At 71.4% G+C, this 57,228-nt stretch carries 50 protein-coding genes and 2 pseudogenes (1 of these 52 only partly in view); 23 read left to right on the top strand and 29 right to left on the bottom strand.

The features are described 5' to 3' along the window. The 3 genes in view from ACFWVE_RS17155 to ACFWVE_RS17145 are tightly spaced (each overlapping or abutting the next) and all read right to left on the bottom strand, a layout consistent with a single transcriptional unit that may run on beyond the window. A protein-coding gene (locus ACFWVE_RS17155) for an ABC transporter permease (RefSeq protein ID WP_384014377.1) crosses the window boundary here: on the bottom strand, positions 1-816 show its 5' portion. 216 nt of this gene lie to the left of the window's left edge; the window shows 816 of its 1,032 coding nt (coding positions 1-816); it begins with the start codon at positions 814-816; its stop codon lies beyond the left edge, outside the window. Then, positions 809-1,849, bottom strand: coding sequence for an ABC transporter permease (locus ACFWVE_RS17150; RefSeq protein ID WP_384014375.1), 1,041 nt, complete (start codon positions 1,847-1,849; stop codon positions 809-811). Before ACFWVE_RS17150 ends, ACFWVE_RS17155 begins: the two co-directional genes overlap by 8 nt. Further along, positions 1,846-3,360, bottom strand: a complete 1,515-nt coding sequence (locus ACFWVE_RS17145; protein WP_384014372.1) for a sugar ABC transporter ATP-binding protein — start codon at positions 3,358-3,360, stop codon at positions 1,846-1,848. Before ACFWVE_RS17145 ends, ACFWVE_RS17150 begins: the two co-directional genes overlap by 4 nt. Before the next feature lie 300 nt (positions 3,361-3,660). On the opposite strand from ACFWVE_RS17145, the gene rhaI reads away from it, so the two are divergent. The 6 genes from rhaI to ACFWVE_RS17115 all read left to right on the top strand — a co-directional run bounded on the left by rhaI (position 3,661) and on the right by ACFWVE_RS17115 (position 11,467). Then, positions 3,661-4,821, top strand: a complete 1,161-nt coding sequence (rhaI, locus tag ACFWVE_RS17140) for an L-rhamnose isomerase (RefSeq protein ID WP_384014369.1) — start codon at positions 3,661-3,663, stop codon at positions 4,819-4,821. 124 nt (positions 4,822-4,945) lie between these two features. After that, positions 4,946-6,985: a bifunctional aldolase/short-chain dehydrogenase gene (locus tag ACFWVE_RS17135; RefSeq protein ID WP_384014366.1), complete on the top strand. Its 2,040-nt coding sequence runs from the start codon at positions 4,946-4,948 to the stop codon at positions 6,983-6,985. Continuing rightward, positions 6,982-8,436 carry a rhamnulokinase family protein gene (locus ACFWVE_RS17130; RefSeq protein WP_384014363.1) on the top strand — a complete coding sequence of 485 codons (1,455 nt, stop codon included), beginning with the start codon at positions 6,982-6,984 and terminating at the stop codon, positions 8,434-8,436. The genes ACFWVE_RS17135 and ACFWVE_RS17130 overlap by 4 nt, the downstream gene beginning before the upstream one ends. A 72-nt stretch (positions 8,437-8,508) precedes the next feature. Beyond that, positions 8,509-9,282 (top strand): (Fe-S)-binding protein, encoded by a 774-nt coding sequence (locus ACFWVE_RS17125; RefSeq protein WP_384014360.1) that lies wholly within the window; start codon positions 8,509-8,511, stop codon positions 9,280-9,282. Then, positions 9,279-10,829 carry a LutB/LldF family L-lactate oxidation iron-sulfur protein gene (locus tag ACFWVE_RS17120; RefSeq protein WP_384014357.1) on the top strand — a complete coding sequence of 517 codons (1,551 nt, stop codon included), beginning with the start codon at positions 9,279-9,281 and terminating at the stop codon, positions 10,827-10,829. Before ACFWVE_RS17125 ends, ACFWVE_RS17120 begins: the two co-directional genes overlap by 4 nt. Continuing rightward, entirely contained in the window at positions 10,826-11,467 is a 642-nt protein-coding gene (locus ACFWVE_RS17115; RefSeq protein ID WP_384014354.1) for a lactate utilization protein C, read from the top strand. The genes ACFWVE_RS17120 and ACFWVE_RS17115 overlap by 4 nt, the downstream gene beginning before the upstream one ends. Positions 11,468-11,685: 218 nt before the next feature. Here the strand turns inward: ACFWVE_RS17115 and ACFWVE_RS17110 are convergent, their stop codons facing one another. Next, entirely contained in the window at positions 11,686-12,048 is a 363-nt protein-coding gene (locus tag ACFWVE_RS17110; protein WP_384014351.1) for a cupin domain-containing protein, read from the bottom strand. Between the two features lie 224 nt (positions 12,049-12,272). Here ACFWVE_RS17110 and ACFWVE_RS17105 point away from each other — a divergent pair, with 224 nt between their 5' ends. Next, the gene (locus ACFWVE_RS17105; RefSeq protein WP_384014349.1) at positions 12,273-12,683 is read left to right on the top strand and encodes an SRPBCC family protein; all 411 of its coding nucleotides are present in this window, start codon (positions 12,273-12,275) and stop codon (positions 12,681-12,683) included. On the opposite strand, the gene ACFWVE_RS17100 is transcribed toward ACFWVE_RS17105, so the two are convergent. The 3 genes from ACFWVE_RS17100 to ACFWVE_RS17090 all read right to left on the bottom strand — a co-directional run bounded on the left by ACFWVE_RS17100 (position 12,680) and on the right by ACFWVE_RS17090 (position 15,401). Next, positions 12,680-13,657: a threonine/serine dehydratase gene (locus ACFWVE_RS17100; RefSeq protein WP_384014346.1), complete on the bottom strand. Its 978-nt coding sequence runs from the start codon at positions 13,655-13,657 to the stop codon at positions 12,680-12,682. The two genes, ACFWVE_RS17105 and ACFWVE_RS17100, sit on opposite strands and share 4 nt — an antisense overlap. A 104-nt stretch (positions 13,658-13,761) precedes the next feature. After that, positions 13,762-14,346 (bottom strand): sigma-70 family RNA polymerase sigma factor, encoded by a 585-nt coding sequence (locus ACFWVE_RS17095; RefSeq protein WP_384014343.1) that lies wholly within the window; start codon positions 14,344-14,346, stop codon positions 13,762-13,764. A 326-nt stretch (positions 14,347-14,672) separates the two neighbouring features. Beyond that, complete coding sequence (locus tag ACFWVE_RS17090; protein ID WP_384014340.1) at positions 14,673-15,401, bottom strand: hypothetical protein; 729 nt, start codon at positions 15,399-15,401, stop codon at positions 14,673-14,675. Between the two features lie 122 nt (positions 15,402-15,523). Here ACFWVE_RS17090 and ACFWVE_RS17085 point away from each other — a divergent pair. From ACFWVE_RS17085 to ACFWVE_RS17055, 7 genes and pseudogenes are all read left to right on the top strand, one after another. Further along, positions 15,524-15,943: pseudogene (locus ACFWVE_RS17085) on the top strand (respiratory nitrate reductase subunit gamma); the annotation flags it as partial. Then, complete coding sequence (gene ppk2, locus ACFWVE_RS17080; protein WP_384014337.1) at positions 15,925-16,749, top strand: polyphosphate kinase 2; 825 nt, start codon at positions 15,925-15,927, stop codon at positions 16,747-16,749. The pseudogene ACFWVE_RS17085 and the gene ppk2, both read left to right, overlap by 19 nt. A gap of 111 nt (positions 16,750-16,860) precedes the next feature. Then, positions 16,861-17,628, top strand: coding sequence for a sulfite exporter TauE/SafE family protein (locus ACFWVE_RS17075; protein ID WP_384014334.1), 768 nt, complete (start codon positions 16,861-16,863; stop codon positions 17,626-17,628). A 217-nt stretch (positions 17,629-17,845) separates the two neighbouring features. After that, positions 17,846-18,364, top strand: a complete 519-nt coding sequence (locus ACFWVE_RS17070) for a toxin-antitoxin system HicB family antitoxin (RefSeq protein ID WP_384014331.1) — start codon at positions 17,846-17,848, stop codon at positions 18,362-18,364. A gap of 95 nt (positions 18,365-18,459) precedes the next feature. After that, entirely contained in the window at positions 18,460-19,302 is an 843-nt protein-coding gene (locus tag ACFWVE_RS17065; RefSeq protein WP_384014328.1) for a DUF4097 domain-containing protein, read from the top strand. A gap of 60 nt (positions 19,303-19,362) precedes the next feature. Then, positions 19,363-20,364 carry an ATP-binding cassette domain-containing protein gene (locus tag ACFWVE_RS17060; protein WP_384014325.1) on the top strand — a complete coding sequence of 334 codons (1,002 nt, stop codon included), beginning with the start codon at positions 19,363-19,365 and terminating at the stop codon, positions 20,362-20,364. Beyond that, positions 20,361-21,152, top strand: a complete 792-nt coding sequence (locus tag ACFWVE_RS17055; protein WP_384014322.1) for an ABC transporter permease — start codon at positions 20,361-20,363, stop codon at positions 21,150-21,152. Before ACFWVE_RS17060 ends, ACFWVE_RS17055 begins: the two co-directional genes overlap by 4 nt. Here ACFWVE_RS17055 and ACFWVE_RS17050 read toward each other — a convergent pair. The 7 genes from ACFWVE_RS17050 to ACFWVE_RS17020 all read right to left on the bottom strand — a co-directional run bounded on the left by ACFWVE_RS17050 (position 21,133) and on the right by ACFWVE_RS17020 (position 30,760). Continuing rightward, positions 21,133-21,297: a hypothetical protein gene (locus ACFWVE_RS17050; protein ID WP_384014319.1), complete on the bottom strand. Its 165-nt coding sequence runs from the start codon at positions 21,295-21,297 to the stop codon at positions 21,133-21,135. The two genes, ACFWVE_RS17055 and ACFWVE_RS17050, sit on opposite strands and share 20 nt — an antisense overlap. Before the next feature lie 36 nt (positions 21,298-21,333). Further along, complete coding sequence (locus ACFWVE_RS17045; protein WP_384014317.1) at positions 21,334-21,576, bottom strand: DUF6411 family protein; 243 nt, start codon at positions 21,574-21,576, stop codon at positions 21,334-21,336. Between the two features lie 321 nt (positions 21,577-21,897). Next, positions 21,898-24,375 (bottom strand): glycoside hydrolase family 3 protein, encoded by a 2,478-nt coding sequence (locus ACFWVE_RS17040; RefSeq protein ID WP_384014314.1) that lies wholly within the window; start codon positions 24,373-24,375, stop codon positions 21,898-21,900. A 518-nt stretch (positions 24,376-24,893) separates the two neighbouring features. Next, a complete protein-coding gene (locus ACFWVE_RS17035; RefSeq protein ID WP_384014311.1) occupies positions 24,894-27,464 on the bottom strand; it encodes a family 78 glycoside hydrolase catalytic domain in 2,571 nt (856 codons plus the stop codon). 81 nt (positions 27,465-27,545) lie between these two features. Beyond that, positions 27,546-28,349 (bottom strand): carbohydrate ABC transporter permease, encoded by an 804-nt coding sequence (locus ACFWVE_RS17030; protein ID WP_384014308.1) that lies wholly within the window; start codon positions 28,347-28,349, stop codon positions 27,546-27,548. A 110-nt stretch (positions 28,350-28,459) separates the two neighbouring features. After that, on the bottom strand, positions 28,460-29,344 hold the full coding sequence (locus ACFWVE_RS17025) for a carbohydrate ABC transporter permease (protein WP_384014305.1): 885 nt from the start codon (positions 29,342-29,344) through the stop codon (positions 28,460-28,462). A gap of 99 nt (positions 29,345-29,443) precedes the next feature. Beyond that, positions 29,444-30,760, bottom strand: a complete 1,317-nt coding sequence (locus ACFWVE_RS17020; protein WP_384014302.1) for an ABC transporter substrate-binding protein — start codon at positions 30,758-30,760, stop codon at positions 29,444-29,446. 301 nt (positions 30,761-31,061) lie between these two features. Here ACFWVE_RS17020 and ACFWVE_RS17015 point away from each other — a divergent pair, with 301 nt between their 5' ends. Next, positions 31,062-32,075: a LacI family DNA-binding transcriptional regulator gene (locus tag ACFWVE_RS17015; RefSeq protein ID WP_384014299.1), complete on the top strand. Its 1,014-nt coding sequence runs from the start codon at positions 31,062-31,064 to the stop codon at positions 32,073-32,075. Between the two features lie 114 nt (positions 32,076-32,189). On the opposite strand, the gene ACFWVE_RS17010 is transcribed toward ACFWVE_RS17015, so the two are convergent. Together ACFWVE_RS17010 and ACFWVE_RS17005 are read right to left on the bottom strand one after the other, a co-directional pair. Continuing rightward, complete coding sequence (locus ACFWVE_RS17010; RefSeq protein WP_384014296.1) at positions 32,190-32,555, bottom strand: hypothetical protein; 366 nt, start codon at positions 32,553-32,555, stop codon at positions 32,190-32,192. Between the two features lie 261 nt (positions 32,556-32,816). Beyond that, positions 32,817-33,734: a LysR family transcriptional regulator gene (locus tag ACFWVE_RS17005; RefSeq protein WP_384014294.1), complete on the bottom strand. Its 918-nt coding sequence runs from the start codon at positions 33,732-33,734 to the stop codon at positions 32,817-32,819. Between the two features lie 127 nt (positions 33,735-33,861). Between ACFWVE_RS17005 and ACFWVE_RS17000 the strand changes: the two genes are divergently transcribed. The 7 genes and pseudogenes from ACFWVE_RS17000 to ACFWVE_RS16970 all read left to right on the top strand — a co-directional run. Beyond that, positions 33,862-34,863, top strand: a complete 1,002-nt coding sequence (locus ACFWVE_RS17000; protein WP_384014291.1) for a fumarylacetoacetate hydrolase family protein — start codon at positions 33,862-33,864, stop codon at positions 34,861-34,863. Beyond that, positions 34,860-35,822, top strand: coding sequence for a cyclase family protein (locus tag ACFWVE_RS16995; protein ID WP_384014288.1), 963 nt, complete (start codon positions 34,860-34,862; stop codon positions 35,820-35,822). The genes ACFWVE_RS17000 and ACFWVE_RS16995 overlap by 4 nt, the downstream gene beginning before the upstream one ends. A 23-nt stretch (positions 35,823-35,845) precedes the next feature. Continuing rightward, entirely contained in the window at positions 35,846-36,976 is a 1,131-nt protein-coding gene (locus ACFWVE_RS16990) for an FAD-dependent oxidoreductase (protein WP_384014285.1), read from the top strand. Further along, positions 36,973-37,992: an amidohydrolase family protein gene (locus ACFWVE_RS16985; RefSeq protein WP_384014282.1), complete on the top strand. Its 1,020-nt coding sequence runs from the start codon at positions 36,973-36,975 to the stop codon at positions 37,990-37,992. Before ACFWVE_RS16990 ends, ACFWVE_RS16985 begins: the two co-directional genes overlap by 4 nt. Beyond that, the gene (locus ACFWVE_RS16980) at positions 37,989-38,927 is read left to right on the top strand and encodes a VOC family protein (RefSeq protein WP_384014279.1); all 939 of its coding nucleotides are present in this window, start codon (positions 37,989-37,991) and stop codon (positions 38,925-38,927) included. The genes ACFWVE_RS16985 and ACFWVE_RS16980 overlap by 4 nt, the downstream gene beginning before the upstream one ends. Positions 38,928-39,053: 126 nt before the next feature. Further along, a complete protein-coding gene (locus ACFWVE_RS16975) occupies positions 39,054-40,025 on the top strand; it encodes a fumarylacetoacetate hydrolase family protein (RefSeq protein WP_384014277.1) in 972 nt (323 codons plus the stop codon). Further along, positions 40,022-40,486: pseudogene (locus ACFWVE_RS16970) on the top strand (SDR family NAD(P)-dependent oxidoreductase); the annotation flags it as partial. The gene ACFWVE_RS16975 and the pseudogene ACFWVE_RS16970, both read left to right, overlap by 4 nt. A gap of 41 nt (positions 40,487-40,527) precedes the next feature. Here ACFWVE_RS16970 and ACFWVE_RS16965 read toward each other — a convergent pair. The 4 genes from ACFWVE_RS16965 to ACFWVE_RS16950 all read right to left on the bottom strand — a co-directional run bounded on the left by ACFWVE_RS16965 (position 40,528) and on the right by ACFWVE_RS16950 (position 45,394). Continuing rightward, positions 40,528-41,295 (bottom strand): class I SAM-dependent methyltransferase, encoded by a 768-nt coding sequence (locus ACFWVE_RS16965; protein ID WP_384014274.1) that lies wholly within the window; start codon positions 41,293-41,295, stop codon positions 40,528-40,530. An 80-nt stretch (positions 41,296-41,375) separates the two neighbouring features. After that, entirely contained in the window at positions 41,376-42,584 is a 1,209-nt protein-coding gene (locus tag ACFWVE_RS16960; protein ID WP_384014271.1) for an aminotransferase class V-fold PLP-dependent enzyme, read from the bottom strand. A 3-nt stretch (positions 42,585-42,587) separates the two neighbouring features. Beyond that, positions 42,588-43,925 carry a pyridoxal-phosphate dependent enzyme gene (locus tag ACFWVE_RS16955; RefSeq protein WP_384014268.1) on the bottom strand — a complete coding sequence of 446 codons (1,338 nt, stop codon included), beginning with the start codon at positions 43,923-43,925 and terminating at the stop codon, positions 42,588-42,590. After that, complete coding sequence (locus ACFWVE_RS16950) at positions 43,922-45,394, bottom strand: Y4yA family PLP-dependent enzyme (RefSeq protein WP_384014405.1); 1,473 nt, start codon at positions 45,392-45,394, stop codon at positions 43,922-43,924. Before ACFWVE_RS16950 ends, ACFWVE_RS16955 begins: the two co-directional genes overlap by 4 nt. Before the next feature lie 623 nt (positions 45,395-46,017). On the opposite strand from ACFWVE_RS16950, the gene ACFWVE_RS16945 reads away from it, so the two are divergent. Next, positions 46,018-46,206, top strand: a complete 189-nt coding sequence (locus tag ACFWVE_RS16945) for a hypothetical protein (protein ID WP_384014265.1) — start codon at positions 46,018-46,020, stop codon at positions 46,204-46,206. 279 nt (positions 46,207-46,485) lie between these two features. Here the strand turns inward: ACFWVE_RS16945 and ACFWVE_RS16940 are convergent, their stop codons facing one another. The 9 genes from ACFWVE_RS16940 to ACFWVE_RS16900 all read right to left on the bottom strand — a co-directional run bounded on the left by ACFWVE_RS16940 (position 46,486) and on the right by ACFWVE_RS16900 (position 57,079). Further along, complete coding sequence (locus ACFWVE_RS16940; protein ID WP_384014262.1) at positions 46,486-47,016, bottom strand: class I SAM-dependent methyltransferase; 531 nt, start codon at positions 47,014-47,016, stop codon at positions 46,486-46,488. 37 nt (positions 47,017-47,053) lie between these two features. Continuing rightward, on the bottom strand, positions 47,054-47,344 hold the full coding sequence (locus tag ACFWVE_RS16935; protein ID WP_384014260.1) for an ArsR/SmtB family transcription factor: 291 nt from the start codon (positions 47,342-47,344) through the stop codon (positions 47,054-47,056). Between the two features lie 94 nt (positions 47,345-47,438). Beyond that, entirely contained in the window at positions 47,439-47,741 is a 303-nt protein-coding gene (locus ACFWVE_RS16930) for a hypothetical protein (RefSeq protein WP_384014257.1), read from the bottom strand. Positions 47,742-48,654: 913 nt separating this feature from the next. Beyond that, positions 48,655-50,427, bottom strand: a complete 1,773-nt coding sequence (locus ACFWVE_RS16925; RefSeq protein WP_384014254.1) for an ABC transporter ATP-binding protein — start codon at positions 50,425-50,427, stop codon at positions 48,655-48,657. After that, positions 50,424-52,163 carry an ABC transporter ATP-binding protein/permease gene (locus ACFWVE_RS16920; RefSeq protein WP_384014251.1) on the bottom strand — a complete coding sequence of 580 codons (1,740 nt, stop codon included), beginning with the start codon at positions 52,161-52,163 and terminating at the stop codon, positions 50,424-50,426. The genes ACFWVE_RS16925 and ACFWVE_RS16920 overlap by 4 nt, the downstream gene beginning before the upstream one ends. Next, on the bottom strand, positions 52,160-53,239 hold the full coding sequence (locus ACFWVE_RS16915; RefSeq protein ID WP_384014248.1) for a SagB/ThcOx family dehydrogenase: 1,080 nt from the start codon (positions 53,237-53,239) through the stop codon (positions 52,160-52,162). The genes ACFWVE_RS16920 and ACFWVE_RS16915 overlap by 4 nt, the downstream gene beginning before the upstream one ends. 8 nt (positions 53,240-53,247) lie before the next feature. Continuing rightward, the gene (locus ACFWVE_RS16910) at positions 53,248-54,627 is read right to left on the bottom strand and encodes a YcaO-like family protein (protein ID WP_384014245.1); all 1,380 of its coding nucleotides are present in this window, start codon (positions 54,625-54,627) and stop codon (positions 53,248-53,250) included. Then, positions 54,624-56,102, bottom strand: coding sequence for a CocE/NonD family hydrolase (locus ACFWVE_RS16905; protein ID WP_384014242.1), 1,479 nt, complete (start codon positions 56,100-56,102; stop codon positions 54,624-54,626). The genes ACFWVE_RS16910 and ACFWVE_RS16905 overlap by 4 nt, the downstream gene beginning before the upstream one ends. Then, on the bottom strand, positions 56,099-57,079 hold the full coding sequence (locus ACFWVE_RS16900; protein ID WP_384014241.1) for a hypothetical protein: 981 nt from the start codon (positions 57,077-57,079) through the stop codon (positions 56,099-56,101). The genes ACFWVE_RS16905 and ACFWVE_RS16900 overlap by 4 nt, the downstream gene beginning before the upstream one ends. Positions 57,080-57,228: the final 149 nt, after the last annotated feature.

Genomic DNA, 57,228 nt, shown 5'->3' with positions numbered 1-57,228 from the left:
GGTTCCCCTGCCGCCGTCGAAGTCGATGCCTCCGAGCAGTACGGCGGCGACGACGGAGAGTTCGAGGCCGGTGGCGTTGTCGTAGCGGGCGCTGGCGTAGTGCAGGGCCCAGAAGACTCCGGTGAGGGAGGCCATCAGGCCGGTCAGGGTGAACAGGATCAGCTTCTGCCGCCTGACGCGGATGCCGGCGAAGCGGGCGGCCTCCTCGCCGGCGCCGGTGGCGAACAGCGAGCGCCCGAACGGGGTGGCATGCAGCGCGACCACGGCGATCGCGAGCAGCACCAGGAACGGCAGCAGCGCGTACGGGACGAAGGTGTCGCCGATGCGTCCGGCGGCGAAGTCGAGGTACTGCGCGGGGAAGTCGGTCACCGCGTCGGAGCCGAGCACGATCTGCGCGATGCCCCGGTAGGCGGCGAGGGTGCCGATGGTGACGGCGAGGGAGGGCAGTCCGAGCCGGGTGACGAGCAGGCCGTTGACCAGGCCGCAGACGACGCCGATGAGCAGGCAGATCGGGATGATCGTCTCGATGGTCATGCCCTGGTTCCACAGGGCGCCCATGACCGCGCCGGACAGACCGGCGGTGGAGGCGACGGAGAGGTCGATCTCGCCGGAGACCACGAGCAGCGTCATGGGCAGGGCGATCAGCGCGATCGGCAGGGTGTTGCCGATCAGGAAGGACAGGTTGAGGACGTTGCCGAAGCCGTCGACGGTGGCGAAGGACAGCAGCAGGACCACGACGAGCAGGGCGCCCACGACCGTGTCCCACCGCACGGAGGGGGACCGGCGGACGGCGCGCGCGAGAGCGGAGTCAGCCATGGCGGGCGTTCCTCTTCTTCAGGGCGGTGGCCACGCGCAGGGCGACGATCCGGTCGACCGCGATGGCGAGGATGAGCAGGATGCCGTTGATGGCGAGCACCCAGACGGAGCTGACGCCGAGGGCGGGCAGGACGCTGTTGACGGAGGTCAGCAGGAGCGCGCCGAGGGCGGCGCCGTAGACGCTGCCGGAACCGCCGGTGAAGACCACGCCGCCGACCACGACGGCGCTGACGACGGTGAGTTCGTAGCCGGTGCCGGTGCCGGAGTCGACGTTGCCGAACCGGGCCAGGTACAGCGCGCCCGCGAGTCCGGCGAGGGCGCCGCAGAAGGTGTAGGCGGCGAGGATCCGCTTGCGTACGGGGATGCCGGCGAGCCGGGCGGCCTCGGGGTTGGAGCCGAGCGCGTACAGTTCGCGTCCGCTGCCGAAGTGCTTCAGGTAGTACGCCGTGGCCACGAGCACCGCGAGGGCGATGAGCGCCAGGTGGGGCACGGCCGAGATGCCCCCGGAGCCGAAGTCGACGAATCCGGCGGGGAGATCGGCGGCGGTGATCTGGCGGGAGCCGACCCAGATGGAGTCGATGCCGCGGATGATGTAGAGGGTGCCGAGGGTGACGACGAGCGCGGGCACCTGGCCGAGGCTGACGAGCAGTCCGTTGAGCAGTCCGAAGCCGATGCCGAGCAGCACCGCCAGCGCGACGGCGACGACCGGGTTCCCGCCGCCCTGGAGGTGGATCCCGGCGGCGAAGGCGGAGATGCCGAGCGTGGAGCCGACCGACAGGTCGACGTTGCGGGTGATGACGACGAGGGCCTGGCCGGTGGCGACGAGGACCAGGATGGTCGCGTTCAGCAGCAGGTCCTTGATGCCCTGCTCGGACAGGAACTCGCTGTTGCCGGCCTGGGTGACGGCGATCATCACCAGGAAGACGAGCAGGATGGCGAGTTCGCGCACCTTGAACACGCGGTCCACCAGCCGGGTGCCACTCGACTTCGGCACCTCGGCGACGGGGGCGGGGTCGGGGCTGACGACCGTCATGCGGCCCTCCCCGTGGCTGCGGCCATCACGGTTTCCTCGGTGGCGTCGGTGCGGGGGATCTCTGCGGTGAGGCGGCCCTCGTGCATCACCAGCACGCGGTCGGCCATGCCGAGGATCTCGGGCAGGTCGGAGGAGATCATCAGGACCGCGACGCCGTCGGCGGCGAGCTGGGAGAGCAGCCGGTGCACCTCGGCCTTGGTGCCGACGTCGATGCCCCGGGTCGGCTCGTCCACGATGAGCACCTTGGGGCCGGTGGCGAGCCACTTGGCGAGGACGACCTTCTGCTGGTTGCCGCCGGAGAGCGTGTTGACGGTGTCGGCGATCCGGGCGTACTTGACGTGCAGCCTGACCGCCCAGTCCAGGGAGCGGCTGCGTTCGGCGCCCCGGTCCATCAGGCCGGCGCGGACGGTCGTGCGCAGTCCGGTCAGGCCGATGTTGCGCTCGATGGACATGTCCATCACCAGACCCTGGGCGCGTCGGTCCTCGGGGACCAGGGCGAGGCCGGCGGCCATGGCGGTGGACGGAGCGCCGTTGGTGAGCGCGCGTCCGTCGATCTCGACCTCGCCGGCGTCCCAGCGGTCGATGCCGAACACGGCGCGGGCCACCTCGGTGCGCCCGGCGCCCACGAGCCCGGCGAGGCCGACGATCTCGCCGCGGCGCACGTCGAAGGAGACGTCGGTGAAGACGCCCTCGCGGGTCAGCCGGCGCACGCTCAGGGCGATCTCGCCGGGACGTACCTCCTGCTTGGGGTAGAGCTCCTCGAGGTCGCGGCCGACCATGCGGCGCACCAGGTCGTCCTCGGTCATGCCGTCCAGCGGTTCACTGGCGATCCGGGCGCCGTCGCGCAGGGTGGTGACCCGCCCGCAGATCTCGAAGATCTCCTCCAGGCGGTGGGAGATGAACAGCACCGCCGCACCCTGTTCGCGCAGGGCGCGTACGACGCCGAAGAGGCGGGCGACCTCGCTGCCGGTGAGGGCGGCGGTCGGCTCGTCCATGATCAGGACGCGGGCGTCGAAGGAGAGCGCCTTGGCGATCTCGACGATCTGCTGGTCGGCGATGGACAGGCCGCGGGCCGGGCGGTCGGGGTCGAGTTCGACGCCGAGCCGCTGCATCAGGGCCGCGGTGGCGGTGCGGGTGGTCTTGTGGTCGATCCGGCCGAGGGCACGCCGGGGCTGGCGGCCCATGTAGATGTTCTCGGCGATCGACAGGTCGGGGAAGAGCGTGGGCTCCTGGTAGATCACGGCGATCCCGGCGTCGCGGGCGTCGCCGGGTCCGTGGAAGAGAACGGGCGCACCGTCGAGCAGCACCTGGCCGGCGTCCGGCCGGTGCACTCCGGCGAGCGTCTTGATGAGGGTCGACTTGCCGGCTCCGTTCTCCCCGGCGAGGGCGTGCACCTCGCCGGGGAACAGATCCAGGGAGACGTCCCGCAGGGCGCGGACCGCGCCGAAGGACTTGGAGACGTCCCTCAGTGCGAGAACCGGGGCCGGACCCGTGTCGGACGGGTGGGTCATGAGGGCTCCTCGACGACGTCCGGCGGGGTGGCCCTCGCGGCGTCGTGAAAGGTTTCAACTGGGTTGCCGGGACGTTAGGCGCGCGGTGTATGTCACGTCAATGGGTCCCGGTCGAAAAAGTTTCGACAGCTTCAGGTCACACCCTGGTCACGGAAGGCGGTCTTGGCCGGAGGGGTTGACACCTCTTCGAGGGCGCCATAGCTTCCCGTTCTGAATCGTTTCACTCAACCATTTCAGTCAGCCGTTTCAGTCAGCCGTTTATTAGTGGTCGATACGACCCGATGTCACAGGAGCCCTGACGTGACCGAGCTCGCCGCGGCGAAGGCCGCTCTCAAGACACAGGCCGTCGAGACGCCGTCGTGGGCGTACGGCAACTCGGGGACCCGCTTCAAGGTGTTCGCGCAGCAGGGTGTGCCCCGCACCCCGCAGGAGAAGCTGGACGACGCGGCCAAGGTGCACGAGTTCACGGGGGCCGCGCCCTCCGTCGCGCTGCACATCCCGTGGGACAAGGTCGACGACTACACCGCGCTGGCCCAGCACGCCGAGGACCGCGGTGTGCGGCTCGGCACGATCAATTCCAACACCTTCCAGGACGACGCCTACCGGCTCGGCAGTGTCTGTCACCCGGACGCGGCGGTCCGCCGCAAGGCGGTGGACCATCTCCTCGAGTGCGTCGACATCATGGACGCGACCGGTTCGACGGACCTGAAGCTGTGGTTCGCCGACGGAACGAACTATCCCGGCCAGGACGACATCCGCGCCCGCCAGGACCGGCTCGCCGAAGCGCTCGCAGAGGTGTACGAACGGCTCGGCGAGGGCCAGCGGATGCTGCTGGAGTACAAGTTCTTCGAGCCGGCCTTCTACACGACGGACGTCCCGGACTGGGGCACCGCGTACGCGCACTGCCTGAAACTCGGGCCGCAGGCCCAGGTCGTCGTCGACACGGGCCACCACGCGCCGGGCACCAACATCGAGTTCATCGTCGCCACGCTGCTGCGCGAGGAGCGGCTCGGCGGGTTCGACTTCAACTCGCGCTTCTACGCCGACGACGACCTGATGGTGGGCTCCGCCGACCCGTTCCAGCTGTTCCGGATCATGCACGAGGTGGTGCGCGGGGGCGGGTTCACCTCCGGGACCACGTTCATGCTCGACCAGTGCCACAACATCGAGGCGAAGATCCCGGCGATCATCCGGTCCGTGATGAACGTGCAGGAGGCCACGGCGAAGGCACTGCTCGTCGATGCGGGGGCGCTGGCCGCTGCGCAGGCCTCCGGCGATGTGCTGGGTGCCAACGCCGTGCTGATGGACGCGTACAACACAGATGTGCGGCCGTTGCTGCGGGAGGTGCGGGAGGAGATGGGGTTGGACCCCGACCCCATCGAGGCGTACCGGCGATCAGGGTGGGCCGAAAGGATTGTCGCGGAGCGGGTGGGTGGGGAGCAGGCGGGATGGGGGGCGTAAGCGTCCTCCTTGTCCTGTGCACCGCGGGCTGCGGGCTCGTCGTGGCTGATCGCGCGGTTCCCCGCGCCCCTGAAGGGGCGCGTTTCCCCTACGCCTCTTAGATTTCAGACAAGGAATGACGTTCATGTCGAACCATCCTCAGGCCGACGCCCTCCTCGCCCGTTCCCACCGGCTCGGTGCCGATCCCCGGAACACCAACTACGCCGGCGGGAACACCTCCGCCAAGGGCACCGCGCCCGATCCCGTGACCGGGGGTGATGTGGAGCTGATGTGGGTCAAGGGGTCCGGCGGGGATCTCGGGACGTTGACCGGGGCGGGGCTCGCCGTGCTGCGGCTGGACCGGCTGCGGGCGCTGACCGACGTCTACCCGGGCGTCGAACGCGAGGACGAGATGGTCGCCGCGTTCGACTACTGCCTGCACGGCAAGGGCGGGGCGGCGCCGTCGATCGACACCGCGATGCACGGGCTGGTGAAGGCCCCGCACGTCGACCATCTGCACCCCGACTCCGGGATCGCGCTCGCCTGCGCGGCCGACGGGGAGAAGCTGACCGCGGAGTGCTTCGGCGACACCGTCGTGTGGGTGCCGTGGCGTCGGCCCGGTTTCCAGCTCGGCCTGGACATCGCCGCGGTCAAGGAGGCCAACCCGCAGGCCGTCGGCTGTGTCCTGGGCGGGCACGGGATCACCGCGTGGGGCGACACCTCCGAGGAGTGCGAGCGCAACTCGCTGCACATCATCCGCACCGCCGAACGGTTCCTCGCCGAGCGGGGCGGGCCGGAGCCGTTCGGGCCGGTGCTCGACGGGTACGGGCCACTGCCCGAGGCCGAGCGGCGGGAGCGTGCGGCGGCTCTCGCACCGTACGTGCGGGCCCTCGCCTCCCAGGACCGGGCACAGGTCGGGCACTTCGACGACTCCGAGGCCGTCCTGGACTTCCTGGCCCGGGCCGAGCACCCGCGGCTGGCCGCGCTCGGCACCTCCTGCCCGGACCACTTCCTGCGCACCAAGGTCCGGCCGCTCGTCCTCGATCTGCCGCCGTCGGCCCCCGTGGACGAGGCCGTGGCCCGGCTGGAGGAACTGCACGCCGCCTATCGCGAGGAGTACGCCGCCTACTACGAGCGCCACGCCCTGCCGGACTCCCCCGCCATGCGCGGTGCCGACCCGGCGATCGTGCTGATTCCCGGCGTGGGCATGTTCAGCTTCGGCAAGGACAAGCAGACCGCGCGGGTGGCCGGCGAGTTCTACCTCAACGCGGTCAACGTGATGCGCGGCGCCGAGGCGGTCTCGACGTACGCGCCGATCGAGGAGTCGGAGAAGTTCCGCATCGAGTACTGGGCCCTGGAGGAGGCGAAGCTCCAGCGGATGCCCGGGCCGAAGCCGCTCGCCACCCGGGTGGCGCTGGTGACCGGTGGCGGCAGCGGGATCGGGAAGGCGATCGCGCGGCGGCTGGCGGCCGAGGGCGCCTGTGTCGTCGTGGCGGACCTGAACGGGGACAACGCGGCCGCGGTCGCCGAGGAACTGGGTGGGCCGGACAAGGCTGTCGCCGTGACCGTGGACGTGACGTCGGAGGAGCAGATCGCAGAGGCGCTGCGGGCGGCGGTGCTCGCGTTCGGCGGGGTCGACCTGGTGGTGAACAACGCCGGGATCTCCGTCTCCAAGCCGCTGCTCGAGACGTCCGCGAAGGACTGGGACCTCCAGCACGACATCATGGCCCGCGGTTCCTTCCTCGTCTCCCGCGAGGCGGCCCGTGTGATGATCGCGCAGCGACTGGGCGGCGACATCGTCTACATCGCGTCCAAGAACGCGGTGTTCGCCGGTCCGAACAACATCGCCTACTCGGCCACCAAGGCCGACCAGGCCCATCAGGTGCGGCTCCTCGCGGCCGAGTTGGGTGAGCACGGCATCCGGGTCAACGGCGTCAACCCGGACGGTGTGGTGCGCGGCTCGGGCATCTTCGCCGGCGGGTGGGGTGCCAAGCGGGCGGCGGTGTACGGGGTGCCGGAGGAGAAGCTGGGCGAGTTCTACGCGCAGCGCACGCTGCTGAAGCGGGAGGTGCTGCCCGAGCATGTCGCGGCCGCCGTCTTCGCGCTGACCGGCGGTGACCTCACCCACACCACGGGCCTGCACGTCCCGGTCGACGCCGGCGTCGCCGCCGCGTTCCTGCGATGAGCGCGGATGTGCGGCCGTACGCGGCGGTGGATCTCGGCGCGTCCAGCGGGCGCGTCATGGTCGGCCGCGTCGGCCCCGGCAGCCTGGAACTGACCGAGGTCCACCGCTTCCCGAACCGGCCGGTGCGGGTGCCCGAAGGGCTGCGCTGGGACGTCCTCGGGCTGTACGCCGGAGTGCTGGAGGGGCTGCGGGCGGCGGGCGACGGGCTCGCCTCCGTCGGCATCGACAGCTGGGCCGTGGACTACGGCCTGCTGGACGCGGACGGTGTGCTGCTGGGCAACCCGGTGCACTACCGCGACCGTCGTACGGAGGGGGTCGCGGAGAAGGTGTGGGCGACCCTGCCGGCCGGGGAGCTGTACGCGGCGACCGGTCTGCAGTACGCGCCGTTCAACACGCTGTACCAGTTGACGGCAGCCCGCTCCACGGTCCAACTCGCCCAGGCACGACGTCTGTTGCTGATTCCGGACCTGCTGACGTACTGGCTCACCGGTGAGCAGGGCACGGAGCTGACCAACGCCTCGACCACGCAGCTGATCGACCCGCGCACCCGCGACTGGTCCCACCCGGTCGCGGACCGGCTGGGCATCGACCTCTCCCTCTTCGCGCCGCTGCGGCAACCCGGTGATCCGGCTGGGGAGTTGCGGCCCGAGGTGCTGGAGGAGACCGGGCTGGCCGGGCCCGTGCCGGTGACGGCGGTCGGTTCGCACGACACGGCGTCCGCGGTGGCCGCCGTGCCCGCCGCCGGGGAACGGTTCGCGTACATCTGCACCGGCACCTGGTCGTTGGCCGGTCTCGAGCTGGACGCCCCGGTGCTGACCGAGGAGAGCCGCGCCGCCAACTTCACCAACGAGCTGGGCCTGGACGGCACGGTCCGGTACCTGCGCAACATCATGGGCCTGTGGCTGCTCCAGGAGTGCGTACGGGCCTGGGGCGAGCCCGATGCTCTGGGGGCGCTGCTGCTGGAGGCGGCCGGGGTGCCCGCGCTGCGGTCGGTGGTGGACGCCGGGGACGCGGCGTTCCTGGCGCCGGGGCGGATGCCGGAACGGATCGCCGAGGCCTGCCGTCTCTCGGGCCAGCCGGTGCCCGCCTCCCCCGCCGAGATCACCCGCTGCATCCTCGACTCGCTCGCGCTCGCGCACCGCCGGGCCGTCGAGGACGCCCAGCGGCTCGCCGGACGGTCGGTCGACGTCGTGCACATCGTGGGCGGCGGCACCCGTAACGCCCTGCTGTGCCAGCTGACCGCGGACGCCTGCGGGTTGCCGGTGGTGGCCGGTCCGACCGAGGCGGCCGCGCTGGGCAACGTCCTCGTGCAGGCCCGGGTGCACGGACCGGCCGGCGACCTGGCCGGGATGCGGCGCCTGCTCACCCGTACCCGGTCGCTGACCCGGTACGAACCGCGCGGCGGCACGCGGCGGTGGGAAGCCGCGCAGGCCCGGCTCGCCCGGGGCTGACCGGGGCCTCCCCCGCGCGGCGCCCGCGCACTACCCTGCACCCACCCGATGATCGATCCAGAAGGAGCCGCGATGCGTGTCGCCCTGTTCCTGACCTGCGTCAACGACACGCTCTATCCGGACACCGGGCGCGCCGTGGTGAAGCTGCTGACCCGACTCGGTGTCGAGGTCGACTTCCCGATGGCGCAGACCTGTTGCGGCCAGGCGCACTACAACACCGGGTACCGGCACGAGGCCGAGCCGCTGGCGCGGCACTTCTCCGAGGTCTTCGGGGACTACGAGGCGATCGTGACACCGTCCGGGTCGTGCGGGGCGATGGTGCGGGAGCTGTATCCACGGATGGGCGAGCGGGCCCGTGCGGAAGGGCGCGGAGACGCCCTCGCGGCCACCCTGGCACCGGTGGTGCCGAAGACGTACGAACTCACCGAGTTCCTGGTGGACGTGCTGGGGGTGACGGATGTCGGCGCGTACTACCCGCACACGGTGACCTATCACCCCACCTGTCACGGGCTGCGCTCCCTGGGGCTCGGCGACCGGCCCCGGCGGCTCCTGGAGGCCGTCGAAGGGCTGGAGCTGGTGGAGCTGCCGGGGGCCGAGGAGTGCTGCGGCTTCGGCGGCACGTTCGCGCTGAAGAACTCCGACGTCTCCGCGGCGATGGGCGCCGACAAGGTGCGCAGCGCCGAGTCGACGGGCGCGGAGGTGCTGTGCGCGGCGGACAACTCCTGTCTGATGCAGATCGGGGGGACGATGACCCGGCTGCGGACCGGCATGCGGTCGGTGCACATCGCGGAGATCCTGGCGAGCACGGAAGAGGGGACGGGAGAAGAGGAGGTGGCGGTCGTATGAGCGGTACGAGCGGAACGTTCGTCGGAATGCCGGCCTTTCCACAGGCCGCGCGGGAGGCGGTACGCGACACCACACTGCGCGGCAACCTCCGGCATGCCACGCACACCATCCGGGCCAAGCGGGCGAAGGCCGTCGCCGAGGTGTCGGACTGGGCCGAGCTGCGGGAGGCCGGCAAACGGATCAAGGATCATACGCTCCGTCACCTCGACGACCACCTGGTCCGGTTGGAGGAGTCGGTGACGGCCGCGGGCGGCACGGTCCACTGGGCCGTCGACGCCGCCGAGGCCAACCGGATCGTGACCGGACTCGTCGAGGAGACGGGCGAGTCGGAGGTCGTCAAGGTCAAGTCGATGGCCACGCAGGAGATCGAGCTCAACGAGGCCCTCGAGGCGGCGGGCATCCGCGCCTACGAGACCGATCTGGCCGAGCTGATCGTGCAGTTGGGCAGGGACCGGCCCTCGCACATCCTCGTCCCGGCGATCCACCGCAACCGCGGGGAGATCCGGGACATCTTCGCCCGTGAGATGAGCGGCTGGGGCCGCCCGGCGCCCGAGGGCCTCACCGACGCGCCCGCCGAACTGGCCGAGGCCGCGCGGCTGCACCTGCGGGAGAAGTTCCTGCGGGCCAAGGTCGGCATCTCCGGGGCCAACTTCATGGTCGCCGAGACCGGCACGCTGGTGGTGGTGGAGTCCGAGGGCAACGGGCGGATGTGCCTGACCCTGCCGGAGACGCTGATCTCGGTCGTCGGCATCGAGAAGGTCGTCCCGACCTGGCAGGACCTGGAGGTGTTCCTGCAGACCCTGCCGCGTTCCTCGACCGCCGAGCGGATGAACCCGTACACGTCCACCTGGACCGGCACCACCGACGCGGACGGCCCGCGCGCCTTCCACCTGGTGCTCCTGGACAACGGCCGCTCCGACACCCTCGCCGACGAGGTGGGCCGTCAGGCGCTGCGCTGCATCCGCTGCTCGGCCTGCCTCAACGTCTGCCCGGTCTACGAGCGGGCCGGGGGCCACGCCTACGGCTCGGTCTACCCGGGCCCGATCGGAGCCATCCTCAGCCCTCAGCTGCGGGGCACGGCAAGCGAGATCGACGCGTCCCTGCCGTACGCCTCGTCGCTGTGCGGGGCCTGCTACGAGGTGTGCCCGGTCGCCATCGACATCCCCGAGGTGCTGGTGCATCTGCGGGAACGGGTCGTGGAGGGCGGCCAGGTGGTCCGGGGCGGCAACAGGGTGGTGCTGCAGCCCGCGAAGGGCCACGCCGCCGAGCGCGCCGCGATGCGCGCGGCCCGCTGGGCGTTCTCGCACCCGGGTGCGCTGCGTACCGGCCAGCGTCTCGCCTCCCGCACCCGGCGCCTCCACCCGCGCGCCCTGCCGGGTCCCGGCCGCGCGTGGAGCGGGACCCGGGATCTTCCTCCGGTGCCGGCGGAGCCCTTCCGCGACTGGTGGCAGCGCACACGCGGGACCGGGGGTCCCCCCTCGTCGGACGCGGCCGGGACTCCGGCGAAGGACAAGGACAGGGCCAAGGACAAGGACGGTGACCGGTGAGCAGCAGGGAACGGATCCTGGGCCGGGTGCGGCGCGCCCTCGCCGACGTCCCGCGCACCGACGACAGGCCGTACGAGCAGGCTGTCCCCCGCGGTTACCTGCGCGAGCACGGTGACCGCACCCCGGCGCAGACGCTGGATCTCCTCGCCGAGAACCTCGCCGACTACCGGGCGGTCGTCCACCGCACCGGCGCCGACGGGCTGGCCGAGGTCGTCGCCGGGCTCCTGGCCGCACGCGGCTCGTCGTCGGTGCTCGTACCGCCGGGTCTTGACGAGAGCTGGCTCGCCCGGACCGGGGTGACACGGGTCGCGGACCGGGCGGAGAGCACCCCGCAGGAGCTGGACCGGGTCGACAGCGTGGTCACCGCCTGCGCGGTCGCCGTCGCCGAGACCGGCACGATCGTCCTGGACGGCTCCCCCGACCAGGGCCGGCGCCGGATCACCCTCGTCCCGGACCACCACATCTGCGTCGTCCGCGCCGCCCAGGTCGTCCCCTCCGTCCCCTACGCCCTCGAACGACTCGATCCGGCCCGTCCGCTCACCTGGATCTCCGGCCCGTCGGCGACGAGCGACATCGAACTCGACCGGGTGGAGGGCGTCCACGGCCCGCGCACCCTGGAGGTCGTCCTGGTCGGCTGATCCCGCGGCCGCCGTCCCGCCCCCGACACCGGCCGGACTCCAGCGGCTCGGGCACGAGACCGGCCGCGACCACGGACGGGGAACCGCCCTGGGCCCGCCTCGCCCGGTGCTCGGCCTTCGCCGCCCGGCCGGTCCCGGTCCGTTCGATCACCTTCGCCGTCGCTGCCTGCCTTCCTCCCTGAGGGTCACCACTGCCCTGCGCGCTCGTCCCGTGGGGGCTAGTCGGTGGCCTTCGCATAGCTCTGGGCCATGGCGCCCGCGAAGTCGTACACCACGACCTGTTCCTCGCCGACGACCCAGGCGTCGTGGCCGGGTGTGCAGACGAAGACGTCGCCGGGGCCGACCTCGCTCTCGGCGCCGTCGTCCATGCGGATGTGCAGCCGGCCCTGGAGGACGTAACCGTTGTGGTGGATCCGGCAGCTCGGGGTTCCGGCGATGGGTCCGACGGATTCGGACCAGCGCCACCCGGGCTCGAAGGCGGCCACGGCGAAGTCCAGTCCGGTCATGTGGACGGCTTCGAGGTGTCCCCTGGGGAAGTCCCGCCGCTCGTCCGGCTTGTCCAGTGTCTTGATCTCCAGCATGTCCCTGCTCCCTTCCGGCCGTAGCACCGCGCGGCCGGGGCCGGTCTCCGTCCGCGCGGCACCGGCGGGGGTCTCGGCCCCACCACTCCATCGTCCGTCCCTCAAGACGGGTACGCCATTCGAGTGACAGGGCCGGTACCGGTACGTCCAAGGGTCGCCCGGTGGGCCATACGTGTCCGATTCGTTCAAGAGGAGGCAGACGGTGTCCGGCTACCGTCACCGCCATGAAGAGCACCGGCAGGAAATCGCGCCACCTCAGCATCTGCATCGACCGCACCGTCGCCGATGTCTACGCCTATGCGTCACAACCGGCCAACCTGCCCGCATGGGCCCATGGCCTGGGAGGCTCCGTCGAAAGAATCAAGGGCCAATGGGTCGCGGAGTCCTCCCCCATGGGCCGGGTCGTGATCGCCTTCGCACCACGCAACGAGTGGGGGGTACTCGACCACGACGTCACGCTGCCTTCCGGGGAGACCGTCCACAACCCGGTCCGCGTGCTCGTCGACGGTTCGGGGAGTGAGGTGGTGTTCACCCTCCGCCGGCAGCCGGGGACGAGCGACGCCGCGTTCGAGCGGGACGCCCGCATGGTCGCCGCCGACCTGGCACGGCTCAAGGAGTTGCTGGAGACCGCCTAGGTGCCGGGGCCGCAGAGGAGGGCGAAGCGCGCGGCGTCGATGTTGCCGCCGGAGAGGATCACTCCGATCTTGCCCGGGAGGCGGCCGGCACGGCCGGCCAGGAGCGCTGCCAAGGGAGTGGCGCCGCTCGGCTCGAGGACGATCTTCAGCCGCTCGAAGGCGAACCGCATGGCGTGCCTGATCTCGTCGTCACCGACGAGGACGATCCCGTCCAGGAGCCTCTGGTTGACGGAGAACGTCAGTTCACCCGGCGTGTGCAGTGCCTGGCCGTCGGCGATGGTGCGCGGGACCGGGATGCTCACCCGGTGTCCCGCCTCCAGGGAGCGCTTGGTGTCGTCGCCTGCCTCCGGTTCGACGCCGGTCACCCGCGCCCCGGGGTACAGGCCCTTGACCGCGGTGGCGCTTCCGGCGATCAGTCCACCGCCACCGACCGGTGCGAGCAGCATGTCCGGCTCTCCGATCTCCTCGAGGAGTTCGAGGGCCGCCGTGCCCTGACCCGCGATGACGTGCGGATGCTCGTAGGGCGGGATGAGTGCCAGCCCGCGCTCCGCGGCCAGGGCTTCGGCGACGGCCACCCGATCGCCGGTGTACCGGTCGTAGGTGACGATCTCCGCGCCGTACGCCTCGGTGGCCGCCCGCTTCGACGGCGGGGCGTCCTCGGGCATGACGATGACAGCGGTGGTGCCGAGTTCCCTCGCGGCCAGGGCGACGGCTTGGGCGTGGTTGCCGGAAGAGTAGGCGGCGATGCCCCGGGACAACTGCTCGGAGGTGAGGCGGGAGGCCGCATGGTAGGCACCACGGAACTTGAAGGCGCCCACGCGCTGGAAGTTCTCGCACTTCAGGTGGACTTCGGCGCCGACGAGCGCGTCCAGGGTGCGGGAGCGCAGGACCGGTGTGCGATGGGCCACGCCCTCGAGGCGTGCGGCGGCGGCACGCACGTCGTCGAGGGTGACCGGCGGGGTGGTGGTCGTCACGCGTTGCCTCCGGGGCGTCGTCAGCCACTGGACCGACGGCCCAGGCTACTGCCCGGCCTTCCTCCGGCCGGGCACCGTGTCGCCGCCCGGCCGGAGGAAGGCCGTCACCCGTCGTCGGCCTCGTCCAGCCACCGCATCAACGAGACGCGGGCGCGGGCGACCCGTGAGCGCACCGTGCCGATCGGGCAGCCGGTGACGAGGGCGGCCTCCGCGTAGGGGAGACCGAGCATCTGCGTGAGGACGAACGCCTCCCGCCGGTCGTCGGGGAGCGCGTCCAGCAGCTCCGCGAGGACGACACCGTCGTCGAAGCCCGGCAGGTCGCACGGCTGGTTGCGTTCGGCGACCGCCTCCCAGTCCGCCGCGTCCGACAGGCGGGGACGGGTGGAGCTGTGGCGAATGCCGTCGATCACGGCCCGGCGGGCGATCGCCAGCAGCCAGGTACGGGCCGACGAGCGGCCCTCGAACCGGTGCAGGCTGCTCAGGGCCCGCAGGAACGTGTCCTGGGCCAGGTCGTCGGCGCTCTGCGGGTCGGCGCCGAGGAACGTCACGTAGCGGCGGACGTCCGGGTGCAGGGCGCGGACGAAGAGCTCCACGGCCTCGGCGTCTCCGTTGCGGGCGGCGAGCGCCCAGGCGGTGATCGACTCCTCTTTCTGCTGTTTCCGTGGGGGAAGCAGGGCAACAGTGCTCACCTGCGACTGTCCTTCCGGGAGTTCCGGCACCGGCAGCCGAATCCGCGTCGGCGCGTCGCGCCCTCGGCGTACGCGGGCAGCGGTACGGCGTGGCCGTATCCGCGTGACGCTGTGCGCGCGAGCGGTGCGACCGGCGCGGCAGGCACGACGACCCGACGGGTGCGACGCGGCGGTGCCGGTGAGGGGTGGGGTGACGGCCGGGCACGGAAGCGCCCGGCCGGTGCCCGGGGCGGGGAACACCGGCGGCCGACGGCCCGACTGCGCGAGTGCGCGTCGATCCGTCGGTCCGCGCCGGGCTCCGGGATGCCTCGGGGAACCGGCTGTCGTCAGACGACAGCGACCCCGGCGGGCGGACCCCTAGTGGCGATCGCGTGGGTGAGGAGGAGCCGGCGCGGCATCCGGTCCCGGCCGGCGCGGCGCGCGCGGACGCGTGGGCGGTCCGGCGGCGCGGGCAACCGCGGCAGCAGTCCACGCAGCGGCGCGAGCAGCCGGCCGGCGAAGGCGCGCAGGATACGGAACGCCGCGCGTTCGCCGTGTGCGAGCCAGAGGGCGCACACCAGCGCGGCCAGCAGGTGGGCGGCCAGCATCCCGGTCGACGACATGCCGTCCGTGGCCATGGAGTGGGCGGCGTGGGCGGCGTGGTCAAAGTACGCGACATGCGGGGTGCCAGCCGTCCCGCCCCCGGCCCCGCCGCCCCCCATACCGTCACCCATGGACTGGGGCGCGGCGTGCGGGCGCATCAGCAGGCTGCCCAGTCCGCGCTCGAGCAGCGAGCCTCCGTCCGACGGGTCCGGGTGGACGAGTGCCTGGGCGAAGGCGAACAAGGTGTGCAGGGCGGTCTGCGCGGCCACCGCGACGGAGCCGACCGGCCACGGCCCGCGCTCGCGGCCGGCCAGGAGCCAGGCCGTGACGCCGGTCGCCGCCGCCCCTGCCGCCAGGGCCCACCAGGGCACCGCGGTCTTCGACATCAGGACGTGGCCGAGGGCGGCGAGCAGCACACAGACAGCCGCGAACACCGCTGCCCGTACCGTGCGAGAACACCACCCACTGGTCATGGCGGACTCATCCTCACATCCGGATCTCGAGCGTCACGTGGTGGTACGGACATTGTCCCGGTGCCCGACTCAATCGAGGTGACGTGATGCGCGCCACATTCATGGGCCTGCCCGGGCGGTCACCGCACAACGTCCTCGGCGAGGGCTACGACTACCGCTCCATCGTCTCCGTCTGGTTCCGCGGCCTGTTCGCCCTCACTCCGAAGCCCGAGGCGATCGCCGACGCCCCGCTGCTGTTCCAGCTCCACGCGCCGACCGCCTGCCCGCTCTTCGCGGTCTGGCCGTTCACCCGCCTGGTGCACGTGTGGAGCGCGCCGGTCGGCTACCTCGTCCGCCCGTACGTGGTCTACCGCCGCCGCGCCGGCCGCCCGGTTGCCGCCGCCGCGCCGGATGCGCGGATCCTCGCCGGTCAGTACGGTGGCGTCCGGGTGTTCGACCTTGGAGACCTTGGAGACCTTGGAGACCTTGGGCAGAGTGACCCGGCCGCCGACGGCTCGGGTCACCGGGCGGTGGAGGCGGCGGCATGGCCGGCAAGAAGGTGACGAAGCTGTCCCGTGCGGCGTACGAGAGCGAGCTGCTGCGGCTGCAGACGGAGCTGGTGAAGCTCCAGGAGTGGGTGCGGGCGGAGGGGGCCCGGCTGGTCGTCGTCTTCGAGGGCCGGGACGCCGCGGGCAAGGGCGGCACCATCAAGCGGGTCACGGAGCACCTCAACCCGCGCGTGGCACGGATCGCGGCCCTGCCCAGGCCGACCGAGCGCCAGCGCACCCAGTGGTACTTCCAGCGCTACGTCGAGCATCTGCCGGCCGCCGGCGAGATCGTGCTGTTCGACCGGTCCTGGTACAACCGCGCCGGCGTCGAGCGGGTCATGGACTTCTGCACGAAGGAGGAGTACCAGCGCTTTCTGCGCCAGTGTCCGATCTTCGAGCGGATGCTGGTGGAGGACGGGATCCTGCTGCGCAAGTACTGGTTCTCGGTGAGCGACACCGAGCAGGAGACACGGTTTCGCAAGCGGCTGGAGGATCCGCTGCGCCGCTGGAAGCTGTCGCCGATGGACCTCGAGTCGATCACCAACTGGGAGGCGTACTCCCGGGCCAAGGACGCGATGCTGGTGCACACCGACATCACCGAGGCACCGTGGTACATCGTGGAGAGCGACGACAAGCGCCGCGCGCGGCTGAACATGATCGCCCACCTGCTGGGCACGGTGCCCTACCAGGAGGTGGAGCCGCCGGTCATCGAGCTGCCGGAGCGCCCGCCGTCCACCGGCTACCAGCGTCCGCCCCGCGATCTCCAGACGTACGTCCCCGACCACACGGCCGGCCTCCGACCCGGGGACCGGGTGACATGACCATGTGATGCCCCGGCCGCCCGGACATTCACCCCCTTCGTGCATGATCGGTGGTGGCCCCCCGACCTTCATGGCGGGGAGGCGACTCACCGAACCCCGAAGGAGATGGCCTTGTCCATCTGGGAGGCGCTGGCGGTCTTCGCCGCCGGAATCGGCGCCGGCACCATCAACACCGTCGTCGGCTCGGGCACGCTGATCACGTTTCCCGTCCTGCTCGCCACCGGGCTGCCCCCGGTGACCGCCACCGTGTCCAACGCCCTCGGGCTGATCCCCGGTTCCGTCAGCGGCGCCATAGGTTACCGGGCGGAGCTCAAGGGCCAGCGCCGTCTCGTCCTGCGGCTCGGCGTGGCCGCGGCGGTCGGCGGACTCGCCGGGGCGATGCTGCTGCTCACGCTCCCCGCGACCGCCTTCGAGACGATCGTCCCCGTGCTGGTCGCGCTCGCGCTGGTCCTCGTCGTGCTCCAGCCCCGTGTCTCCGCCCGTGTCCAGCGCCGCCGTGCGCGCACGGGCGCGGTCACCAGGAGCGACGGCGGCCCCCTCCTCTTCGGCGGACTCCTGCTCGCCAGCGTCTACGGCGGCTATTTCACGGCCGCCCAGGGGATCATCTACCTCTCCCTGATGGGCATGCTGCTCGACGACACCCTCCAGCGTCTGAACGCCGTCAAGAACGTCCTCGCCGCCGTCGTGAACAGCATCGCGGCCCTGTTCTTCCTGTTCGTCGCCGACTTCGACTGGACCGCCGTCCTGCTCATCGCCGTGGGCTCGGCGATCGGCGGCCAGGTGGGCGCGAAGGTCGGGCGGCGGCTCCCCCCGCGCATCCTGCGGATCTTCATCGTCGTGGTCGGCACCGTCGCCATCGTCCAACTGCTTCTACGCTGACCCGGCATGCGGCACCACATGGCACCGGATGGTGCCATCCGGTGTCACCTGGCACCACTCCGCGTCCCCCAAGAGCCCACGAGCGGGCATGGCGCCACCGTGAATCGAGCCACCCTCTTCGCGTTTCCGCAGGTAGAGCGACCATCTTTGAACTTGCCCCCACACAAGGCACCGTTCGGGCTTGCACATGGCACCACTACGGTGCCATAGTGGCGCCATGGACCTCACCCCGTATGTCGACGCCCTCCGCCGCGAACTCGCGGTGGCTGCCGAAGCCGGCGGCGACGAAGCCCGCGAGCTGGCCGAGAGGCTCACCGCGCCCCTGGAGTCGGCGACCCGGCTGGCCATGCTCAACGTGCTCTCCGCCGCGACGGACGAGATCACCCGCGAACTCGCCCCCGGCTCGGTCGACGTACGGCTGCGCGGGCTCGACCCCGACTTCGTGGTGACTCTGCCGCCCACCGACAGTGGCGCCCCCGCGCAGCCGGCCGCACCCGTCGAACTACTCGGGACCCCGGTCCCGGCCGACGGCGACGAGGGCGGCACCGCCCGCGTCAACCTGCGTCTGCCAGCCCACCTCAAGGCCCGCGCCGAGGAGGCCGCGACCCGCGAGGGCCTGTCGGTCAACGCGTGGCTGGTGCGCGCCGTGTCGGCCGCGGTCGACGGCGGCACCCGGCCGCGCACGGCGGAGAAGACCCGGACCGTCGGACAGAGCTTCACGGGCTGGGTGCGCTGACCGCACCCCGCCCGCACCACTCCACCCGAACCACTTCACTCACACCACGCCCCACCAGCGGGGACGACCTGAAGACCCAAGAGGACGGGACAGCCATGCCTTCTTTCGACACTCCCGAAGCGATCTCGGCCACGGCACGCGTGGAGGCCGGTTCCATCCAGTTCACCGCGAACGACCGCCTCGACACCGTCGTCGAGGTACGGCCCCGCGACCCGAAGAAGGACCAGGACGTGCGGACGGCCGACCAGACCGAGGTCACGTACGCGAACGGCGTTCTGACCGTCAGGACGCCCAAGGCCGGCCTGTTCGGCCGCACCGGAACCGTCGACGTGACGGTCGAACTGCCCACCGGCTCGCGCGTCGACATGACCGGCGCCTGGGTCCAGGTGCTCGGCGAGGGGCGTCTCGGCGAGGTCCGCGTGAAGGTCTCGTCCGGGGACGTCCGCCTCGATGCGACCGGCCCGCTGCAGCTGACCGCGTCGCACGGCTCGATCACCGTGGAGCGGGTCGAGGGCATGGCCGAGATCGCCACCAGCTCCGGCAGCCTGCGCGTCGGCCTCGTCGACGGCCCCGCCGTCCTGAAGAACTCGCACGGCACCACGACCGTCGGCGCCGCGATCGGCGCGCTGCGGGTGAGGGGCGCCAACGGCGACATCGAGATCCGGCGCGCCGAGGACTCGGTCACCGCCACCACCGCCCACGGCACCCTGCGGGTGGGTGAAGTGGCTCGCGGAACCGTCCAGTTGGAGACCTCCTCCGGTGCCATCGAGGTCGGCGTCCGCGAGGGCACGGCCGCCTGGCTGGACGTCGGCTCGGGCTCCGGCCAGGTACGCAACACGCTCACCGCGTCCGAGTCCCCGAAGGACACCGAGGACACCGTCGAGGTCCGCGCCCGGACCCGGCACGGCAACATCGACATCCGCCGCGCCAAGGTCTGAGCCCCACACCCGCGACCGGCCGCACCTCCCACCCACTTCGGCTTCCAAACGGAGGGCCCCATGCCTTCATCTGTCATGCCCATGCAGAGCGACGGTCACCCGTCGCCGGCCGCCGTCTCCACGGTCGGCCTGCGCAAGTCGTACGGCGACAAGACCGTGCTCGACGGCATCGACCTGCGCATCCCGGCCGGGTCCGTGTTCGCGCTGCTCGGCCCGAACGGCGCCGGCAAGACCACCGCCGTGAAGATCCTCTCCACGCTCATCACCGCAGACGGCGGGCAGGCCCAGGTCGCGGGGCACGACGTCGCCACGTCACCGGACGGGGTACGTGCCGCGATCGGCGTCACCGGGCAGTTCTCCGCCGTCGACGGCCTGATCACCGGCGAGGAGAACATGCTCCTCATGGCGGACCTGCACCACCTGTCCAAGCGCGAGGGCCGGCGGGTCACCGCCGAGCTGCTGGAGCGGTTCGGCCTCGTCGACGCCGCGAGGAAGCCCGCCCAGAGCTACTCGGGCGGCATGAAGCGCCGCCTCGACATCGCCATGACCCTGGTCGGCGGACCGCGGATCATCTTCCTCGACGAGCCGACCACCGGCCTCGACCCGCGCAGCCGCCACACCATGTGGGGCATCATCCGTGAGCTCGTCTCCGACGGCGTCACCGTCTTCCTCACCACCCAGTACCTGGAGGAAGCCGACGAGCTCGCCGACCGCATCGCGGTGCTGAACGACGGCAGGATCGCCGCCGAGGGCAGCGCCGACGAGCTGAAGCGGATCGTCCCCGGCGGACACGTCCGGCTGCGGTTCACCGACCCGGAGGCGTACCGGTCCGCCGCCGCCGCCCTGCGCGAGGCCGGCGGGGACGACGAGGCACTGGCGCTGCAGATCCCCAGCGACGGCAGCCAGCGCGAACTGCGCTCCATCCTCGACCGGCTGGACTCGGCCGGCATCGAGGCGGACGAGCTGACCGTGCACACCCCCGACCTCAACGACGTGTTCTTCGCCCTGACCGGATCCAACGTGCCCACCCGGCCGAACCAGCCCAAGGAGACTGCCCGATGAGCTCTCTCTCCCTCGCCGTGCGCGACTCGTCCACGATGCTGCGACGCAACCTCCTGCACGCGCGCCGCTACCCGTCCCTCACCCTGAACCTGCTGCTCACGCCGATCGTCCTGCTGCTGCTGTTCGTCTATGTCTTCGGCGACGTGATGAGCGCGGGCATCGGCGGCGGCGGCGCCGACCGCTCGGAGTACGTCGCGTATCTCGTCCCGGGCATCCTGCTGATGACCATCGGCGGCACCCTGGTCGGCACCGCGGTGTCCGTCTCCAACGACATGACCGAGGGCATCATCGCCCGCTTCCGCACGATGGCGATCCACCGCGGTTCCGTGCTCGTCGGACACGTCATCGGCAGCGTGCTGCAGTCGGTCATCAGCGTGGTTCTCGTCGGTGCCGTCGGCGTGGCCATCGGCTTCCGGTCCACGGACGCCACGGCCCTGGAGTGGGTCGCGGCGTTCGGGCTGCTCACGCTGTTCGCCCTGGCGTTCACCTGGATCGCGGTCGGGATGGGCATGGTCAGCCCGAATGCCGAGGCGGCCAGCAACAACGCACTGCCGCTGATCTTCCTCCCGCTCATCTCCAGCGCCTTCGTCCCGGTCGACGCGATGCCGGGCTGGTTCCGGCCCATCGCCGAGTACCAGCCCTTCACCCCGGCCATCGAGACCCTGCGGGGACTGCTGCTCGGCACCGGGATCGGCAACAACGGCTGGATCACCATCGTCTGGTGCCTGGGCCTGGCGGCGCTCGGTTACCGCTGGTCGAAGGCGGTGTTCAACCGCGACCCGAAGTGACCGCGCGGACCGCCTCCCCCGACTCGTCCCGCTCCAGGACGGCGTACGCCGACACCGCGTCGGCGTACGCCGTCCCGGCGGCATTCTCCGCCGCCTCCCGGGCGGCCCGCGCCGCCGGCACCTTCGCGAACCCCCTGCGCCTCACAGGACCACTGGAACCGTGCGGATCGGACGGACCGGGTCAGAAGGGCAGTCGGCCCCGGGTGCGGCGGCCGGCCGCGCCGCTGCGGCCCACAGCGCGTGAACTGGTGTGGAACGGCTTGCTGAAGAGCCTGCCGAAGATGCCGGGCGCCTTACCGCCGACGCGCGCACCTGCGCCCAGCGAACGCTGCGTGCCGCGTTCGGGGTGGCGGGAGATACGGGGGACGAGGAAGGCCAGCACGGCCAGGACGACACATACACCCACAATGCCGACGACTATCACGACCGGCTCCCTTGGTTGCTCGATTGGCTGATGGACAGACGTCTGCCCCGTCATGTCACCTGTATGCGACCGGCAGCGCCGTCGGCTTCGCGTGCGGGCGGCGCGCCGGGGAGGGAGCAGCCGACCGGCAGGGCGGTTGCGAGGATGAGTGCGAGGGCTGAGCGGGAGAGGCGTGAGGTACCTGCACGAACGGGCTCCGAACGATGATCGACAGGGTGTTGGCGGCTCACCGCCGGCGTCGGCCGGCCGGTGGACAGCGGCGTACGGTCCGTGTGACGCCCCCGCACCGGCGGGGGCGTCACACGGAAGGCGCCGAGGGGGTCAGCCGATGGTCAGGGTCCGCCGTGCTGTGAAGGTGCGGGACGAACGCGCCGTCGCGAAGGTGTAGCGCCCGGGTACGAGGGTCCAGGTGTCCGGCTTCCGGACGGTGAGGTCCTGCGCGGGGATGGTGAGACGGAGCCGTTCGGCTCCCGCCGGCGGGAGCGTGATCTTCCGGAAGGCGACCAGGCGGCGTGGTTCCGCCGCTGCCGCGCTCGGCAGCGTGGCGTACACCTGTACGACTTCGGTGCCCCGGCGCCGGCCGGTGTTGGTGACGGTGACGGCGAGGGTGACGTTCCCGGCCGCAGGGTCGTAGGCGGCTTCGAGGGAACCGTGGGTGAAGGTGGTGTAGGACAGGCCGTGGCCGAAGGGGAAGCGGGGCTGCTGTCCCTTGCTGTCCCAGTAGCGGTGGCCGACGGCGATGCCCTCGTCGTAGGAGACGGTGCCGTCGGTGCCGGGGTAGGTGGCGGGGGTGGTGCCCGGTCCCTGGGCGGCGTCGGCGGGGAAGGTGACCGGGAGGCGGCCGGCGGGGTCGCTGTCGCCGAAGAGGACGGCGGCCACGGCGGTACCCGCGCCGCGGCCGCCGTACCACGCCTGGATGACGGCTTCCACGTCCTCCAGCCAGGGGGTGGCGACGGGACCGTCGGTGTTGAGGACGACGACGGTGCGCGGGTTGGCGGCCGCGACGGCGGTGATGAGCCGGTCCTGGTCGCCGGGCAGTTCGAGCCGCTCGTGGTCCATGGCTTCGCCGGCGACCCGGTTGACGAAGACGACGGCCGCGTCGGCCGCCCGGGCCGCCGCCACCGCGGCGGGGATGAGGGAGTCGGGTTGCCAGCCGAGGGTGAGGCCGCAGGTGCCGGGCTCCGCGGTGGCGTTGGTGTAGGTGAGTTCGACGGTGGCGGCCTGGCCTGCGGTCAGTTCGGCGGTGCCCTGGAGCGGATAGTCGTAGGGGCCGAGGAAGAAGCGGCGCATCTGCCGGGTGCCGGAGACGACGGTCCCTCCGTTGATCTTCAGTGACGTGGTTCCGGCGGGCAGCAGGGAGAAGCGGTGCAGGCCGGTGGTGGTCGGGAGCAGGGTGCCGGTCCACTTCGCCGACCACACCGCGGGCAGTCCCTCGACCGGTGCGGTGGTGAAGTCGACGGTCGGGTCGGTCCGGGTCGTGACCGGTGTGCCGGTGGCGTCGGCTCCCGCGTAGTAGGTGCCGGTCAGCCCGGCCGCCCCGGTGGCGGTGCGCAGGGCGCCCGAGGGGATCGTGGTGAGGGGGACGTCGCCCTTGGTGCCCTGGGCGTGGGTGACCGCGACGGAGCCACCGGCCCGCGTGCGGATCGCCTCCAGGGGGGTGGTCCAGGTGCCGGGGTCGACGTAGGTGGAGCCGGCCACGCCGGTGAGGGTGTCGGTACCGGCGGGGCCGACGACGGCCAGAGTCTTCAGTGACGCGGGAAGCGGCAGCGCCGAGGAACGGTTGGCGAGCAGCACCGTGGAGGCGACCGCGGTCTCGTGGGCGAGGTTCTTGTGTTCCTCGGTGCTGACGTTGCCGGCCGGTGTGGGGAGAGGATGGTCGAAGAGGCCGTTCGCGTACATGGTGACGAGGATGCGGCGGGCGGCGTCGTCGAGCCGCGCGGCCGGTATCGCGCCGCCGGTGAGGGAGCCCGCGGGAATGTTGACGGCGCCGGGTCCGAGGCCGGCGAGGTCCATTCCGGCGCGGGCGGCGGCGACTTGGTCGTCGCCGGCCCAGAAGTCGGGCACGGTGTGACCCTGGAGGCCGATGTTCTTCTTCAGGTCGTCGAACAGGGCGGGGTTCTGGGTGGCGAAAATGCCGTTGATCTTCGGGTAGGCCATCATCACCGACGTGGTCGGCGCGGCGGCGACGACGCGGCGGAAGGGCGCCTCGTAGATCTCGTGCAGAGCGCGGTCGGAGACCTCGGTGTCGGTGAAGAAGCGGTTGGCTTCCTGGGTGTAGGCGGCGAAGTGCTTGACGGTGGCCGCCACATGCCGGTTCTGCATGGCGACGGTGAGGGCCGCGCCCAGTCGGCCGGCCAGCAGCGGGTCCTCCCCCATGGCTTCGGCCTGACGACCGAAGCGCCAGGTGCGGGTCAGGTCGACGGTGGGGCCGAGAAGGTTGTTGTAGCCCTTGGCGCGACCTTCCGCACCGACGGCCCGCCCGATACGGCCCATGAGGTCTTCGTCGAAGGTCGCCGCCTGTGCCGCGGGCACGGGGAAGGCGGTCACGCCCTTCTCGCCCCGCAGCCCCGCCGAGGCGTCGACCATGGTGAGCGCCGGGATGCCCAGGGGGGCGACGGCGGCGAAGTCGCACCGGACGAGGGCCTCCTTCTCGGCGGCCGTCATCCGGGCGAGCATCGCGTCCGCCCGGTCCTGCGAGGCGGCGCCGGAGGCGGCGACCGCCTGGTCGCCCATGGCCGGCGTCATGCTCACGGCCAGGGCGGTGAAGGTGGCGGCAGAGAGGAACGTTCGTCTGTTCACAGCGGCTCTCCGGACGGAAAGGACGGCTGCTCGACGCGCCGCCGCGGGGGTGGGGGGAGGCGAGGCCGACCGAGGGGTCAGGTCCACGGCCGGCCTCAGTTTGATGGGAATCCGAGGACGGTGACGCACGGTGCGCACCCAAAAAGGCGCGCCCTTCATTTCACTTCTTTCGAGACAACAGCCGCCGCGTCCCACGGCAACGATTTCAGCGTCCGTTGACACCGTCTCGCGAAGTGCTTCATCCAACGAACGGGAAACTATGGCTTGTTGTTCCTCAGGTCAACCCTCGTACGACACTTTCCTTCACAACCCCCATGACCAGGGAATATCAGCGGATCCGAATTGAAAGACGATCTGAAATTTCAATTGAATAATCGCGTGGAGCACTCCCTTATCAGCGCGACGGATGGGAACCATTCGCTGGACGAATACGGAAGCTCCCGCACTCGTCTTGAAAACAGCAGAGCCCGGCGCATTTCAGTCGTGCGCCGGGCTCTGCTGCCGGGTCGGATGGCCGCTCAGGCAGCCTCTGTGGCGAGTTCCGCCGTGTCCAGGACGTGCTCGCCCGGCCCCAGAGCGACCGGAGCGCAGCCGGGGAGTTCGGCGGTGGCCGTGCAGCCTTCCGGCACCGTGATACGGGCCGTCAGCCCGGTGGCCCGGAGTTCCCAGGACAGCGACGCCGTTCCGTAGGGCGTGTCGTGGCGGGTGCGGGCCCAGGTGATGCCGCCACCGGGGCGCGGCCGGAAGGCGATGCCGCGGTAGCCGGGCGCGGTGGCGGTGATGCCGCCGACGACGCGGTGCAGCCAGTCGGCGACGGCACCGAGGGCGTAGTGGTTGAAGGAGGTCATGCCGCCCGGGTTGAGGGTGCCGTCGGGGCGCATGCTGTCCCAGCGCTCCCAGACGGTGGTGGCGCCCATCGTCACGGGGTACAGCCACGAAGGGCACTCGGTCTGAAGGAGCAGGCGGTAGGCGACGTCGAGGTGGCCGGTGCCGGTGAGGGCGTCGCAGATGAGCGGGGTGCCCACGAAGCCGGTGGCGATGCGGGCGTCGTCCTCGGCGATCAGCCGGGCCAGGCGATCGCCGGCCGCCTGCCGCTGCTTCGGTGTCAGCAGGCCGAAGGCGATGGCGACGGCGTAGGCGGTGGCACTGTCACTCGTCATGCGCCCGGAGGGCAGGACGTAACGACGTCGGAAGGCGTCGGCCACCTCGTCGGCCAGCGCCGCGTACCGCGCTGCATCCGCGCTGTCCGCCAACTCGGCAGCGGCCAGCGCGAGGTGGCGGGCGGAGTGGGCGAAGTAGGCGGTGGCGACGAGGTAGCGGTCGGTGCGGCCGGCGGCCGGATCGTCCGGCGGGGCGGCCGGGTCGAGCCAGTCCCCCAGCTGGAAGCCGGTGTCCCACAGGCGGGTCGGGCCCGCCAGCCGTTCCACGAGGTCGATCCACGCCCTGGCCATGGGGTAGTGACGGCGCAGAAGGTCGAGGTCGCCGAAACGCTGGTAGAGCATCCAGGGAGTGAGGGTCACCACGTCGCCCCAGGCGGCCCCGGGATGAATCGGGGTCCACATCGGCTCGCCCGGGATGACGGGCACGTACCAGGGGATCGTGCCGTCGGGCAGCTGTTCCAGTCCGACGTCGGTGAGCCAGGAGTCGAGCAGGCCGACGCAGTCGTAGAGGTAACTCGCGGTCGGGGTGAAGACCTGGATGTCGCCGGTCCAGCCGAGGCGTTCGTCGCGCTGGGGGCAGTCGGTGGGGATGTCGACGAAGTTGCCGCGCATGCTCCACACGACGTTCTCGTGCAGGCGGTTGACCATCGGGTCACTGCACTCGAACCAGCCGGTGCGGCGCATGTCCGTGTGGTACACGCGGGCGGTCACCGTGTCCGCGGTCAAGTCGCCCGGCCAGCCGGTGACTTCGGCGTAGCGGAAGCCGTGGAGGGTGAAGCGGGGCTCCCAGGTGAGCGGCCCCGGCCCGGAGAGGATCAACGTGTCGACGGAGTACGCCTCGCGCAGTGGCCCGGTGGCCGGTTCGCCGTCCTGCAGGACCTCGGCGTGCCGGAGGGTGAGGGTGGTGCCGGGTGGGCCGTCGACGGTGACGCGGAGGCGGCCGACGAGGTTCTGGCCGAAGTCGAGCAGGTGGCGGCCGTCGTCGGTGCGGGTGACGGTGACCGGGGTGATCTCCTGGGTGCAGCGCACCGGTGGGCCGAGGGGGGCGACGAGGGTGGCCGGGTCGCGGCTGCCGGTGCGCACGGACGTCCACTCCCCCGCTCCGGCCCCGGACGGGGTCGACCAGTAGGGGTCGTCGAGCCGGGCGTCGAAGGTCTCCCCCTCGTACAGACCGCTGGCGAGGATCGGCCCGGGCGCAGCCTTCCAGCTGTCGTCCGTGGCGAGGACGGTGGTGGTGCCGTCTTCGTACGTCACTTCCAGCTGGGCGATGAGCGACTGGTCGGTGCCGTAGATGTTGCGGGTGCCGCCGTCGAAGCCGTACCTGCCCCGGTACCAGCCGTCGCCGAGCCAGGCGCCGAGGGTGTTGGCGCCGTCGGTGAGGTGGCCGGTGACGTCGTGGGTGCGGTAGCGCAGACGGTGCGGGTAGACCGTCCAGCCCGGAGCCAGGACCTCGTCACCGACGCGGCGCCCGTTGATCTCCACCTCGTACAGGCCGTGGGCGGTGACGTAGAGGCGGGCGCGGGCGACGGGCCCGTCGAGGCGGAAATCCTTGCGGACGCGGGCCGGACGGCGCTCGGCTGCCGGGTCCTCGTCCCGGTCGGCGCCCACGGGGACGGCTTGCCAGTCGGTGGGTGCCAGGAGCCCGGCTTCGACAATGCTCGGTTCGCTCCACGCCGACGGCTCGCCGGCGTCCGGGGTCCAGACACGGACGCGGACGGCCACGTGTTCACGGGAGGTCAGCGGCTCACCGGGCCAGGCCACCAGTACCTGATCGGCACTGTTGACCCGTCCTGTGCGGTGGACGTCGCCGGAGCGGTCGAGTTGCAGCTCGTACGCCTCCTGACGGCCGGTGCCCGCGGGCAGGGTCCAGGTGAGGCGGGGGGAGGCGACTCCGATGCCGAGTCCGTCCGGGAGGTGTTCGAAGGACACCGGGGAGGGCTGAGGGGGCAGCAAAGGGGGGGACCTTTCTTTCACGTGCGGGAGCGGGCGAGCGAAGTGGCGGGCTCGTGGTCAGCCCTTGACCGCTCCCGAGGTGAGGCCCTTCATGACCTTCTGGTTGAGGAAGAGGTAGATCAGGAGGGTGCCGAAGACGTTGATGCAGATGGCGGCGAAGAGCGGACCGTACTGGGTGGCGCCGAAGTCGCCGGTGAAGTTGAGCAGGCCGACCTGGATGGTGCGCAGGTCCTGGTCGTTGGTGAAGGTCAGCGCGATGAGCAGGTCGTTCCAGATGAAGAAGAACTGCACCAGCCCGACGGTGAGCAGGGCGTTGCGGACCATGGGGATGCTGATGGTCCAGAAGGCGCGCAGGATGCCGGCGCCGTCGATGGTGGCCGCCTCGAACAGCTCCCGTGGGACGGATCGGTAGTAGGTGGCCATCATGAAGACGGTCAGGGGCAGGCCGGTGCCGGTGTAGGTGAGGACCAGCGGCCACAGGGTGCCGGACAGCCCGGTCTGGAAGTACACCGTGAACAGGGGCAGCAGGATCATCTGCGGCGGCACCATCATGCCCGCGAGGAAGACCAGCAGGGTGAGGCTGCGGCCCTTCCACACCATGATCTGCAGGGCGAAGCCGGCGGCCGTGCCGAGCAGCAGCATCAGCGCCAGGGCGGGCACGACGGCGAGCAGGCTGTTCTGCACGTACAGGCCGATGTTGCCGGTGGTCCACGCCTCGGTGTAGTTGCCCCATTCCCAGGTCGTGGGCAGGCTCCAGGTGGAGTTGTTCAGGTAGTCGTCGTTGGACTTCAGCGACGTCAGGAACATCCAGATCAGCGGGTAGATCTCGACGACCAGCAGCAGTGCGACGACGGTCTTCACCCCCAGGCGGCCTCCGCGGCGGCCTCCCCGGGCACGAGGCGCCCGGGTGGGGATGCGGCTCCGGCGGCTCGCGGAGGGCTTCGCAGGTGTGTCGATGGCGGCCATGGCTCTCAGCCCTCCGTGGGGTCGCGCCGCGAGACGCGGTAGACGACCAGGCTCACCAGCAGGCACACCACGGTCAGCAGCAGGGCGATGGTGCTGCCGTAGCCGTAGTCGCTGTAGGTGAACGACGTCTGGAACATGTACAGGGTCAGCGGGGTGGTGCCGTTGCCCGGGCCGCCGTTGGTGAGGGCGACGATCGAGTCGAAGACCTTCAGGGTGCCGTTGATGCTGAAGATCAGCGACGACATCAGCACCGGCAGGGAGAGGGGCAGCACGATGTGGCGCACCAGCCGCAGGCCCGTCGCCCCGTCCAGGCGGGCGGACTCGAGGACCTCGTCGGGGATGTCGACCAGGCCGGCGAAGAGCAGGACGGCGTAGAAGCCCATGGAGCGCCAGATGTCCATGACGGCCAGGACCCAGAAGGCGCTCCCCGCGCCGCCGAAGAAGTCGACGGATTCCAGTCCGACCGCGTTCAGCAGGGAGTTGACCGGACCCGTCTGCGGCGCGACCTGGAAGAACTTCTGGAAGAGCAGGCCGACGGCGACCGTGGGCAGCACCACGGGGAAGAACACCAACGTGCGGATCAGCGCCGAGGCGCGCTTGAGGAAGAAGACGTACAGCAGCGCCAGCAGGTAGCCGGCGACCACCTGCCCGGCGGTGACGACGACGGCGTACTTGAGGGTGAACCACAGGGCGTCGTGGACGGCCGGGTCGTCGAGCAGTCTGGAGAAGTTGGCGACACCGTTGCCGGTGAAGCCGTCGATGGTGTTGCCCTTGGTGAAGGAGTACCCGAGCGACCACACCATCGGAACCAGCATGATCAACGAGTAGACGAGGAGTGCGGGACCGAGCAGGAGCGCGACGGCCCTGCGGTCACCGAGTACGCGGTGCATGGGTGGTGTCCCGTTCGTTTCCGTTGAAGAGACCTGGCTGTCGGCGGCGGGGGCGGCTCACGGCGATACGCGAGGAGACTCGTGAGCCGTCCCGGCCGGTCACTGGGCGGCCAGCGCGTCCTGAACGGTCTGCATGAACTGCTTCGGGCTCATGCTTCCGGCGACCAGGCCCGCCGCGTTGGTCTGGGACACGGTGGTGGCCCTGGTGCTGAACAGGGCCTCGAACCACAGCACGTTCCGCTTCGAGGAGCTGATGGTGTCGCGGACCTGGGTGGTGACCTCGTTGGCGTCCTTCACCTCGGTGTTGACCTTGAAGCCGGAGATGGAGCCGTGGTCCTTCAGCGCGGTGCTGCCGTAGTTCTGCGCGATGCAGGACACCCAGTCGCCGGTCCTCTCGTCGAAGGACTTCGCGCCGAGGGTGATGCCGAGGCCGACGTTGGAGGGGTACTGGTCGATCGATCCCTTGCCGCCGGCGACGGCGGGGAAGGGCATGAAGCCGACGTTCTCGGTGCCGACCTTGTTCTGCTTCTCGTCGGAGACGTTCGCCAGGGCCCAGCTGCCCATGTAGAACATGGCGGCCTTGCCGGCGAGGAACTCGTTCATCGCGGTGTCGTAGTCGATGGAGCCGACACCCTTGCCGAAGTAGCCCTTCTCGCCCAGCTCGGCGATCTCCTCGGCGGCCTTCACGTACTCGGGATCGGTGAGCTTCGCCTTGCCGTCGGCGACCTTCTGCAGCGCGTCCGGGCCGAGGCTGCGGTAGAGGTAACCGCTGATCAGCCGGGTCAGCGGCCAGCCCTGCTGGCCGGAGGCGGAGAACGGCCGGATGCCCTTCGACTGAAGCTTCGCCGCGGCCGACACCAGCTCCTCCCAGGTGCCCGGCACCCCCAGACCGTTCTCCTGGAAGAGCTTCTTGTTGTAGAAGATGCCCTCGATGTTGTACTCGTACGGCAGCACCTGCAGCTCGCCGCCGTACAGCGCCTTGATCGTGGACACGGCGGCCGGCTCCAGCTGGTCGTGGACGCCGAGGTCCTTGAGCTCCTTCTCCAGGTCGGCGACCTTGCCCGACTTCGCCAACTGCTGGGTGAGCGCCGGGGCGTTGCCCGCCGCGAACTGCACCGGCAGCGCGTTCTGGCCGGCCAGCAGTTGCAGCTTCTGGTCCAGGCTCGCCTGCGGAACGGTCTCCACCTTCAGGGGCAGGGCGTCGTTCGCCGTCTTGCAGGCGCCCTTGGACATCGTGGTCAGTGCGGTCTTGACGGTGGTGTTCTCGGTGACGCTCAGGTGGCTGAAGTCCTTGGGCGCGGCCGAGGAGCCCCCGCCGCTGCCGCCGCAGGCGGTGGCGAGCAGCGCGAGGGAAGCGGTGCCGGCGGTGAACAGGCTCAGGCGCGCACGACGGGCACGGGGCAAACGTACGGACACGGAAGACTCCCAGGGATCTTGGAGAGAAAAGCGAGGAGTGAAGTGCGGTGCCAGGGGCGACGAACAGGCCCGGCGGGAGGCAGGCAGAGACTGTGTAAAACGTTCTCTACGGCGAGTGGGTAACACCCTGCACTTCGCCCTTGATTCCGTCAAGACACAGCCGCGTAACGCCGGATTCGCACACGAGAGGACTTGACGACACCAGGGGGTCGCCCTGTAGACCGTTACACTTATACCTACACCTACGAGAACCGGAGCGCTGACGATGGACCGGGCTGCGGCACCCAGACGGAACAGACGCGTGACCATCACCGATGTCGCCCGGCACGCCGGCGTGTCCACCGCCGCGGTCTCCAAGGTGCTGCGCAACGCCTACGGCGTAAGCCCCGCCATGCGGGAGAAGGTCACGGCGGCCATCGCCGAACTCGGTTACCGCCCGCACGCGGCGGCGCGTGGCATGCGCGGCCGGACGTACACGATCGGAGTGCTGCTGGACAACGTCCGCAACGCGTTCTTCGCGGACGTCCTCGACGGCATCCGCGACGAACTGCGCCAGAGCGAGTACACGGTGCTGATCGGTGCGGCCGGATTCGAGCCGGAGGAACAGGCCAGGACCATCCGTTCCCTGGTCGACCGTCAGATGGACGGGCTGATCCTCATCGCTCCGGGAACCCCGCGGGACGAAGTACTCGCCACGGCCGCGTCGACGCCGACCGTGGTCATCGGCCATCACGACGCCGCGGACAGCCACGATTCGGTCGTGGACGCCGACGACGTCGGTGCCGGCCTGGTCGTCGACCACCTCGTCTCGCTCGGCCACCGCGACATCGCCCTGGTGTCGGCCCCCGGCACCAGGGCCAACCGGTGGAAGCGCACCCCCGAGATCGTGCTCAGCGACGGCTACCTGGACGCCATGGAACGCCACGGCCTGACGGAGCACGCGCGCGTGCACCACGCCGCGTACTCCGACGACGGCGGCTTCAAGGCGGGCATGACCCTGCTGACGGCCGACCGCCCGCCGACCGCTGTCATGACCGGCGCCGACGTGGCCGCCCTCGGCATCTACAGGGCGGCCCACGAACTGGGCCTGCGCATCCCGGACGACCTGTCGCTCGTCGGCTACAACAACACCGCGCTGGCCGCCCTCGCCCCCGTCCAGCTCACGAGCGTCGACCAGGCCGGCCACACCATGGGCACCGCCGCCGCCCGCATGCTCATCGAACGCGTGGAAGGCCGGCGGGACCGGGCCATGCGGACGACGATGACGCCGCGACTGGTGGAGCGCGGCAGCACCACGGCCCCACGGGCCCGTTGAACCACGGGCCGGCATGTACCTGCCGCGATTCCCTCGGTCCCCGGTCGGCGAAGTCGAGCCGGGACATGGCCGGCGTCAGCAGCGACGGCAGGAGCAGCCCCGTACCCACGCAGTTCACCACGGCCCCCGCGATCGGCAGGGGCAGGCTGTCGGCCAGGCCCATGACGAGGAAGCCGACGGCACACAGCAGGAAGAGGGCCGGCAGCCGGCGTCGCGGCCGGTCGGGGAGCGGGTGAAGAGGACGGAGCCGAGCACGGTGGCTGTGCCGGCGACCGCCGTGACCACCCCGATCACCCCGGTGGAGTCCACGCCCGGATCGTCGAGGAGGAACGCCGGCTCCACCGGCACGGGGTGGAGGACGACCGCTCCGAACACGGTCAGCAGGCAGCTGCCGGCCATCAGCAGGACGGCGGGCAGCCGGCCCTGCACGGTGGGGGCGTCACCGCGGTCAGGGGCGGGCGGGGCAGCAGCAACGGGCACGGCGGCGCTCCAGGACGTGCGGCGGGAAGGTGGCGCCTCGGAGCGGACGGTTCCGGCTGTGCAGGAAACCTCGGCGCATGGGCGCGTGACGTGCCACGACTATGCGGGCCGGGCACCGGCCTGCCCACCCCTGTGGCGATCCGCTTTTCGGATGGCGTCGATCCAAGCCGTGGATGGTGCCGGTGACGGCCTACCGCGAGCCCCCGGGGGCGGGTGCCCGGACACACCGTCCGGACGCCGGCCCCGCCCATCGGACCGCGATCACACCTCGGGTACGTCGGCCAGGCGTCTGCCGACCCGCGCGGCGGTCTCACGCAGCCAGATGTGGGCCGCGTCGTGCGTGTGCACCGGGTGCCACCACAGGGCCTCCCGCAGCGGGACCGCCTCGTACGGCGGCTCCATGACGCGTACGGCGGCGAGTGGTGCGAGGAGGCGGGCGAGGCGGGCCTGGACCAGGGCGATGCGCCGGGTGCCGGCCACCAGCAGGGGCAGCAACTGGAAGCTGTCGACGGAGACCTCGACGCGCGGTTCGACGCCGAGCATGCCGAGCTGGCGCACCGCCGGGGCGTCGTAGGTGCGCTGGTAGGTGACCCACGGCAGCCGGGCCAGGTCGTGGCGGGTGAGCCGGTCGTCGACGCTGGGATGGCCGTCGGCGACGAGGAACACCCAGCGGTCCTCGTAGAGGTCGGTGGCGGGGAAGTCGCTGATGACGCCGTGCGGCATGAGCAGGCCGTCGGTGGCGCTCAGCAGCGTGGCCGTGTCGTCGACCACGGTGGTCGGGGTCTGCGCGAAGCGCAGCCGGATGCCGGGTGCCTCCTCGTGCACGACACGGGCGAGTTCGGTGCCGAAGACGGCGACGGCGTAGTCGGAGGCGATCAGCCTGAACTCGCGGCTCTCCTTGGCCGGGTCGAAGTCGGCCTGGCTGGCGAAGAGGCGTTCCAGCAGGTCGTAGGCGGTGGAGGTGCGGTCGAGGAGGACCTGGCCGAGGGCGGTGAGTTCGTAGTGGCCGCCGACGCGGGCGAGCAGGTCGTCGTCGAAGTGGCGGCGCAGCCGGGCCAGGGCCGCGCTCATGGCGGGCTGGCTGAGCCCGACCCGCTGCCCGGCGCGCGTGACGTTGCGCTCCTCCAGCAGGGCGCGCAGGGCGACGACGAGGTTGAGGTCCAGACGGGCCAGGTTCACGGGGCTTCCCCTTGTCGTACGGCACCGACCAGGACTAATTGACACGGTGGATGCCGGTCATCCACAGAATCTATTTCCCTGATCGTGGGTGGCGGGTCCAGATTAGTCGCACCGCAATCAGGAGGACATGTCCGTGAAACCTGCACCCTCGTCCGCGCTGTTCGCAGGCTCTTTCGCCCTCGGCACGCTGTCGGCCCCGGACGGGCCGGCCTTCCCCGCCCTCGTCACTCCCGACGCCCGGGTACTCGACCTGCGCGTCGCCTTCGGCGACGACCGGTTGACCACCCGGAGCATCCTGGAGAGCTGGGAGCCGGCACTGCCGCGGCTGCGGACGCTGGCGGGTGACGGCGGTCCGGAGCACAGGCCGCTGGCGGACTTCCGGGTGCACGCGCCGGTCGAGCCCCGCCAGGTGCTCCAGTCGGGGGCGAACTACCGGCAGCACGTCGTCGACCTGCACGTGGCCCACCGCGCCCCGGACGACGACCGGTCCGAGGAGGAGCGGCGCGCCGAGGCCGCGGAGATCATGGACCGCCGGGCGGCGGAGGACCTGCCGTACGTCTTCATCGGTCTGCCGAGCGCGATCACCGGCCCGTACGACGACGTCGTGCTGCCCGCCCGGGCCGAGAAGCCCGACTGGGAGCTGGAGCTGGCGGCCGTGATCGGCCGGCCCGCCCATCAGGTCTCCGTGGAGACGGCGTTGGAGTACGTCGCCGGTTACACGATCGCCAACGACCTGACCGACCGCGCGACCGTCTTCCGCCGGGACATGCCGCAGATCGGCACCGACTGGCTGCGCAGCAAGAACGCACCCGGGTTCACCCCGCTCGGCCCGTGGATCGTGCCCGCCGAGTCGATCGCGGACCCCGACGACCTGCGGCTGACGCTGAAGCTCAACGGCCAGACCATGCAGGACGAGTCCACCAAGGACATGATCTTCAACGTGGCGCGGATGGTCGCCTACGCCTCGCAGACCGCCCGTCTCCTGCCCGGTGACCTGGTGCTCACCGGCAGCCCGGCCGGCAACGGGATGCGCTGGGGCCGGCTGCTGCGCGACGGCGACGTCATGGACGGCTCCGTCACCGGGCTCGGCGCCCAGCGCACCCGCTGCGTCGCGGAGGCGGTGTCGTGATCCTGGACCGCCACGACCCCGAGGGCACGATCGCCCGCACCGCCGAGGCGTGCTCCAACTGGGGCCGCTGGGGCGGGGACGACGTGCTCGGCACCCTCAACTTCCTCGACGGGGCCAAGCGCCGCGAGGGCGCCGCGCTCGTCCGGCGGGGTGTCAGCTTCTCGCTGTCCCAGCGGTTCGACATCAACGGCCCGCAGAAGGGCTGGCGGCGGCGCACCAACCCGGTGCACACCATGCTGGACACCGGCACCGACGCCGCGCTCGGCAGCCAGGGCCTGCCGCACGGCATCGGCGGCGCCGACGACGTGATCGCGATGCCGCTGCAGTGTTCCACCCAGTGGGACGGGCTCGGGCACATCTTCGACCATGGCAGGGCGTGGAACGGCCGCCCGGCCGAGAAGGTCGTCACTTCCGACGGCGACCTGGTCACCGGCATCGAGCACATGGCCCCGCACGTGGCCGGACGCGGTGTCCTGCTCGACGTGGGCCGGGTGATCGGCGAGGACGGCGAGCTGCCCGACGGGTTCGCCGTCACCGAGGAGCATCTCACCGCAACCTCCGAGGCCCACGGCGTGGCCGTGGGACGCGGGGACATCGTGCTGGTACGCACCGGCCAGCTCGCCCGGGTCCGCCGGGACGGCTGGGGCGAATACGCGGGCGGTCCCGCGCCCGGCCTGTCGTTCACCACGGCCGGCTGGCTGCACGGCGTCGAGATCGCCGCGATCGCCACCGACACCTGGGGCTTCGAGGTCCGGCCCAACGAGTTCGAGCACGCCTTCCAGCCGCTGCACCAGGTCGCCATCCCGCACATCGGCCTGCTGATCGGCGAGATGTGGGACCTGGACGCGCTCGCCGCCGACTGCGCGGCCGACGGCGAGTACGCCTTCTGGCTCACCGCCGCTCCCCTGCCCATCACCGGCGCGGTCGGCTCCCCCGTCAACCCAATCGCCGTCAAATAGCCCGAGGGGCAAGGGAGTTCCCCATGAGCAAAGCCCGTACGGTCCTGGTGATCGGCGGGGGCGCGGCCGGCAACGCCGTGGCAATCCTGCTGCGCCGCGCCGGACTCGCCGTCGACCTGATCGAGGCCAAGGAGGACGGGAACGCCACCGCCGGCTCCGGCATCACCCTCCAGGGCAACGCCCTGCGTGTGCTGCGGGAACTGGGCGTCCGGGAGCAGGTGGAGGCGTCCGGCTTCGGCTTCGGGTCGGTCGGCATCACCGCCCCCGACGGCACCGTCCTGCACGTCCAGCGCGACCTGCGCACCGGCGGCGACGACCTGCCCGCCACCGTCGGCATGCAGCGCCCACGACTTCAGCAGATCCTCATCGAGGCCGTGCGGGCCAGTGGCGCGTCGGTCCGGCTGGGCACCACCGCCGAGATCCTGGACCAGGACGGCGAGGGCGTCTCCGTCCGCCTCAGTGACGGCACCGAGAGCCGCTACGACCTGGTCGTCGCCGCCGACGGCCTCGGCTCCACGACCCGCGCCGCGATCGGCATCACCACCAAGCCCGAGCCGACCGGCATGGCCATCTGGCGCATCGCGGCCCCCCGTCCGGCGGGCGTCGTGCGCACCGACCTCGCCTACGGCGGCCCGGCCTACATCGCCGGCTACTGCCCCACCAGCGACACCACCCTCTACGCCTACGTCGTCGAGGCCACCCGCGACCGCTCCTCCATACCCCCGGAGTCGTACGCGGACGAGATGCGCCGCCTCACCCAGCACTACGGCGGGTTCTGGCCGGAGATCACCGAGTACATCACCGACCCGGGGAAGGTCAACTACACCTGGTTCGACCGGATGCTGGTCGAGGGCTCGTGGCACCGCGGCCGGGTCGTGCTGGTCGGCGACGCCGCGCACTGCTGTCCGCCCACCCTCGCCCAGGGCGCCGCCCTGTCGATGGAGGACGCCTGGGTGCTGGCGCAGATGCTGACCACCGCGGGCACCTGGGACGACGCGCTGTTCCAGGCGTACCACGAGCGGCGGATCGCCCGTGTCCGGCCGGTGGTGGAGGCGTCGGTGCAGATCGGGCAGTGGCAGCTCGACGGAGTGCGCGACGCCGACGTGCCCGGGCTGATGGCCCGCACCATGACGATGCTGCGGGAACTGCCGTGACCGCGCCCACCGTGGACGTGCACGCCCACCTCCTGCTCCCCGGGATCGAGGCGCTCGTGGCCGGCCTGCCCGGCCACGACGCGGCCAGGGAGCTGGACGCCCGGCGCAACGGCCCCGAAGCCCTCGCCGTCAGCGGCCCCATGGTCCGCGAGCGCATCCCGGAGCTGACCGACGTCACCGTGCGCCTGGAGTCGATGGACGCCCGGGGCGTGGACGTCCAGTTGGTCAGCCCCTCTCCCTCGCACTACCACTACTGGGCGGACGAGGAGACGGCCGAGAAGGTGTACCGGCTCGCCAACGAGGCGACGGCCGCGCACTGCTCGGCCGCACCGGACCGGCTGCGCGGGCTCGGACTCGTCCCGCTCCAGCACCCGGGCCTGGCGGTCCGCGCTCTGGACCACGCCCTGGAACAGGGCCTGTCGGGCATGGAGATCTCCAGCCACGCCCCGGGCCGGGAGCTCTCGGACTCGGCCTACGAGCCTCTCTGGTCCCGCGCCGAGGAGACCGGCGCGCTCGTCTTCCTGCACCCCTTCGGGTGCACGCTCGACGAGCGGCTGGACCGGTGGTACCTGTCCAACACCGTCGGACAGCCCACCGAGAACGCCGTCGCGCTGTCACACCTGATCTTCTCCGGAGTGCTGGACCGGCACCCCGGTCTGAAGCTGATCGCGGCGCACGGCGGCGGCTACCTGCCCACGCACATCGGCCGCTCCGACCACGCCTGGTCGGCCCGCTCCGACGCGGGGGCCGGCTGCGCCCACCTGCCCAGCAGCTACCTGAAGCGGCTGTACTTCGACTCTCTCGTCCACGACCCGTACGTGCTGCGGGAGTTGGTCCGGGTCGCCGGCGCCGACCGGGTGCTGCTCGGCTCCGACTTCCCCTTCGACATGGGCAGCGAGGACCCGGTCGGCGCGCTGCGCGCCGCGCGCCTGCCCGAAGCCGACTTCGACGCCGTACGCGGCGCGAACGCCGCCGCCCTGCTCAACCTCACCCCCGCCTCCAGGAGGACCTCATGAGCGCACGCCTGCTCACCCACCTGCGGCACGTCGACCTGGCCGTGCCCGACTACGACAAGCAGCTCGACTTCTACTCCGGCGTCTGGGGCCTGACCAAGGTCGCCGAGGACTCCGGCATCTCCTTCCTGGCCGCCGAGGGCTCCCCCGAGCAGTACGTCGTGCGGCTGCGCAAGGCCGACGGGAAGCGCCTCGACCTCGTCTCCTACGGCGCCGCGAGCCCGGCCGACGTCGACGCCCTCGCCGAACAGCTCCTCACGGGCGGAGTCCAGCTGATCTCGCAGCCGGGCAGGGTCGACACGCCCGGCGGTGGCTACGGCTTCCGCTTCTTCGACGTCGACGGGCGCACCATCGAGGTCTCCGCCGACGTCGAGGTACGGCAGCACCGCAGGATCGAGGAGAAGGAGTCGATCCCGGTCAAGCTGTCCCACGTCGTGCTCAACTCCCCCGACCTGAACCGCACCCGGGAGTGGTACGAGCGCCACCTCGGCTTCGCGCTCTCGGACACGCTGAGCTCGCCGCACATGGGCGAGGTCATGCACTTCATGCGGATCAGCAACCAGCACCACTCCATGGCCCTGGCCAAGGGCCCGCACACGTCCCTGCACCACGTCTCCTTCGAGATGCGCGGCATCGACGAGTACATGCGCGGCTCCGGCCGGGTCCTCCGCGCGGGCTTCCGGAAGATCTGGGGCCCGGGCCGGCACATGGCGGGCGACAACACGTTCACCTACTTCCTCGACCCGCACGGCAACACCGTCGAGTACACCACCGAGTTGGAGTGCCTCGACGAGGACACCTGGCACCCCCACGTCTACGACTTCTCCCGGCCCGAGGTCACCGACCAGTGGGGCACTGCCAACCCCATGAACGAGCTGGTCGCCAAGGAGTCCTTCAACGACCCCGACCGCGGCGTCTTCGTCGCACCGCCGGTCTAGGCCGCCCCGTCGGTTCCCGGGAGGCGGCAGTGGTGTCCACGACCTGACCCGCACTGCCGCGCCCCGGCCCGCGGCACACCCGCTCGCCGCACCTCTCGCCCGAGTCCCCTCCGCTGGAGCCGCACCATGCGTTTCGCCGCTTACGAACACCAGCACCGCCACCGGGTGGCCGTCGTGGAGGACGACGGCACCCTCTTCCCTCTGCCGGGCGTCTCCTCCCTGTCCACTCTGATCGTGGAGACCGACGGCCTGCCCGGGCTGCTCGCCGCCGGCCGGGAGGCGCTCGACGTTCCGTCCGGCCCGCATGTCTCCCGGGTACGGCTGCTTCCCCCGCTCCAGCCGGCGTCGGTGCGGGACTTCGTCACCTTCGAGGAGCACGTCGAAGGAGTGCGCCGCTCCGTCGACGGTGTAGCGGGTGTTCCCGAGCAGTGGTACGCGGCGCCGACCTTCTACTTCACCAACCCGCACGCGATCTACGGCCACCAGGACGGCATCCCGATGCCGCCCGGTTCGACCGTGCTCGACTTCGAACTCGAAGTGGGAGCAGTCATCGGCCGGGAGGGCCGGGACCTCACCCCCGAGCAGGCCCACGACCACATCGTCGGCTACACCGTGTTCAACGACTGGTCCGCGCGCGATCTGCAGGGCGCGGAGATGAAGGTCGGCCTCGGCCCCTGCAAGGGCAAGGACACCGCCACCGCCCTCGGCCCGTACCTCGTCACCGCCGACGAGCTGGAGCCCCACCGGGACGCCGACGGCTTCCTACGCCTCGCCCTGACCGCCGAGATCAATGGCCACGTCGTCGGCAAGGACCTGCTGTCCAACATGAGCTGGACCTTCGAAGAGATGACCGCCTACGCCTCCCGCGGCACCCGTGTCGTACCGGGCGACGTCCTGGGCTCCGGCACCTGCGGCAACGGCGGGTGCCTCGCCGAACTCTGGGGCCTGCGCGGCGAGCAGACCCCGGCGCCCCTGAAGCCCGGCGACACCGTCGTCCTCACCGTCGAGGGCATCGGCACGCTCACCAACACCGTCGGCCCCGGTGTGTCGCCCGTGGCGCTGCCGGCCGGCCGCCGTCGCGGCCGTGAGCGGCCGTGAGCGGCCTGCACCCGAAGAAGCTGCTCGGCAAGGTCGTCGTGGTCACGGGCGCGGCCCGGGGCCGGGGCGCCGCCGAGGCCGAGGCCCTCACCCGCGCAGGCGCCCGCGTCATCGCCACCGATGTGGCCCCCGGCGGAAACTGCCGCCGCCTCGACGTCCAGAGCGACAAGGAGTGCGCCCGACCGGCCGTCGGGTTGAAGGACGCGTACGGACAGGTGCACGGCCTGGTGAACAACGCGGGCATCACCTGGCGCGCACGGGTCGGTGACGTCGGGGCCGAGGACTTCGAACGCGTCCACTCGGTCAGAACTACGTCTTTGGTGCCGGTCCACCCGGGCCCGCGGTCCGATTCGTCGATGCCCGGCAACGGCTGGCGTCACACCATGCGTATAGGACTGCTTGGCACCGGCAACGTTGCCCGAGCACTGGCCCACGGCCGGAGCGCCGCAGGACACGACGTACTCCTCGGTTCACGCCTGCCCGAGGACCGTGCAGGAACGCGTCAGCTCTTCAGAGCCGCCAGCACGCAGCTGTCCCCGACCTGCCACACCGGTGTGACGTGGCCGAACCCCGCCTCGTGGAGCAGTTGGGTGTGCTGGCCCACGGAGAGGTGCCGGTTGCCGTCGCCCGAGGACGGGCGGCTTTTCTCGCGCTGCTCGAACAGGTCGGTCAGCTCGGGGTCGGCGGCCACGGCCTGCCACCATGACTCCCAGTCCTCGTCCTCGGGCCCATGTGCACCGGTCCGCTCGACCCGGCGCCGTCCCACGTGGGCGGTCAGATCCGAGCAGGGCGATCCGTCCGGAGGGAAGTGGTCCCCGTTGATCAGCGCGCCGCCAGGGCGGAGAAGGGCGGCGAGAGCGCGATAGGTGCGCAGCAGGACGGGGGCGGGAAGGTAGTGCAGAGCCGTCGTGGAGACGGCGACGTCCACACTGCGGTCCAGCGTCAGCGCATCCGTCCAGCCGTCCTCGCCGATCACCGCGTCCACGTACCGGGCGGCATCCGAATGGTGGGTGCGCCCCAGCTCCAGCAGTACGGGATCCATGTCGACGGCGACGATCTCCGCGTCCGGCAGGCGTCGGGCGAGCCGGGCGGACAGGGAGCCGGGACCGCAGCCCAGGTCGAGCAGGAGCGGCCGGTCACGACCGGCGCACAGATGTTCCGTCACGTCGGCGATCACCGCGAACCGCTCCTCGCGGTCCACCGCGTAGCGCTGTTGCTGCCGTTCCCAACGCTCCACCCAGCTACTGGCCGTTCCCATACTCACGCCCATCCGGTCGTGCCACCCCATCCGTCTCTCGCCTGTCGCGACTACGGAGCAATCTACAGGTGGAAACGGTTATCAATAGCTGTTCACTCCAGTGAGCCGAGAACGGCGAGCAGACGATCGATCTCCTCGTCGGTGTTGTAGACGTGCAGGCTGACCCGCACGGATCCGCTCTTCTCGTCGGCACCGGCCTGGCAGAGGCTGTCGGCCCGGACCATGAAGCCGTGACTGTAGAGGATGAAACCCAGGTCGTCGGAGGGAATGCCGCGGTGCCGGAAGGTGACGATGCCGTGCCGCCGCTGAGCCGTGGGCAGCACACTGTCCGCGGCGAGGCTGGCGGGGCAGCCGAGCACGTCGTAGGACCCCAGGCGGTGCAGCCGGTCGGTCAGGCGAGTGGTCAGCCGGGAGAGGTGCCGGGCGATTCGTTCCGGGCCGGCCTCGTCCAGCCAGTCGAGCGCCGCCAGGAGCGACACGATGCCTGCGGTGTTGGGGGTGCCCTGCCATCCCCCGGGCCGCAGCGCCGGCCCCCGGGTGTTGCGTGCCCAGACCGCTCCCGTGCCGGGCAGGGCCATCGCCTTGTGCCCCGAAAAGACGAGGAAGTCGACGTCGAGGGCCGGGTCACCGACGTGGACGGGGAGGTGGCCGACGCTCTGGGCGGCGTCCAGGCAGATCGGTACGTCGGGGCCGACGGCGGCGCGCAGGCGGTGCACGTTCATGTCGCCGCCGTAGACGTGGTGGACGTGGGTCGCTGCGACGAACCGGGTGCGGGGGCCGATCGCCCCGGCGAGGGCGCGGTGGTCGTAGTCGCCGGAGGACGCCTGGTAGGGAAGGGCCCGTACCCGTATGTCGGCACCGCGCTCGCCCAGCAGGCGACGGGCTTCGAGCCAGGGGTCCAGGTTGGCCTGGTGGTCGGCGAACGGAACGAGGATCTCATCGCCGTCGGCGAGGTACGGCACGAGCCAGTCGCGGGCGACGGTGCGCAGGCCCTCGGTGGTGCCGCTGGTGAAATGGACGGTGGAGTCCTGCGGTTGCCGGTCACCCAGGAACTCCTTGACTCGTTCGCGGGCCCGTTCCACCAGTTCTGTGGTGCGGTTGGCCCAGGGATAGGTACCACGGCCCGCGTTGGCGTTGGACGTGGTGAGGTAGGTCTCGACGGCATCGAGGACGGCCCGCGGTTTCTGCGCGGTCGCCGCACTGTCCAGGTACGTCAGGTCCGGGTGCGCGGCGACGATCGGGAACTGCGCCCTCAACTCCTGTTGCCAGAAGCCACCTTCGTCGGCTGCCTTCTCAGACATGGTTCACTCCCTCACCAGCGGTGCGCCGGCGTCCCGCCACGCCACGATCCCGCCCGCCAGACTCCTGACGTCCGGGTGGCCCATACGGGACAGCAACGCGGCGTAGCGCAGCGACTTCTCCCCCACCGGACAGGCGAGCAGCACCGGGGTGCGCTTGCTGAACGGCAGCCCCGGCCGGACCAGTTCCTCGAAGAGTTCGTCGACGATGTTGACCGAGCCCTCGATGTGCAGGGCTGCGTAGGCGTGCGGACCACGCAGATCCACCACCATCGGACGGGGTTCCCCCTCCGCGATCCAGCGCCGTGCGTCGTCGACGCCGATCGCACGGGCTTCCGCCCTGATCTCGTCGCCGCTGAGCGCCGACGAGGAGTGCCCCCGCCGCGCCCTGCCCAGAAGCTCCGGGCGGCGTTGGCGTACATAGCTCAGGTAGCTCTCGGCCCGGTCGCACACGATGAACACGGCGGTCTGGCGACGGCCGGTACCGTCCAGTTCGGTGTCGACGGACGCCAGATGGCGCACGGCTCCCTGGTAGGCGGCGCCGCCGGTCGGTCCCGACAGCAGTCCGCAGCGGCGGATCAGGGTGACCATCCCGTCGATGGCTTCCTGTGAGGTGACCGAGGCGAGCGAGTCGTAGGTCGCCGGGTCGAACAGACCGACCTGGTGGACCTCGTCGATGGTGCGGATGCCGGGGATGAAGTCGGACTTGTCGGCGACCAGTCCGAGAACACGTACGTCGGCATCATGTTCGCGCAGGACGCGGGCGACGCCCGTGGAGGAACCGGCCGTGCCGACGCAGGCCACGAACCAGTCCGGCGCGCGCCCGTCCAGGTCCTTGACTATCTCGGGACCGGTGCCGGCCGCGTGTGCCTCGACGTTGCGCGGGTTGAAGTACTGGTCGGTGTGCAGGTAGGTGCTGCCGGGCTCGGAGAGCGCCTGGTGGAAACGGGTGAGCGGGTCGTCGGTGTCGGTCGGGTCGAGGCACTCGCTCTGTCCTGGCAGCTCCTCGATCTCGGCGCCGAGGAGCAGGAGCAGTTCCTTGATCTCGGGGACGCGCATGCGGTTGGTGACGCTCTTGAACCTCAGTCCGTGCATGCCGGCCAGCAGGGCGAGGGCCTTGGCGGTGTTGCCGCTGGAGAGTTCCACGACCGTCCCCTCGCCGTCGGCCGCGGCCTCCAGGTGGGGCCGGGCCATGTGCCAGGCGGGCCGGTCCTTGACGGACCCGAACGGGTTGAGCATCTCCAGTTTGGCGTAGAGGTCGATGTTGCGCAGCCCGTGTACGGAGGAGTCGATGCGGACCAGCGGTGTGTTGCCGATGGCCTCGGTGATGCTGTCGTACCTCATGCCGGCACTCCCTGCAGACGTGTGAGCGGCCAGTAGTCCTCGTCCGGGCACCAGCGCCAGGTCCCGTCCTCTTCTGTGACCGCAACCGTCCGCGCCGACGGCTGGCGTTGCGCGTGGTGGGCATGGAAGTCCATGACATATCCGGCGGTGTTGACGAAGGCCAGCAGGTCCCCCACTTGAGGCATGTGGGGGAGGAACACCAGCCGACGGGTGATCAGGTCGGCTTCCAGACAGAGGTTGCCGACGAGATGAACCCCGACTGCCGCGTCGTCCGACGACTTGTGCCGAGGGCCACCACGCGGCAGCAGTACGGGGTCGACCAGGACCCCGTGTTCCTCCAGGCTCACATCTCCGGCGTTCATGCCAAGTCTCACCAGGTACCGGTCAGGTTCGTCGCTCACAGGTCGCACCTCCAGCACCCGTGCCAGCGACAGACCGCACTGGTCGACGAGGGCGCGGCCGGGTTCGACGTACAGGTCGTGAAGGTGCTCCAGGAGCAGAGTGGCCGGTGCACGGCCAAGGACGGGGGCGGGGCGGGAGAGGAGTTCGTCGAGGTAGCCGGGTCCGGCAGTGGGGCGATGTGCGGGGTAGAGGGCGGCGGTACCGCGTACCGTGCCGGCCTCGTTGCGCAGGCCGTAGCCATGGCCGCGCCAGGTCAGGGGCGGGCGGGCGCCGAGGACCGCCTCGCTCAACGCGGTCGTCCAACGCTCCCACTCACCGGCGTCCTCGACGTAGCCGACCCCGAAGCCGCCGCCGATGTCCACCGCGCGCGGCGCGAGACCCCGTGCGCGGCACTCGTCCATGAGCAGCACACAGCGCTCCAGGGCCCGGCCCTTCTCCTCCAGCCCGGTGGTGTCCAGATGATAGGCCAGGCCGACCAGTTCGACGCTGTCCGCATGCCGTTCCAGCGCCGCCCACAACCCGTCCGCCTCGGCGACCGGAGTACCGAACCGGCTGCGGCGCGACAACATCCGCGTACCCGCTCCGCCGGGTCCGGCCTCCGACTCGAACCCGGACAGCCGTACCAGCACGTCCGCCCTGCGCAGCGCGTACTTCCTTACCAGAGCGGCCAGTTGTTCCAGCTCGGCGACCGAGTCGACGTTCACCGTCGCGCCCACCCGGGCGGCCAGCCAAAGAAACTCGGTGTCCTTCGGGCCTGTGGCCATCATCCGGTCCCCGGTGAAACCGCAGCCCAACGCGTGCCGCAGCTCCTCCAGGGAAGCCACGTCGACGCCGACGGCGGCCGAGTCGCACGCCGCGAGCCTGCGCACCAGGGCGCTGGAACGATTCGCCTTGTGGGCGAAGTACACCCTTCCGGCGAGGTGGTGACGCCGGTAGACGGCGCCGAAGCGTTCCGCGTTCTCAGCGACGACCTCTGGAAGCAGCACGTTCAGCGGCGATCCCAGTGCGTCGACCAGGGAGTGCAGGAACGGCGCGTCCCCCAGCAGCGAGGCGAGCGGTGGGTCCACCCGCGGCCTCAAGAACAAGGGCGCGTCCCTCACGAAGTACCTCCCACGTCAGTCGATCATCGTGTCATCGTCCCGATGATCAGTACGTGATAGTCGTTTCCAACTACACACGCTGCTAAGCCTCCTGCTCCCAACGCAGCCATCCTTGTCCCACGCTCCGGGTCGGGCCGGCACCCGTGACTCAGACAGTGCGGGGAGCGGCTACCGCGGGTTTTCGCCCCCCAGCGGGCTCCGCAGGTGGTTCGTCCTGCCGCTGATGACCTCATGGCGCTGGCCAACAGCATCGAAACTTGGCAATGGTTTTCACGTCAACTGCCTCAGCGTTGCCTGCAGCGCCCATGACCACCTGTCGTGGAGGTTCTATGCCCATATCCACGCCCCAGTACCATCGCCGGGTGCTTGATCACCGGCACCTACCTGTCTCCCTCGCCTCTGACGGGGTGCGGTAGCTCGTCGTCCGGTACCGACGGCAACAGCGGCACTTCCCCGCACTCCGTTTCTGTGCCGGATATCGAGTCGGTCGCCTCGACCAACACTTGCGGGGACGTCGCCGAGCAACCATCAGAGACCCTGACAACTCCGTCGACCGGCTGCTCAAATGCGGCGACGATGCTTCCGGCGAGGTGACCAACGCAGTCGAAGTCCCAGGCAGAACCACGTCCGAGTGGCTCGGCCTGGTCAACGACCTCGGCTCCACCGCCGACATCACCTCCTGGATCGAGCAGGGCGGGCCAGGTCTCGCGGACCCGCCCGGTGTGCTCGACCCGTGCGGCTTCACTCCGTCCCGACGGGTGCGGGGACAGGTGGGCTGACAGGAGCCCTTGCGCGACGGGTGTCGGACCAGGGCATCATGTTTGGCACCGGCCCGGTCTTCATGGTCAGCCAGATGCCGGTGCGGCTCGCGGATGCCCGGCTCCGGGAAAGGCCGGGTGAAGGGCCCCCCGAGTCAGAGCGGGCAGGGGCAGAGTCAGCCGGTCCCTCCCGTCACACAGTCACAGTGCTCCCCCACGTACAGGGTCACAGGCCCTGCCGCCCTTCGGCCTCACTCAGCGTGCACCGCCTTGTCATGCATGAGCCAGCCGACAGGATGGTCAGAGTGGTGGCGGCCATCCACAAGAGTGCACGCAAGGGGAACACATCGACGAGCATTTCCCGGGTGCCGGCCGGAAGTTCGTCGTACATGGGTGAGGACAGGGTGCTGAGCGTGCGGAAAGCCAGGACCTGGAGGCCGGGTTGCCGCGCCGGCCCGTCGCACGTCCGAGGCGGTGGACGTTCACCTCGGTCCGGAAGGGCAGGACGGCTTCCACGGCGAAGAGGCAGGGACCCTCAAAGTGAGCGGCGACCGTGTCCGCCCATGTTTCGTCCGTGACCGACGCTGCGATCATCGTGCGGCGTGGCGTGTCGTCGAAGAAGCCGCGGCGCAGCACGATCACGTCGGGCGGTTCGAGTTCGAACCAGCGGGCCCAGCCGTTGTCGGTGCGCTCGTAGCGGGTGTTGAGGCCGGTTCCGATCTCCACCACGGTGCCGGTGGGGTGGATGGCCAGGAAGTCCGCCGCCCAGCGGCCGAACAGGCTGGTGCGCAGTACCGTGCCGGTCGGAGGGGGCAGGTCGTCGAATAACAAGAGATACCCGGCACTGTCACGTCGTGACGCTACCGGGCTACTCCTGCGCGTGCCGGATGGCGTCCAGCACGATGTGGGCGACGTGGTCGTCGGCGAGGCAGTACTGGATCTCGCGAGCTTGGCGCCGGGTCGTCACGATCCGGGAGTTGCGCAGCACTCGAAGGTGCTGGGAGACCAGCGGCTGGCTCACCCCGAGAGCATCGACCAGTTCATGGACGCATTTTCCACTCCGGGACAGCTCGCGCACAATGCCGAGGCGGACCGGGGACGCCAGCGCCTTCAGCAGGTCACTGGCGGCCCGGAGGTCCTGCAGCGGTTCGTCGGTCACGGTTGCACAGAGGGCGGAGGGATTATCACATGCGCACATTAGCATGTGATAATGATTTCCAGTTGATACTTACCCTTCCGACCGATGACGCGGTTCAGTGGTCGTCCCAGTGCCCGTCGTGAGCCGCGTGCCGGTGACCGTCATGCACATAGTCGACGTGACCTTCATGCGGGACGGCGACATGACCGCACCCCTCCCCGTGCTGATGACCGTGGTCCGCATGAGTGGTGTGACCGGCACTGATGCACTCGTCGACGTGGTCCTCGTGGACCCGGTGGATATGACTGTCGTGCGCGTAGTCGACGTGGTCGCCGTGCGGAATGGCGACGTGGCCGCAGCCCTCGGCGTGGGTGTGCGGGTGACTGTCATGCGTGCGGTGATCGGTGGCAGTGGTCATGTCGTGCTCCTGGCTTCACTCTTGGGTCACCTGCGGCTCGCGCCCCTCAGGTCATGCATTGCAACATTAACATATAGCAATCAATGCATGTTTGCCTGCAGTCCGCCGGCTCCTTCCCAGGTAGGTGAAACCGCCCCCTGCTGCGGGCCACGACTTCACGATCCCGGCGGCTCACTGTCGTTGGCTGCGTGACGAGTGCCGCAAAACCACGCGTGTTGTGGTCCCGGCTCCGGCGTCATGGTGCAGTTTGCCGCCGCGGACCGCGTACGGCTGCTCGTTCCCTGGTTGTGGGCGTGGCCGGTTGGGCCGGGAGCGTCAACGAGCTTCACCGATTCCCCGGCTCCAGGTAGACGGACGTGTACTGAGCGTTGCGAACCTGGACACCACGAACAGTGTGGACGTCCTCGGGGCGGACGCCGGAGGACGGTTGTTCCGGCCGTGGGCCGGGCGGCGGGCACTACCACTGTCCGATCTGCCGCACCCACGGCCACAGCCGACCGGTCGACTCCGATACGTCGAGGAGTGGGCCGACGCGTCACCGCCGACCCCGGGTCCGCCGCGGTGGAGCACGTCTTTGAACTCACCAGTGTCTGCTCCGGTCGGCTGCGGCCCCGACGAACACTGGAGAGCCGGTGAGCCTGTTGGAGTCGGGCCGGGACTCCACGACGCAGCGGGCCCGCGACGGCACGAACTGAAGGCGACCGTAGGCAAACGCTGCGCCCCACCCGCACACGCCGCTGCCCTCCTTGTCGGCCCCTCCGCGCAGAACCGGGCTGCCTGTCTCCGGGGACGGCCGCCGCATGTCCTCCCATCACCGGGCGACGAACCCTCCCGCCGTCCGGAAGACCGCATCGCACAGTCAGGCCGTCGGCAGACACGTCGAAGAAGGTTCATCACGCTCCAGCGGAGGGTTTCAGGGTGGCGTGAGGTTCAGTACGCGATGGAGCGCGCCGCCCGGGCGGGCGGTCAGGTCGGCCCAGGTGCCCTCCTCCGCGATGCAGCCGGATTCCAGCACGGCGATACGGTCCGCACGACGGATGGTCGCGGGGCGGTGTGCGATGACGATGGTCGTGCGGTCGCCGTGGGCGAGCGCGGTGGCCAGTCGGGCGTCACCGCCGTTGTCCAGATGGGCGGTGGTCTCGTCCAGCACGAGGACCCTGGGCCCGGCCAGGAGGGCGCGCGCGAGGGCGATACGGGCGCGCTGGCCGCCGGAGAGCGTGGAGCCGCGCTCCCCGACGAGGGAGCCCATGGAAGCGATCTCGTCGACGCCGCACAACCGGGCGGTGCCGGCCAGGAGGTCGTCGTCCGCGTCCGGTGCGGCCAGGCGCAGGTTCTCGGTGAGGGTGCCGTGGAAGAGGGGGGCGTCCTGGCCCACGACGGCGACGGCACGGCGCAGTTCGGCGTCGGCCACGTCACGGAGATCGATGGGGTCGCCATCGCGGGGCACCAGGTGGACGGCTCCCTCGGACGGGTCCCAGAAACGGGCCAGCAGGTGGGCGCAGGTCGACTTGCCGGCTCCCGAAACGCCGACCAGGGCGAGGGTCTGCCCCGCGGGAACCGTCAGCTCGACCGCGTCCAGCACGGGCCGGCCGCCGTAGTCGAAACTCACCTTGTGCAGCCGGACACCCAGCGGACCCGGCGGGAGCGGACGGGGCGAGGCGGGTTGCGGAGCGAGGGAGGGGGCTTTCACCGCCGCGTCGACGCGGGCGGCGGCGGCACGCAGACCCACCGCCTGGCTCAGGGCCCTGGCCGACTCTGCGACCGGTCCGAGCACCGACAGCGCCAGCGCCATCGCCGCCGGGGCCCACGCGCCGTGCAGCCGCCCGGAAGTCACGGACTGCGCGGCCGCGGCCACCACGCCGAGGACCGCGAGGACGATCAGCAGATCGCGGACGGCGGCGGCCATGGCCTCCCAGGCTGCCTCGGCCCGCTGCGCCTCACCCACCCGCCGGCCCTGCTCGGCGAGACGGCGGCGGCGCTCGGCCAGCGCTCCGAAGGCGAGCAGTTCGCGCAACCCGTCGACGGTCTCCACGGTGTCGGCCGAGAGCTTCGCGGTCGCCGCCCTGGTCCGGGCCCCGCGCATGGCGCGCCCGCGCGCGTCGGCGAAGGGGGCCACGGTGAGCAGCGCGGCGACCGGCAGCACCGCCACCAGCAGCCACGGCTCGACGGTGGCCAGCACGACGGCTCCGCCGGTGAACATCACTCCGCCGGCCAGGAGTTGGGCGGTGGTGTGGGCGTAGAAGAACTCCAGCGCCTCCACGTCGGCCATCGCGGTGGCGGCCAGGTCCCCGCTGCGTCGGCCGGCCACGCGGGCGGGCGCACTACGGGCGAGCCCGTCGAAGACCCGCACGCGCAGTTCGGCGAGTACCCGGTAGGCCAGGTCGTGCGAGAGGTCCATCTCGCGCCAGGTCGTCACGGCGCGTACGAGGACGAGGGCGACCAGTGCGGTGACTGTGCCGGCCGAGGGGGCGCGGTCCTCGATGACGGCGGTTCCGACGCTGTGCGCTGCCAGCGTCAGCAACGCCACCAGGGAGCCCTGTTCGGCGAGTGCGGCGGCGCAGGTGCGGGCCATCATGCCCCGGTGCCCGGCGAGGGCGGGCAGCAGGGCGCGCAGTGAACCCCGCGGGGGCACGGACGTGTCGGTCACGCTGCCCGGTGTTCCGTCGGTGTCGATGGTGCTGCTCATGCGGCGAGCCCTTCTTCGTGCGTGTGACCCGCTTTGACGAGCTCGGCGTAGACGCCCCCGGCGTCGATGAGGCCGGTGTGTTCACCGATGGCGTCCACGCGTCCGCCGTCGAGCACCACGATGCGGTCGGCGTGCTGGACGGCGGCGAGCCGGTGGGCGACCAGCAGGACGGTCCGGCCGCCTGCGGCGTCCAGCAGTTCCCGGACGATGTGGGCCTCCCGGCGTTCGTCGACCGAGCTCGTGGCCTCGTCGAGGACGAGCACCCGGGCGTCGGCCAGCAGGGCGCGGGCGAGGGCGAGGCGCTGGCGTTGTCCGCCGGACAGGGTGGCTCCTCGTTCGCCGAGCACGGTGGCGTAACCGTCGGGAAGGGACTCGATCTCGTCGTGGATGCCGGCGGTCCGCGCCGCGCGGAGGAGTTCGTCGTCCGTGGCCGTCGGCCGGGCCAGGCGCAGGTTGTCGGTGATGGTGGCGTGGAAGAGGTAGGTCTCCTGCGAGACGACGGCTATGCCCTGCCGCAGGGAGTCGAGTGCGTACCCGGAGACGTCGCGGCCGTTGACGGTGATCCGGCCACGTTGCGGCTGGCGGTGGCGCAGGAGCAGGGCGAGCAGTGTGGACTTGCCCGCGCCGGACGGACCGACGATGGCGGTGGTGCGCCCCGCCTCGACGGTGAAGGTGACATCCCGGAGGGTGGGTTCCTCGGCGCCGTCGTAGCTGAACTCGATTTGCTCGAAGCGCACTTGAGGCGGATCCGGCCAGTCCGCTCGTTCCGTCATGGTGTCGGGGACCGCGGGGTCGGCGGTGCGCAGCGCCGCGAGTCCGTCCGCGGCCGACACGCCCAAGTACCCGGCGTGCCATTCGCGGGACAGGTCGCGTACGGGCCTGAAGCACTCGGAGGCCAGCAACAGCATCAGGTAGGTGCCGGTGGGGGTGGTGGATGCAGTGACGGCCGACCAGCAGGCGAGCAGCGCGGCCGCCACGGTGCCGCCCTGGATGGCCAGGTCGGTGAGTCCGGTGTCGACCAGTGACACGCGGAGCTTGGCGACGGTGGCCCGGTGCAACGCCGTTGAGCGTTCCTCCAGCCGCTCGCGGGTGCGCCCGACGGCTCCTGCGGCGCGCAGCGCGGGCATGCCCTGCAGCGCTTCGAGGTAGTCGGCGCCCAGCCCTTCGTAGGTGTCCCAGTGTTCCTTGCCGCGCTCGGCGAGAAGCCGGTCCCAGGCACGTGGGCCGAACAAGCCGAGCAGCAGAGCGGGTACGAGGCCGAGGAGGGCGACCGGTTCGACGGCGGCCAGGGCGGCGAGCAGCAGGGGCGGCACACTGATGGTGATGAGGAGCTGCGGCAGGTAGCGGGAGACATAGGCGTCGACGCCTTCCACCCCGTCGACGAGAGTGGTGCGCACCGCCCCGGCGCGCGCGGAGGTCAGGTGCGCGGGCCCGAGCCGTCCGAGGTGGGTGAGGAGTTCGTCCCGCAGGCGAACCCTGACCCGTGCCCCGGCGCGGGTGGCGGTGCGCCGCTGCCACTGGCCGAGCCCCGCTCGGGCGGCGACGACACCGAGCACTCCTCCGAGGAGCAATGGGAGCCGGTCCGTGTCGCCCCGGGCCACGTCGGCGAGGGCGACCGCGAGCAGCACGGCCTGCGCGAGGTGGGCCAGGGTGACGGCCCCCTGCAGGAGAGTGGCCGCGAGCAGGGGGCGCTGTGCGTGCCGTGCGGCGCGGCGCAGCTCGGGGTGGACCATCACGAGGTTTCCTCTTCGGAGTGGGTGGTGCCGAGGGCCAGGCCGTGGACGATCCAGTCCCTGCCCGGTGCGGCGCCGAGCGCGGCACCGAGGTCGGCCTGCTGCCAGGCGCCGACGGGGCGGCCAGCCAGGCCGTGCCGGCCGGCGGTCATGTGGGCCAGGTGGACGGCGAAGCCGGCGCGGAGGTGGGTCCGGCGGATCTGCGGGGCTTCGGCGTCCGTCGGACAGCCGTAACCGAGCAGGACGGCGCCCGCGTCCGCGATCCACGGCTGGCCGGCGGCCCAGGCGGCGAGCGTCGGCCGGGCCTCCCCCGCGGCGAGACGCCGCAGTGTGCCGTCAGGCGCCGACTTGACGAGTTCGGGCTGTGGTTCGCCGACGGCCGCGCACCACCCGAGTTCACCGGCGCTCGCCTCGGCGGCGGCGAGCAGCGCCCGCAGGGCCGGCCGAGGCGGGGTGCCCCGCAGCGGTGGCGGGGCGCTGCGGCGGGTCAGCAGGTCGCGGGGCGTGGGTGCGCCGGCGGCCAGGTGTCCGGTCCCGGGCGGAGCGAAGTGCAGCACGGCGAGGGGGTTTTCGGCGAGTCCGCCGAGGTCGGGTGCCGTCGACCCGACGCCCAGGGAGCGCGCCGCGAGCCACAGCGCCGCGGCGGCGTGCCCGGCGTCCAGCAGGATCAGCGGCCAGGCGCGGTGGCCGTAGTGCGAGATCGTGCGCTGCGCGGTGACGGACAGTTCGACGGTGACCCCGCGGGGTGTGTCATCGGGTTCAGGGCCGAGGTGGTGCACGCGGTGGCCCAGCGGGTCGTAGCCATAGCGTCCCGGCGGCAGCGGGCACCCGGTGCCCACGACGAGCCGGGCGTCCACCGGGTGCAGCGCGCCCGCGGACGGGGCCGGCCGCAGCCGTCCGGCGGCGTTCGAGGCAGCCAGGGAGAGGCGGAGCAGCAGGCCCAGGTCGAGCTCTCCGGGGCGGGCGTCCGGCAAGGGAAGGGCCGGCCCGGGCCACGGTCGGACAGCGGTCCCGGCAGGCGTGTCCGGGCCCGGCTCCTCCGGGGTGCGGGCACGGGCGAGGGCGGCGACTAGGTCCACGGGTGGCCTCACATGTGGGGCGGAGGAGCCAGCGTGAAGTCCTCCGGCGCGCTCGGCGCAGTCGTGCGCCAGCCACGGGCGACGGCGGCGTCGGCGAGACGCGGGGAGCCGAAATACCCGAAAGCCGCCGGGGCGTTGGGGATGAGACCGGAGACGAGGACCCGGGCGACGCGCAGCGCCGTTTCGGCCACGTCCTCGGTGGTGAGGTCGAACGTCATGACGCGATGGCCGGCGTCGTGGAGCGCGCGCTCCAGCCGGTCGCGGCTGCCGGGCTCGACCGCGTCGACGGATACGGTTCCGCGCGCGGGCTCGGTGAACCGCCGGGCCTCGGGCGCCATCCGCTCGTCCAGCCAGACCTGCACGTGCGCGCCCAGGTCCCGTACGTGTGCGAAGTCCTCGCCGCACGCGTCGAGGTAGCGACGGTCCTCGCGGTGGTCCAGGTAGAGCCCGCGGGCGAGCAGCCCCGCCTCGACGGCCTGGAACACCCAGCCGTCGGGATCGACGAGGCCCTGCGTGAAGACCCAGGTGTGGACGGCCTCCAGTACAGCCTTGCGGGCGGCCTCGACCGGGTCGTGCTTGCAGGCGAACCCGGCGGCGTAGAGCCCGAGCCGTGGATCGTGGACGAGCGCGGCCATGCAGGGAGCGAACTCCGAGGGCATCTCGGCGAGATGGACGTCGAGTTTGGATCCGGCGAGGTCGTCGGCGAGGCCGGGCACACTCGCCGGATCGATACCGCGGGTCGGGCCGTCGAGGTGCCACCACAGTTCGAGGGCGTCGCGTTCGACGATCTCCAGCAGGCCGCGTTCGACCGCGTCGTCGAAGCCCTGCCCGGTGGCGATGCCGGCGTAGTTGAGGTGGTGGGTGCGGGGCAACGAACGCAGCTCGCCCTGACGCCAGTTGAGGTGGGTGAGAGCGACGGGTGCCCAGACCTCGGCTCTGTCGCCGCCGGGCAGCCGTTCCTCGCCGCGCGTCCACAGGGAAGGGGTGTCGGGGGTGAGGGGACGGTAGGGGAACTTCTCGCGGGCGTACTGCCAGTCGGCGTAGGCGGGCAGGTCGCCGGGACCGTACAGCCGCAGGCCCTTGTCCACCAGCTCGGCGGCCGTGGCGCGCAACGGGGCGCCGGGATGGCCGGGCGGGGGCACGCGGTTGCCGCAGTAGCGCTCGATTCCCTCGGCTATCGCGGCGATCCGGGCGCCCTCGGGGTCGCCGAAGGTGGTGCCGAGCGACACCCGGTCGGCCGGCCACAGACCGAGCTTTCGGGCATCGGATATCTCGGCGGTGAGCGCGGTGTAGCGGGGTGGGGTGCCCGGCGGGTGCTCGACGGGTTTGACCTTGCGGACGATGCCGCACACGGGGTCGACCAGGGCTTCCAGCGGCAGCGCCGTCATCGCAGGATCTCCTGTACGGGATCGGTGGGGGTGGGACGGGAGCGGAGCACGGGCAGGCGGAGCGCCACGTGCCCGGGGTCGACCTCGCGCCGGGAGGCGAGGAGACGGGTGGCCGTGACCGGGTCGTCGCCGGTGTGGGGGTTGCGGGCGTGGGCGGGGAAGTGGTGTCCGGCGATCTCCAGGCGGAGCCTGGTGCCCGCGGGCAGCCGCCGTGCGAGCGAGCCGAGCCCCACGGTGAACTCGGCGGCCCTCCCCGGGGGATCCGCGCGCCGGACGACTCCGACGGCGAGCCGCTCGGCCGCCCCCTCGGAGGTGAGCGCGACGAGCCGTGCCGCCCAGTCCGCGGAGCGGGTGTCGGCGGCCGCACGCAACCGGACCTCGGCGGTGCCGATGACGTCCAGCGCCCTCGGCAGCGGCGGGGTGACGAACAGGCAGCGGTCGGGTGTGCCCCCGGTGGTGACGGTGAGTTCCTCGGAGGAGACGGGCTGCTGCGGGTCGGCCGTGAAGGAGGATCCGTGCAGCAATCGTACGTTCTGTGAGCGCGGCTCCCCCTGCATTCCCGCGGACACCCACAGGGGGCTGTCGCCCAGCCCGACAGCGCCTCGTCGTCCGGCCGCGAGGCCCCCGGTGAGGGCGAGCCGGGCCCAGCGCGCGTAGAGATCGCCGAGGTTCACCCGGTGTACGGGCTGGGCGTCGGTCCCGGGCGCGGCGACGAGACCGTGCCCCCAGGGGCCCAGCAACAGGCGTGAAGGGCCGCCCCAGCGGCGCCACAGCGCGACGGTGTCGTCGGTGAAGTGGTCGTGGTGGCCGCCCACCGCGAGCAGAGGCGTCCCGGCGTGCTCGGCCCGTGAACCGAGCCGGCCGCGCTCACGGTGGAGCCACAGGTCCGGCCAGGAGGGCAGGCTTCGGCCGAGCCGGACCGGGAGGTCGATCAGCGGCAGGTGGGTCAGCAGGCCGGGGTCCTCGGTGAGAGCGTCCGTCAGGGCGTCCTCGTCGGAGTCGCGCCGGTCGCCGTGCGCGGCCCACCATCCGGCGCGAGCCCACAGCCGTTCCACGCCCGAGGGTTCGCGAGCCGTCTCGGCGGCGCCCAGGGCGGGCACGGCGGCGATGACTGCGTCGGGGCGGGCGTCCTCGGGCGCGTCGAGCGCGAGGGCGACGGCGCAGTGGGCGGCGTAGGAGGCGCCGACCGCCACGACGTGTCCGTCGCTCCAGCGCTGCCGACGGATCCAGCGCAACGCCTGCGCCCCGTCGTCGGCCTCGTTCTCGTACGGGCGCCACTCCCCCGGCGAAGCGTGCCGGCCCCGCACGTCCTGGACCAGTGCGGCAAAACCGCGCCCGGCCCACCCTCGCAGTTCGGCGTGATGCCGGCGCCGGTCGTAGGGCGTGCGGATGAGGACGGCCGGGAAGGGCCCCTCGCCGTCAGGGAGCCGGCCGTCGGTCGCGAGACCCCCGACGGCTTCGGTGAACGACGTCATCCGGCCTTCCCCGGCATCGGGGCGACGTCGGGGACGGGCAGGACGGGGTGCTCGGTGACGGTCAGCGTGCGCAGATCGACGCGCCGGAGCCGGCGCCGCGCGGGCAGCCCGCCGGGGTGGGGGGCATCGGTGGCCCACCGGGTGAGGTCGTCGGCGAGCAGGGCGGCGAGCGACCCGGCCGCGGGCGCGGTGAGCTGCACGGGTGCGCCGGACGTGCGAGGTCCGCTCCAGTAGGCGGCCAGCTCGCGGTGCGCCGGTGTGGCGGCGAGCCTGCGGGCACGGACGTGGGCCGAGGTGACGTCCCCCGGAGCGGCCGCGAGGGGTTCGACGCAGGCCTGCCAGCCCTCACGGTGACAGCGCAGCCAGGCGACACCACGCTCGGGCAGTCGGTCGGCGGCGTCCCACAGCCCTCCGGGGACGGGACCGTCGAGACACCACACGACGGCGGCGGGCACCGCGTCGGCCGGGGTGCCGGGTGCGGCCCGGGGCGCGCGGTCCGGGCCGTCGTGTGCCCGGGAAGTGTCGTCCGCCGGGCGGCCGGACGCTGCAGGCGCCGCGTCGGCGAGGCCGGCCACGGGAGCCGCCCCGGTCGAGCCGCCCGACGCCACGGGAATCACGTCTGCGAGGTCGTCGGGTCCGGCCGATCTCGGTTCCGCACCCGAGGCACGCAGGAACGCGGCCAGCGGCTCGGTCAGCACGGGAGAGCCCAGCAACAGGATGTCCCGGTGCCCGGCGGGCCATTCGGCGTCCCGCGGGCCGTCCACCAGGTATCCGGCGCCGTCGAAGGCTCCAAGGAGCCTGTCGAGTTCGGCATCCGGCTCGCCGGTGGACCGGCCGGACAGCCGGGACAGCAGAGCGCTGTCGTCCGCGTCCCCCGTCCTCACGCTGAAGAACTCCCCGTCGGCCGTGCGGACGGCGAGCCCTCGCTCGGGTACGGCAACGATCTCGACACCGGATGCGAGCTGACTGCGGGACACGTCGGTTCTCCTGTGGGAAGACGGCCTGAGTGGGCGTGGGGCCGCCCCCCCCCCCGGCGGGGGGGGGGGGGCCCCCCGCGGGGGGGGGTGGCCCCCCCCCAAAACCCCCTCCAGCTGGTGGTGGTTGAAGAGCGGCGGGGGGTGGGGGT

Origin of the sequence: Streptomyces sp. NPDC058632, assembly GCF_042717095.1 — a bacterium.
In the GTDB taxonomy this organism is placed as follows: Bacteria; Actinomycetota; Actinomycetes; order Streptomycetales; family Streptomycetaceae; genus Streptomyces.
Note: the sequence above shows the minus strand (reverse complement) of the source record. Positions and strands in the feature narration are given on the sequence as shown.

What these genes read in the sequence shown, in the direction of transcription:
- ACFWVE_RS17150 (WP_384014375.1), bottom strand. Translation starts at nt 1,849, where the DNA reads ATGACGGTCGTCAGCCCCGACCCCGCCCCCGTCGCCGAGGTGCCGAAG.
- ACFWVE_RS17145 (WP_384014372.1), bottom strand. Translation starts at nt 3,360, where the DNA reads ATGACCCACCCGTCCGACACGGGTCCGGCCCCGGTTCTCGCACTGAGG.
- ACFWVE_RS17135 (WP_384014366.1), top strand. Translation starts at nt 4,946, where the DNA reads ATGTCGAACCATCCTCAGGCCGACGCCCTCCTCGCCCGTTCCCACCGG.
- ACFWVE_RS17130 (WP_384014363.1), top strand. Translation starts at nt 6,982, where the DNA reads ATGAGCGCGGATGTGCGGCCGTACGCGGCGGTGGATCTCGGCGCGTCC.
- ACFWVE_RS17125 (WP_384014360.1), top strand. Translation starts at nt 8,509, where the DNA reads ATGCGTGTCGCCCTGTTCCTGACCTGCGTCAACGACACGCTCTATCCG.
- ACFWVE_RS17120 (WP_384014357.1), top strand. Translation starts at nt 9,279, where the DNA reads ATGAGCGGTACGAGCGGAACGTTCGTCGGAATGCCGGCCTTTCCACAG.
- ACFWVE_RS17110 (WP_384014351.1), bottom strand. Translation starts at nt 12,048, where the DNA reads ATGCTGGAGATCAAGACACTGGACAAGCCGGACGAGCGGCGGGACTTC.
- ACFWVE_RS17105 (WP_384014349.1), top strand. Translation starts at nt 12,273, where the DNA reads ATGAAGAGCACCGGCAGGAAATCGCGCCACCTCAGCATCTGCATCGAC.
- ACFWVE_RS17090 (WP_384014340.1), bottom strand. Translation starts at nt 15,401, where the DNA reads ATGACCAGTGGGTGGTGTTCTCGCACGGTACGGGCAGCGGTGTTCGCG.
- ppk2 (WP_384014337.1), top strand. Translation starts at nt 15,925, where the DNA reads ATGGCCGGCAAGAAGGTGACGAAGCTGTCCCGTGCGGCGTACGAGAGC.
- ACFWVE_RS17070 (WP_384014331.1), top strand. Translation starts at nt 17,846, where the DNA reads ATGGACCTCACCCCGTATGTCGACGCCCTCCGCCGCGAACTCGCGGTG.
- ACFWVE_RS17065 (WP_384014328.1), top strand. Translation starts at nt 18,460, where the DNA reads ATGCCTTCTTTCGACACTCCCGAAGCGATCTCGGCCACGGCACGCGTG.
- ACFWVE_RS17060 (WP_384014325.1), top strand. Translation starts at nt 19,363, where the DNA reads ATGCCTTCATCTGTCATGCCCATGCAGAGCGACGGTCACCCGTCGCCG.
- ACFWVE_RS17055 (WP_384014322.1), top strand. Translation starts at nt 20,361, where the DNA reads ATGAGCTCTCTCTCCCTCGCCGTGCGCGACTCGTCCACGATGCTGCGA.
- ACFWVE_RS17025 (WP_384014305.1), bottom strand. Translation starts at nt 29,344, where the DNA reads ATGCACCGCGTACTCGGTGACCGCAGGGCCGTCGCGCTCCTGCTCGGT.
- ACFWVE_RS17000 (WP_384014291.1), top strand. Translation starts at nt 33,862, where the DNA reads ATGTCCGTGAAACCTGCACCCTCGTCCGCGCTGTTCGCAGGCTCTTTC.
- ACFWVE_RS16990 (WP_384014285.1), top strand. Translation starts at nt 35,846, where the DNA reads ATGAGCAAAGCCCGTACGGTCCTGGTGATCGGCGGGGGCGCGGCCGGC.
- ACFWVE_RS16980 (WP_384014279.1), top strand. Translation starts at nt 37,989, where the DNA reads ATGAGCGCACGCCTGCTCACCCACCTGCGGCACGTCGACCTGGCCGTG.
- ACFWVE_RS16975 (WP_384014277.1), top strand. Translation starts at nt 39,054, where the DNA reads ATGCGTTTCGCCGCTTACGAACACCAGCACCGCCACCGGGTGGCCGTC.
- ACFWVE_RS16965 (WP_384014274.1), bottom strand. Translation starts at nt 41,295, where the DNA reads ATGGGCGTGAGTATGGGAACGGCCAGTAGCTGGGTGGAGCGTTGGGAA.
- ACFWVE_RS16960 (WP_384014271.1), bottom strand. Translation starts at nt 42,584, where the DNA reads ATGTCTGAGAAGGCAGCCGACGAAGGTGGCTTCTGGCAACAGGAGTTG.
- ACFWVE_RS16955 (WP_384014268.1), bottom strand. Translation starts at nt 43,925, where the DNA reads ATGAGGTACGACAGCATCACCGAGGCCATCGGCAACACACCGCTGGTC.
- ACFWVE_RS16930 (WP_384014257.1), bottom strand. Translation starts at nt 47,741, where the DNA reads ATGACCACTGCCACCGATCACCGCACGCATGACAGTCACCCGCACACC.
- ACFWVE_RS16925 (WP_384014254.1), bottom strand. Translation starts at nt 50,427, where the DNA reads ATGAGCAGCACCATCGACACCGACGGAACACCGGGCAGCGTGACCGAC.
- ACFWVE_RS16910 (WP_384014245.1), bottom strand. Translation starts at nt 54,627, where the DNA reads ATGACGGCGCTGCCGCTGGAAGCCCTGGTCGACCCCGTGTGCGGCATC.
- ACFWVE_RS16905 (WP_384014242.1), bottom strand. Translation starts at nt 56,102, where the DNA reads ATGACGTCGTTCACCGAAGCCGTCGGGGGTCTCGCGACCGACGGCCGG.